The organism is Pseudomonas sp. NY15364, from assembly GCF_048068235.1.
GTDB lineage: Bacteria > Pseudomonadota > Gammaproteobacteria > Pseudomonadales > Pseudomonadaceae > Aquipseudomonas > Aquipseudomonas mendocina_D.
This window is the reverse complement of the sequence record NZ_JBLUPX010000008.1, coordinates 54642-110473: the sequence shown is the minus strand read 5'-3', so window position 1 is coordinate 110473 and position 55832 is coordinate 54642. Positions and strand designations below refer to the sequence as shown.

48 protein-coding genes and 3 pseudogenes (2 of these 51 cut by a window edge) are annotated in these 55832 nt (G+C 64.2%); 18 read left to right on the top strand and 33 right to left on the bottom strand.

Features of this window, described 5'->3' with window-relative positions; all coding sequences use genetic code 11:
• From ACNFCJ_RS09405 to ACNFCJ_RS09395, 3 genes are all read right to left on the bottom strand, one after another.
• Positions 1-370 carry the 5' end (the start) of a YbgA family protein gene (locus ACNFCJ_RS09405; protein ID WP_416770972.1) on the bottom strand. It extends 581 nt beyond the left edge of the window, so 370 of the gene's 951 nt are visible here — the first part of the coding sequence; the start codon lies at positions 368-370; its stop codon lies beyond the left edge, outside the window.
• 166 nt (positions 371-536) lie between these two features.
• The gene (locus ACNFCJ_RS09400; protein WP_036999188.1) at positions 537-767 is read right to left on the bottom strand and encodes a TIGR02450 family Trp-rich protein; all 231 of its coding nucleotides are present in this window, start codon (positions 765-767) and stop codon (positions 537-539) included.
• Positions 764-1750, bottom strand: a complete 987-nt coding sequence (locus ACNFCJ_RS09395) for an NAD(P)/FAD-dependent oxidoreductase (RefSeq protein ID WP_416770970.1) — start codon at positions 1748-1750, stop codon at positions 764-766. The genes ACNFCJ_RS09400 and ACNFCJ_RS09395 overlap by 4 nt, the downstream gene beginning before the upstream one ends.
• A gap of 333 nt (positions 1751-2083) precedes the next feature.
• On the opposite strand from ACNFCJ_RS09395, the gene ACNFCJ_RS09390 reads away from it, so the two are divergent.
• From ACNFCJ_RS09390 to ACNFCJ_RS09375, 4 genes are all read left to right on the top strand, one after another.
• Positions 2084-2986 carry a TIGR01777 family oxidoreductase gene (locus ACNFCJ_RS09390; RefSeq protein WP_416770969.1) on the top strand — a complete coding sequence of 301 codons (903 nt, stop codon included), beginning with the start codon at positions 2084-2086 and terminating at the stop codon, positions 2984-2986.
• Between the two features lie 12 nt (positions 2987-2998).
• Entirely contained in the window at positions 2999-4021 is a 1023-nt protein-coding gene (gene hemH, locus ACNFCJ_RS09385; RefSeq protein WP_416770968.1) for a ferrochelatase, read from the top strand.
• A gap of 163 nt (positions 4022-4184) precedes the next feature.
• Positions 4185-5516, top strand: coding sequence for a spinster family MFS transporter (locus ACNFCJ_RS09380; RefSeq protein ID WP_416770967.1), 1332 nt, complete (start codon positions 4185-4187; stop codon positions 5514-5516).
• Between the two features lie 143 nt (positions 5517-5659).
• Positions 5660-6433, top strand: a complete 774-nt coding sequence (locus tag ACNFCJ_RS09375) for a hypothetical protein (protein ID WP_416770966.1) — start codon at positions 5660-5662, stop codon at positions 6431-6433.
• A 104-nt stretch (positions 6434-6537) separates the two neighbouring features.
• Here the strand turns inward: ACNFCJ_RS09375 and ACNFCJ_RS09370 are convergent, their stop codons facing one another.
• Positions 6538-6879 carry a zinc ribbon domain-containing protein YjdM gene (locus tag ACNFCJ_RS09370; RefSeq protein WP_058487120.1) on the bottom strand — a complete coding sequence of 114 codons (342 nt, stop codon included), beginning with the start codon at positions 6877-6879 and terminating at the stop codon, positions 6538-6540.
• Between the two features lie 467 nt (positions 6880-7346).
• On the opposite strand from ACNFCJ_RS09370, the gene ACNFCJ_RS09365 reads away from it, so the two are divergent.
• Positions 7347-8141, top strand: coding sequence for a gamma-glutamyl-gamma-aminobutyrate hydrolase family protein (locus ACNFCJ_RS09365; protein ID WP_416770962.1), 795 nt, complete (start codon positions 7347-7349; stop codon positions 8139-8141).
• A gap of 30 nt (positions 8142-8171) precedes the next feature.
• Here the strand turns inward: ACNFCJ_RS09365 and ACNFCJ_RS09360 are convergent, their stop codons facing one another.
• From ACNFCJ_RS09360 to ACNFCJ_RS09350, 3 genes are all read right to left on the bottom strand, one after another.
• A complete protein-coding gene (locus ACNFCJ_RS09360; RefSeq protein ID WP_416770960.1) occupies positions 8172-8645 on the bottom strand; it encodes an LEA type 2 family protein in 474 nt (157 codons plus the stop codon).
• Positions 8646-8699: 54 nt separating this feature from the next.
• Positions 8700-9545, bottom strand: coding sequence for an EamA family transporter (locus tag ACNFCJ_RS09355; RefSeq protein ID WP_416770959.1), 846 nt, complete (start codon positions 9543-9545; stop codon positions 8700-8702).
• 120 nt (positions 9546-9665) lie between these two features.
• Positions 9666-10469, bottom strand: coding sequence for an outer membrane protein OmpK (locus tag ACNFCJ_RS09350; RefSeq protein WP_343350824.1), 804 nt, complete (start codon positions 10467-10469; stop codon positions 9666-9668).
• Between the two features lie 279 nt (positions 10470-10748).
• Between ACNFCJ_RS09350 and ACNFCJ_RS09345 the strand changes: the two are divergent.
• Positions 10749-11183, top strand: a pseudogene (locus ACNFCJ_RS09345) (SDR family NAD(P)-dependent oxidoreductase); the annotation flags it as partial.
• A gap of 125 nt (positions 11184-11308) precedes the next feature.
• Here ACNFCJ_RS09345 and ACNFCJ_RS09340 read toward each other — a convergent pair.
• From ACNFCJ_RS09340 to ACNFCJ_RS09285, 12 genes and pseudogenes are all read right to left on the bottom strand, one after another.
• Positions 11309-11659: a hypothetical protein gene (locus ACNFCJ_RS09340; RefSeq protein ID WP_416770957.1), complete on the bottom strand. Its 351-nt coding sequence runs from the start codon at positions 11657-11659 to the stop codon at positions 11309-11311.
• Positions 11660-11816: 157 nt separating this feature from the next.
• Positions 11817-12182, bottom strand: a complete 366-nt coding sequence (locus ACNFCJ_RS09335) for a DUF5064 family protein (RefSeq protein WP_179545630.1) — start codon at positions 12180-12182, stop codon at positions 11817-11819.
• A gap of 12 nt (positions 12183-12194) precedes the next feature.
• Positions 12195-13121, bottom strand: coding sequence for a carbamate kinase (arcC, locus tag ACNFCJ_RS09330; RefSeq protein ID WP_416770956.1), 927 nt, complete (start codon positions 13119-13121; stop codon positions 12195-12197).
• A 146-nt stretch (positions 13122-13267) separates the two neighbouring features.
• Positions 13268-14277 (bottom strand): annotated as a pseudogene (locus ACNFCJ_RS09325) (ornithine carbamoyltransferase).
• Positions 14278-14362: 85 nt separating this feature from the next.
• Positions 14363-15613, bottom strand: coding sequence for an arginine deiminase (arcA, locus tag ACNFCJ_RS09320; RefSeq protein ID WP_416770954.1), 1251 nt, complete (start codon positions 15611-15613; stop codon positions 14363-14365).
• A gap of 15 nt (positions 15614-15628) precedes the next feature.
• The gene (gene arcD / locus ACNFCJ_RS09315) at positions 15629-17056 is read right to left on the bottom strand and encodes an arginine-ornithine antiporter (protein ID WP_416770952.1); all 1428 of its coding nucleotides are present in this window, start codon (positions 17054-17056) and stop codon (positions 15629-15631) included.
• A 424-nt stretch (positions 17057-17480) separates the two neighbouring features.
• The gene (putA, locus tag ACNFCJ_RS09310; RefSeq protein WP_416770950.1) at positions 17481-21416 is read right to left on the bottom strand and encodes a trifunctional transcriptional regulator/proline dehydrogenase/L-glutamate gamma-semialdehyde dehydrogenase; all 3936 of its coding nucleotides are present in this window, start codon (positions 21414-21416) and stop codon (positions 17481-17483) included.
• Between the two features lie 412 nt (positions 21417-21828).
• Positions 21829-22056: a DUF2790 domain-containing protein gene (locus tag ACNFCJ_RS09305; RefSeq protein WP_115299363.1), complete on the bottom strand. Its 228-nt coding sequence runs from the start codon at positions 22054-22056 to the stop codon at positions 21829-21831.
• Between the two features lie 85 nt (positions 22057-22141).
• A complete protein-coding gene (locus ACNFCJ_RS09300; RefSeq protein ID WP_115299362.1) occupies positions 22142-22324 on the bottom strand; it encodes a hypothetical protein in 183 nt (60 codons plus the stop codon).
• 90 nt (positions 22325-22414) lie between these two features.
• Positions 22415-23371, bottom strand: a pseudogene (locus tag ACNFCJ_RS09295) (LysR family transcriptional regulator).
• A gap of 48 nt (positions 23372-23419) precedes the next feature.
• The gene (locus ACNFCJ_RS09290; RefSeq protein ID WP_017361848.1) at positions 23420-24022 is read right to left on the bottom strand and encodes a LysE/ArgO family amino acid transporter; all 603 of its coding nucleotides are present in this window, start codon (positions 24020-24022) and stop codon (positions 23420-23422) included.
• A complete protein-coding gene (locus tag ACNFCJ_RS09285) occupies positions 24022-24435 on the bottom strand; it encodes an ACT domain-containing protein (RefSeq protein WP_416770947.1) in 414 nt (137 codons plus the stop codon). Before ACNFCJ_RS09285 ends, ACNFCJ_RS09290 begins: the two co-directional genes overlap by 1 nt.
• Positions 24436-24528: 93 nt before the next feature.
• Here ACNFCJ_RS09285 and ACNFCJ_RS09280 point away from each other — a divergent pair, with 93 nt between their 5' ends.
• Together ACNFCJ_RS09280 and ACNFCJ_RS09275 are read left to right on the top strand one after the other, a co-directional pair.
• Entirely contained in the window at positions 24529-25425 is an 897-nt protein-coding gene (locus tag ACNFCJ_RS09280) for a LysR family transcriptional regulator ArgP (protein WP_115292189.1), read from the top strand.
• Positions 25426-25526: 101 nt separating this feature from the next.
• The gene (locus tag ACNFCJ_RS09275; protein ID WP_143499017.1) at positions 25527-26525 is read left to right on the top strand and encodes an NAD-dependent epimerase/dehydratase family protein; all 999 of its coding nucleotides are present in this window, start codon (positions 25527-25529) and stop codon (positions 26523-26525) included.
• Here the strand turns inward: ACNFCJ_RS09275 and ACNFCJ_RS09270 are convergent.
• Positions 26516-26800: a hypothetical protein gene (locus tag ACNFCJ_RS09270; protein ID WP_143499019.1), complete on the bottom strand. Its 285-nt coding sequence runs from the start codon at positions 26798-26800 to the stop codon at positions 26516-26518. The genes ACNFCJ_RS09275 and ACNFCJ_RS09270 overlap by 10 nt on opposite strands.
• Before the next feature lie 359 nt (positions 26801-27159).
• Between ACNFCJ_RS09270 and ACNFCJ_RS09265 the strand changes: the two genes are divergently transcribed.
• The gene (locus tag ACNFCJ_RS09265; RefSeq protein WP_115292187.1) at positions 27160-28008 is read left to right on the top strand and encodes an ATPase; all 849 of its coding nucleotides are present in this window, start codon (positions 27160-27162) and stop codon (positions 28006-28008) included.
• Between the two features lie 111 nt (positions 28009-28119).
• On the opposite strand, the gene ACNFCJ_RS09260 is transcribed toward ACNFCJ_RS09265, so the two are convergent.
• Both ACNFCJ_RS09260 and ACNFCJ_RS09255 read right to left on the bottom strand, forming a co-directional pair.
• Complete coding sequence (locus ACNFCJ_RS09260) at positions 28120-29169, bottom strand: alkene reductase (protein WP_416770944.1); 1050 nt, start codon at positions 29167-29169, stop codon at positions 28120-28122.
• A 26-nt stretch (positions 29170-29195) separates the two neighbouring features.
• Positions 29196-29498: an ArsR/SmtB family transcription factor gene (locus ACNFCJ_RS09255; RefSeq protein WP_041769672.1), complete on the bottom strand. Its 303-nt coding sequence runs from the start codon at positions 29496-29498 to the stop codon at positions 29196-29198.
• Positions 29499-29624: 126 nt separating this feature from the next.
• Between ACNFCJ_RS09255 and ACNFCJ_RS09250 the strand changes: the two genes are divergently transcribed.
• A complete protein-coding gene (locus tag ACNFCJ_RS09250; protein ID WP_416770943.1) occupies positions 29625-30209 on the top strand; it encodes an ACP phosphodiesterase in 585 nt (194 codons plus the stop codon).
• Positions 30210-30392: 183 nt separating this feature from the next.
• On the opposite strand, the gene ACNFCJ_RS09245 is transcribed toward ACNFCJ_RS09250, so the two are convergent.
• Entirely contained in the window at positions 30393-33110 is a 2718-nt protein-coding gene (locus ACNFCJ_RS09245; RefSeq protein WP_416770942.1) for a cation-transporting P-type ATPase, read from the bottom strand.
• A 176-nt stretch (positions 33111-33286) separates the two neighbouring features.
• Here ACNFCJ_RS09245 and ACNFCJ_RS09240 point away from each other — a divergent pair, with 176 nt between their 5' ends.
• Positions 33287-34135 (top strand): universal stress protein, encoded by an 849-nt coding sequence (locus ACNFCJ_RS09240; protein WP_416770941.1) that lies wholly within the window; start codon positions 33287-33289, stop codon positions 34133-34135.
• A 189-nt stretch (positions 34136-34324) separates the two neighbouring features.
• Here ACNFCJ_RS09240 and ACNFCJ_RS09235 read toward each other — a convergent pair whose 3' ends face one another.
• Positions 34325-35101 carry a lysophospholipid acyltransferase family protein gene (locus ACNFCJ_RS09235; protein WP_416770939.1) on the bottom strand — a complete coding sequence of 259 codons (777 nt, stop codon included), beginning with the start codon at positions 35099-35101 and terminating at the stop codon, positions 34325-34327.
• 151 nt (positions 35102-35252) lie between these two features.
• The gene (olsB, locus tag ACNFCJ_RS09230) at positions 35253-35984 is read right to left on the bottom strand and encodes an L-ornithine N(alpha)-acyltransferase (RefSeq protein WP_099522304.1); all 732 of its coding nucleotides are present in this window, start codon (positions 35982-35984) and stop codon (positions 35253-35255) included.
• Positions 35985-36132: 148 nt separating this feature from the next.
• Here olsB and ACNFCJ_RS09225 point away from each other — a divergent pair, with 148 nt between their 5' ends.
• The 6 genes from ACNFCJ_RS09225 to ACNFCJ_RS09200 all read left to right on the top strand — a co-directional run bounded on the left by ACNFCJ_RS09225 (position 36133) and on the right by ACNFCJ_RS09200 (position 41253).
• A complete protein-coding gene (locus tag ACNFCJ_RS09225; RefSeq protein ID WP_416770938.1) occupies positions 36133-37023 on the top strand; it encodes an acyl-CoA dehydrogenase in 891 nt (296 codons plus the stop codon).
• 66 nt (positions 37024-37089) lie between these two features.
• The gene (locus ACNFCJ_RS09220) at positions 37090-37875 is read left to right on the top strand and encodes an MBL fold metallo-hydrolase (RefSeq protein ID WP_416770936.1); all 786 of its coding nucleotides are present in this window, start codon (positions 37090-37092) and stop codon (positions 37873-37875) included.
• A gap of 83 nt (positions 37876-37958) precedes the next feature.
• The gene (locus ACNFCJ_RS09215) at positions 37959-39077 is read left to right on the top strand and encodes a serine hydrolase domain-containing protein (protein WP_416770934.1); all 1119 of its coding nucleotides are present in this window, start codon (positions 37959-37961) and stop codon (positions 39075-39077) included.
• Positions 39074-39394 (top strand): amidase, encoded by a 321-nt coding sequence (locus ACNFCJ_RS09210; protein ID WP_416770933.1) that lies wholly within the window; start codon positions 39074-39076, stop codon positions 39392-39394. The genes ACNFCJ_RS09215 and ACNFCJ_RS09210 overlap by 4 nt, the downstream gene beginning before the upstream one ends.
• Positions 39395-39523: 129 nt before the next feature.
• Positions 39524-40096, top strand: a complete 573-nt coding sequence (locus tag ACNFCJ_RS09205; protein WP_416770932.1) for a YceI family protein — start codon at positions 39524-39526, stop codon at positions 40094-40096.
• Between the two features lie 2 nt (positions 40097-40098).
• Positions 40099-41253, top strand: a complete 1155-nt coding sequence (locus tag ACNFCJ_RS09200; RefSeq protein WP_416770930.1) for a phospholipase D-like domain-containing protein — start codon at positions 40099-40101, stop codon at positions 41251-41253.
• Between the two features lie 39 nt (positions 41254-41292).
• On the opposite strand, the gene ACNFCJ_RS09195 is transcribed toward ACNFCJ_RS09200, so the two are convergent.
• The 4 genes from ACNFCJ_RS09195 to ACNFCJ_RS09180 all read right to left on the bottom strand — a co-directional run bounded on the left by ACNFCJ_RS09195 (position 41293) and on the right by ACNFCJ_RS09180 (position 45506).
• On the bottom strand, positions 41293-42636 hold the full coding sequence (locus tag ACNFCJ_RS09195) for a short-chain fatty acid transporter (protein ID WP_343350804.1): 1344 nt from the start codon (positions 42634-42636) through the stop codon (positions 41293-41295).
• Between the two features lie 183 nt (positions 42637-42819).
• On the bottom strand, positions 42820-44001 hold the full coding sequence (locus tag ACNFCJ_RS09190) for an acetyl-CoA C-acetyltransferase (RefSeq protein WP_416770927.1): 1182 nt from the start codon (positions 43999-44001) through the stop codon (positions 42820-42822).
• A 137-nt stretch (positions 44002-44138) separates the two neighbouring features.
• Positions 44139-44795, bottom strand: a complete 657-nt coding sequence (locus tag ACNFCJ_RS09185; RefSeq protein WP_416770926.1) for a CoA transferase subunit B — start codon at positions 44793-44795, stop codon at positions 44139-44141.
• Positions 44796-44807: 12 nt separating this feature from the next.
• The gene (locus ACNFCJ_RS09180; protein WP_104729189.1) at positions 44808-45506 is read right to left on the bottom strand and encodes a CoA transferase subunit A; all 699 of its coding nucleotides are present in this window, start codon (positions 45504-45506) and stop codon (positions 44808-44810) included.
• A 106-nt stretch (positions 45507-45612) separates the two neighbouring features.
• On the opposite strand from ACNFCJ_RS09180, the gene ACNFCJ_RS09175 reads away from it, so the two are divergent.
• On the top strand, positions 45613-46494 hold the full coding sequence (locus tag ACNFCJ_RS09175) for a LysR family transcriptional regulator (RefSeq protein WP_416770924.1): 882 nt from the start codon (positions 45613-45615) through the stop codon (positions 46492-46494).
• 2 nt (positions 46495-46496) lie between these two features.
• On the opposite strand, the gene ACNFCJ_RS09170 is transcribed toward ACNFCJ_RS09175, so the two are convergent.
• The 4 genes in view from ACNFCJ_RS09170 to ACNFCJ_RS09155 are tightly spaced (at most 58 nt apart) and all read right to left on the bottom strand, a layout consistent with a single transcriptional unit that may run on beyond the window.
• The gene (locus tag ACNFCJ_RS09170) at positions 46497-48335 is read right to left on the bottom strand and encodes a peptide transporter (RefSeq protein ID WP_416770923.1); all 1839 of its coding nucleotides are present in this window, start codon (positions 48333-48335) and stop codon (positions 46497-46499) included.
• 58 nt (positions 48336-48393) lie between these two features.
• Positions 48394-52221 (bottom strand): beta strand repeat-containing protein, encoded by a 3828-nt coding sequence (locus ACNFCJ_RS09165; RefSeq protein WP_416770921.1) that lies wholly within the window; start codon positions 52219-52221, stop codon positions 48394-48396.
• A 10-nt stretch (positions 52222-52231) separates the two neighbouring features.
• Entirely contained in the window at positions 52232-55264 is a 3033-nt protein-coding gene (locus tag ACNFCJ_RS09160) for a ShlB/FhaC/HecB family hemolysin secretion/activation protein (RefSeq protein ID WP_416770919.1), read from the bottom strand.
• A gap of 42 nt (positions 55265-55306) precedes the next feature.
• On the bottom strand, positions 55307-55832 hold the end of the coding sequence (locus ACNFCJ_RS09155; protein ID WP_416770918.1) for a hypothetical protein. 530 nt of this gene lie beyond the right edge of the window; only the last 526 of its 1056 coding nucleotides appear in the window; its start codon lies off the right edge, out of view; the stop codon is at positions 55307-55309.

Here is a 55832-nt window from a genome sequence, read left to right as displayed (position 1 = left end):
GGCGTCCGCCTTCCTGGTAGACCTTGACCCGCTCCAGACCGCAGGAGGGCGACTGCTGCATAAAGATGTAGCCGCTGATGCCTTGCAGCTCGTTGGCCATGCGCTCGCCGTAGGCGGCCAGGGCATCGGTGACGTCGCGCGCGCGGTCGACGGTGCCGACAGCACGCGGCTCGTGTGGGTCACCTACCAGGCGAATCGGTTCCCTCGGGATCGACATGCCGATGCCGACCTCGGGGCAGACCGGGATGAAATCGAAGTGTTCGGTGAGGCTGCGGCTGCACAGGCGCGACAGCTTGTGGCCGCCGTTATAGCGGACTTCGGCGCCCAGCAGGCAGGCGCTGATGCCCAGTTTGGCTTTGCTCGCTTGCATAACCTGACCTCGTTAGACCTTGTACATGCAGCAATCCATGTACAACTTGTGTCTATCATAGGTGTGTAGTTATACAAGTCAAATTATTTGTATAGGTTTGGTGTTGGTTTCTTGTGCGAGCAAGCGGTGTCTACCCTAGGGGCATCACAGGCCATCGCCCTGGGGGTCAGCGCCAACCTTGCAGCCAGCGCTCGGTATCTTGCAGTTGGCGCCAGTCGAGCTGCTGGCTGCGTTGTGTGAGCACCGCCTGAAGCTCGACGCCGAGGACGTTGTCTTGCTCGTCACGGATCAGTTCGGTCACCAGGAAATGACGCTCGCGATTCTGCGGCTGCGCGGCCGTCCATTTCGACAGCAGTAGTTTGCGTGGGTTGAGACGACGCTTGTCGGGCGTGCTCATTGCAGGTGCTCGAGCAGGCGGCGCGCAGCATCCTGGCCGCTGAGCCAGGCACCTTCGACGCGGCCTGACAGGCACCAGTCGCCACAGGCGTACAGGCCCAGGTCGGCGTCGGCCAGCGCGCCCCATTGGTGGGTTTGGGCCGGGCGGGCATAGAGCCAGCGGTGAGCGAGGGTGAAGCTCGGGGCCGGCACGGCGCAACCGATCAGCTCGGCGAAGGCGCCGTGCAATTGTTCGATCACCGCTTCCTTGGGCAGATCCAGATTCTGTCGGCTCCAGGCGCTGCTGGCGTGCAGCACCCAGGTGTCGAGGTGGTTGTCGCGGCCGGGTTTGCTGCGGTTGCGCGCCAGCCAGTCGAGCGCACTGTCCTGCACGAAGCAGCCTTCCACGCGGGTATCAAGCGGGCGTTCGAAGCACAGCGCCACCGCCCAGGTCGGGTCCATGATCACGCTCGCTGCGGTGCCAGCCAGTTTCGGCGCAGCTGCCAACAGGGCGCTGGCTTGGGGTGCGGGCGTAGCGACGATCACATGGCTGTAGGGGCCGTGGCTGTTGCCTTCGGCATCGAGCAGGCTCCAGTAGCGGTCGCCGCGGAACACTTCGGTGATACGGCAACTGAATTTGACCGGCAGGGCGCCGAGCATGGCACGGGTGATGGCACTCATACGCGGGCTGCCGACCCAGCGTAGTTGCTCGTCAGGTGAGGCGCTGAGCTGGCCGTCCTGGGCGTTGTACAGGCTCGGTTGCCACTCGGCGACCCAGCCACGCGCCTGCCATTGCTGCACCACCTCGACGAAGCGGCGGTCGCGTGCGGTGAAGTATTGCGCGCCGAGATCCAGGCTGCCGGCGTCACTGCGCTTGCTCGCCATGCGCCCGCCGCTACCACGGCTCTTGTCGAACAGTTCGATATCCTGGCCGGCGGCGTGCAGGGCCTGGGCGGCGGATAGCCCTGCGATGCCGGTGCCAATGATGGCGATGGGTGCGTTCATGGTTACCTCGTCAGCGCTGAATGCTATACAGGCTAAGGTTTGGACAAAAGCTATACAAGGTGTTTTCATGTACAGCTGATGCCGTTCGAACCTGCTCAAAGCCTGCTGCGCGTCGGCTCTGCTGCGTTAAAAACAGGCTCGGACTGCTCATTTACAACTCGTAAACTCCGCGTCCTCGCCTGTTTTTGCCTTGCATAGCTCTAGCTCGCGAGCCTTTGAACAGGTTCTGAGCGGCGCTCCCTTGCTTTAGGTTTAGGACAAACGCGACAGGTATGCGCGTCATGAACCAGACTAAAGGTGAAGTTTCTTCCATTGCCATGCGAGGACGATGCCATGCATATCCTGCTGACCGGCGGCACCGGTCTGATCGGACGAGCGCTCTGCGCGCACTGGAGCGAGCAGGGCCACCGCCTGACTGTCTGGAGTCGTGAGCCAAGCAAGGTCGCGCGCCTCTGCGGGGCCGACGTTCGAGGCATTGCCCGGCTTGAAGAGCTGGGTGAAGAACCACTGGACGCGGTGATCAATCTGGCCGGCGCGCCCATTGCTGACCGCCCCTGGAGCAGCAAGCGCAAGGCGCTGCTATGGTCCAGCCGTATCGGGGTGACCGAGCAGTTGCTGGCCTGGCTGCAGGGGCGTACACAGCGTCCAGCGGTGTTGCTGTCGGGCTCGGCGGTGGGGTGGTACGGCAACGGCGGTGAACGTGAGCTGAGTGAAGATACGCCGCCGGTCACTGATGATTTCGCCGCCCAGTTATGTGGCGCCTGGGAAGAAACTGCACAACGCGCCGAGGAGTTGGGGGTTCGTGTGGTGCTGGTGCGCACCGGCCTGGTGCTGAGCCCTGACGGCGGCATGCTCAAGCGTTTGTTGCTGCCGTTCAAGCTTGGTGTTGGCGGCCGGATTGGTGATGGCCGGCAGTGGATGCCCTGGATTCATATCGCCGATCAAATCGGCCTGATCGATTTTCTCTTGCAGCAGGGCGCGGCTCGCGGTCCTTATAATGCCTGCGCGCCATTACCCGTGCGCAATGCCGAGTTCAGCAAAGCGCTGGGCCAGGCGCTGAGCCGCCCGACCATTTTCCCGGCGCCGGCCTTCGTTCTGCGCGCTGCACTCGGCGAGATGTCCGAGCTGCTGCTCGGCGGCCAGCGTGCCGTGTCGACGCGTCTGCTGGAGGCAGGTTTCAGTTTTCGTTTCACCCATCTGGATGTGGCACTAGCCGATCTGCTGGGCCATCAATAGCTAGGATTTCGCATGACCGATCACGCATTGTTGCTGGTTAACCTGGGTTCGCCCGCGTCCACCGAAGTAGCCGATGTTCGCCGTTACCTCAATCAGTTCCTGATGGATCCCTACGTGATCGACCTGCCCTGGCCGCTGCGTCGATTGCTGGTGTCGCTGATTCTGATCAAGCGTCCTGCGGCATCGGCGCACGCCTATGCCTCGATCTGGTGGGAAGACGGTTCGCCGCTGGTAGTGATCAGCCGCCGCCTGCAGGAAGCGATGAAGGCTCAGTGGACTCAGGGGCCGGTAGAACTGGCCATGCGTTATGGCGAGCCGTCCATCGAGTCGACCCTGCAGCGTCTGGCCGCGCAGGGGATTCGTGAGGTGACCCTGGCGCCGTTGTATCCGCAGTTTGCCGACAGCACCACCACCACGGTGATCGAGGAGGTCAAGCGGGTGGTGCGTGAGCGTGGGCTGGACATGCGTCTGTCCACGCTGCCGCCGTTCTACGATCAGCCGGAGTATCTTGATGCCCTGGTCGCCAGTGCCAAGCCTTACCTGGAGCAGGAATTCGATCACCTGTTGCTGAGCTTCCACGGCCTGCCGGAACGTCACCTGCACAAGCTCGATCCCAGCGGTCACTGCCTGAAAGGTGACGACTGCTGCCGCAGCGCTTCGCCCGCGGTACTCGCCAACTGTTACCGCGCGCAATGCCTGCGCAGCGCCGAGTTGTTCGCCGAGCGTATGGGCCTGCGCCCGGAGCAGTGGTCGGTGAGCTTCCAGTCGCGCCTGGGGCGCGCCAAGTGGATCGAGCCCTACACCGAGACGCGTCTCGACGAGCTGGCGGCGCAGGGCGTGAAGAAGCTGCTGGTGATGTGTCCGGCCTTCGTCGCCGACTGCATCGAAACCCTCGAGGAGATCGGCGACCGTGGCCGCGAGCAGTTCGTCGAAGCCGGTGGCGAAAGCCTGCAGCTGGTTCCCTGCCTGAACGATCATCCTGACTGGGCGGCGGCATTGAAGGTGTTGTGCGAGCGCGCGCCCGTTATGGTCTGAGGGACTGTTGACCGTCGGGGCGAGCCATTCGCCTCGGCGGGTATGAAGCATTCGCCGATCTGATAACACCTTCGAGCGATACTCACTGCCGTTTATATCGTCCTAAGCTGGCGCTTCTTTCAACCGTCGCGTATCGCGTTCTGCGGTGCCGAGGAGAGCGTCCGTGCATAACAACAATAACGGCTATCCCTCCAGTGCCCGAGCCTGGACCACTGTTGCCATCCTGATGGTGGCGTATGTCCTGTCCTTCGTTGATCGGCAGATTCTCAACTTGCTGGTCGAGCCCATTCGTCGCGATTTGGCGATCAATGACACGCAGATGAGCCTGCTGATGGGCCTGTCGTTCGCTCTGTTCTATACCGTGTGCGGCATTCCGTTGGGCCGTGTGGCCGATACCCGCAGCCGGCGCGGGCTGATCGCTGTTGGCATTCTGTTCTGGAGCGCCGCTACCGCCGCCTGCGGCATGGCCAAGCTGTACTGGCAGTTCCTCCTGTGCCGCATCGGCGTGGGTGTGGGCGAGGCGGCGTTGTCGCCAGCCGCCTATTCGCTGATTGCCGACAGCTTTCCCGCCGAGCGCCGGGCCACAGCCATCAGCGTCTATTCCATGGGCGTCTACCTCGGCTCGGGCCTGGCCTTTCTGGTTGGCGGGCTGGTCATTCAGTTCGCCTCGGCGCAGGGCGACGTTACGTTGCCGGTGCTGGGTGAGGTGCGTCCCTGGCAGCTCATCTTCCTCATTCTCGGCGGTGCCGGCGTGCTCTTCACGTTGTTGATGCTCGCGGTCAAGGAGCCTGCTCGGCGTGGTGCCGGTGCTGGGGTGGCGGTGCCGCTCAGTGAAGTGGGGCGCTACATTCGTGCCAATCGACGTACCGTGCTGCTGCACAACTTCGGCTTCGCCGGTTTGGCCTTCGCCGGTTACGGTAGCGCCGCCTGGATACCGACCTTCTTCATCCGTACCCACGGTTGGGATGCCGGCCAGGTCGGCATCGTCTACGGCAGTATCGTTGCGGTGTTCGGTTGCCTGGGGATCGTCTTCGGTGGGCGACTGGCTGACTGGATGGCCAAGCGCGGGCGCAGCGATGCCAACATGCGTGTCGGCCTTTACGCGGCCCTGGGGGCCTTACCCATGGTGGTGCTGTATCCGTTGGTGGACAGCGCATTCTGGGCCAGTGTGCTGATGGCCCCCACGGTGTTCTGCCTGAGCATGCCGTTCGGCGTGGCGCCAGCGGCGATCCAGGAAATCATGCCCAATTCGATGCGCGGCCAGGCGTCGGCCATCTATCTGTTCGTCATCACCCTGATCGGCCTGGGAGTGGGGCCGACCGCCGTGGCGCTGGTCACCGACTTCGTCTTCGCCGATGACGCCGCGCTGCGCTATTCGCTGCTGATCATCACCACCCTGGCAGTGTCGACGTCGATCATCCTGCTGGCCAAGAGCCTCAAGCCGTACCGCGAAAGCGTCACGCGGTTGGAGCAATGGGCCGCTAATGTGGCCTGAGCAGGCGCATTTTCCTGCCGTGTCGTGCGTTGATCGGCACGATTTATGCGCCAGGGCACAGGCAGCGTGGAATTTTTGCGCTTTACTGAGGTTCTGAGTGTTGCGCGCGCCATTGGGGCGCGTGCCAGCCAGGGAACCTCTACATGGGAGCGAGGCCAGCGTCTGCTGTACACGGCAGGCCAATCAACAACTCGGTGTTTTTGCAGCGGCTAGTGCTGCCGGTGCTGGCTGTGCTGCTGCTGCTCAGCGGCTGCAGTGGTCGTCTGGATAACGATTCCATCCTGCACACGCGCAATCCGCTCAAACCCACTGAGGTGCTGCAGACGGACGTTGATCGCATGGCTACCCTGGCCATGCGTAACAACCTCAACAGCCTCTATCGGCTGATGAACAAGCTGTATCAACGTAACCCTCGCGAGTGGCGCAAGAACTCCCTGCCCGACGCCGCTGCTGCCGAGCGCGCTATCCAGTACGCCATCGAACATAACCAGGACTGGCCAACCTTGGGCGGCCTACGTGATGTCGCTGCGCTGGATTATTCGCTGAGCCCGGCATTTCAGGGCGACCGCGTAGCAGCCTTCACCTACGCCATTGGCAGCATGCTGGTGACGGCTCACGGTGGGCGCACCGAGTTCTACCTGACCGACAGCTTCAATGCGCAGTTCATCCACAACGCCGCGCGCAATCTGGAGAAGGCCGGCTGGATGCTCTCGCAACGGCGTGACGCCACGGGCCAGCCGATGCTGCTATCCAACGAGTTCTCCGAGCAGGGCAACAACCTCAGCTATGCAGTGGAGTTCGGCAAGATGGTGGCGCGTCTCGATCTGCTCACCCATGTGCTGGAAGAGCGTTACCGGAGGATGGGCGCCAACTACGCCCAGAGCCTGTTTCTGCTGAATTTCCTGCCGGTGCAGTAGCTCGCGCCCCTGGCCCTGGGCGCGCTCGCTGGGTGGGATCGCCGGCAATGGTGTCGAGCGTCCGTCCAGCAGCATCGACACCAGTTGCTCAGGGCAGGTGTGAATCAGACCTTGCGGACGAACTCGGACTTGAGTTTCATCGCACCGATGCCATCGATCTTGCAGTCGATATCGTGATCGCCGTCGACCAGGCGGATGTTCTTCACCTTGGTACCCACCTTGACCACCAGCGACGAGCCTTTGACCTTGAGATCCTTGATCACGGTGATGGTGTCGCCGTCCTGCAGCAGGTTGCCGACCGAGTCCTTGATCACGCGCGCGTCATCGCTGTTCTCGGCGCTCTCGCCGGCTTTCCACTCGTGAGCACATTCGGGGCAGACCAGCTGTGTGCCGTCTTCGTAGGTGTATTCGGAGTTGCATTTTGGGCAGGGCGGCAGAGCGGTCAAGGCATGTCCTCGGTAAACAGGAATAAACCGCAGATTATATAGGGTTTTGTTCGTTGGCGCCGCTCTAGGACGTGGAACCTCCGAGATACGGGTGTTTTAAATATTGGACTTTTCATTACTAGGTGGTGTGCCTGTATTTCCCTTGAGGCGCCTTTTTATGGGCGTTCACTTGATATGCAATCGATGAGGTATCAGAAGATCTCGAGCAGATTTGTTTGACATATTTTACGGCTCGGGCAGACTGGCTGCAGATTCCGTTGCCGAACCGGGTAACGGGCAGCATCGCTGCAGCCCCTCTCTGGATTGAGTTGACCCGGTTCGAGCCGCCGTCGGAAGGCGGCACTCAGGCTCAGGATGGGTCTCGGTGCGCGGGGTTAGCCAAACAGGCCGCACGTGCTACAGCAGAGTGTTCTGCTGCCCAGCGGTCTGCACAGCAACGATAGGCCCGGCCTGTCCCAAGGTGACGTATGTCCGACAACAAGATCCGCAATACCCCCCGCAAGCCCGTCGTGTTGATGTCCATGGGCGCTCAAGAGCGCAAGGGCCACGACTATCAGGTAATGACCCACAAATACATCCAGCCCCTAGTCGAGTTCTCCGGTTGTGTGCCGGTGCTGGTGCCCACCTGCTGTGGCATCGACGACCTCGAACAGTACCTGGACATGGCTGATGGCGTGTACCTGACCGGTGCCGGCAGCAACATCGACCCGACGCTCTATGGCCAGGAAAACGAAACTCCGAACAAGGGCCAGGACCGCGACCGCGATCTGTTCGATCTACCCTTGATCCGTGCCGCCATCGCCCGCGGTCTGCCGATCTTCGGTATCTGCCGCGGCATGCAGGAAATCAACGTGGCGCTGGGTGGCGACATCTACCAGAAGGTCTACGCCGAGCCGGGTTTCAACGACCATCGCGAGAATCCCGATGACCCGGTCGAGGTGCAGTACGCGCCCAGCCACAGCGTGCGCCCGGTAGCCGGTAGCTGGTTCGCCGAGCTGATGGGCAAGGACGAGATTCAGGTCAACTCCCTGCACGGCCAGGCCATTCGTAACCTGGGCAAGGGGCTAGAAGTGCTGGCCACCGCCGAGGATGGTCTGATCGAGGCGATCCATGCGCCGAGCCTGTCGCCCTTCCTGTTCGCGGTGCAATGGCATCCGGAGTGGCAGGCTGCACTGAACCCGGATTCGGTGAAGATCTTCCAGGCCTTCGGTGATGCCTGTCACCGCCGAGTCGCCTCGCGCAACAGCCGTCAGGCTGCCTGATCCGCGCCAAACGCGCCGCTGGCCCCTGCATCAGTAGGGGCTTGGCGGTTGTGGCCAGTTCAGGGTGCCGCTGTCGCTGAAGCGACGCGTGCCGAACAGGCCATCGGCAAGTTTGCCGCGCAGCACGTAGGGCACTTCCTGGCCGGGTTGATAGCCGGCCGCGCCCCAGGCCTGACGCACCACTGAAAACGCCGAAATGCTCACCGGGACGCTCAGTACCGTCTCGCCGAAGCGTGGCACGCTGCCGCTCTGGTCGCTGACGCCACTGGCCAGCGGTTGGCCGTTTACGTCCAGATCCAACGCCATGCCTTTGAAGCTCACCGCGCTGTCATTGGGGTTCTGCACTCGCAGTTTGACCGCGAAACGCACTTCCAGGCCCTGACCGGGCAAAGGTTCCAGGCCGACCAGGTCGACCCGTAGCGGATCACGATTGCTCAGGCTGGCGCAGGCGCCCAGGCTTGCCGCGAGCAGGCTGATGAGACAGAGACGGAGCAGACGAGGCATGACGATCTTCCCTGGACTTGATGGGTTCAGGATAGAAGACCGCAGTGCGCGCCATTAGCTCCCGGCACGTTGCCGGCTGCCCAGCACCAGTGCGATACCGCCGAGTACAGCGACGGCACTCAAGGTCAGGCGCAGAGACAACGCTTCGCTCAGCAGCAGGCTGCCGCCGAGAGCGGCGAGAATCGGCACGCTCAGTTGCACCGTGGCGGCCTGGCTGGCGCGTAGTCCGGGCAGGGCGCTGTACCAGATGGCGTAGCCAACGCCGGAGGTCAGGGCGCCGGACAGCAGGGCGTAGAACAGGCCGGGCCCGTCCCAGTCGAGGTGTGGCAGCAGCACCAGCGCCAGCAGCAGGGCCAAGGGGGCTGCACGCAGGAAGTTGCCGGCGGTCACGGCCAGCGGATCACCCTGGCCGCGCCCCAGCAGCGAGTACGCTCCCCAGGCGATGCCGGCCAGCAGCATCAGCAAGGCCGCCAGCAGTGGTGGCGCACTGGCGCCGGGCAGCAGCAGCGCCAGCAGGCCGGCCGTCGCCAGCGCCGTGCCGAGGCTGGCGCCCAGCCCCAGGCGTTCGCCGCGTAGCAAGCCCCAGAGCAGCATGCTCAATTGCACCGAGCCGAACAGCAGCAGGGCGCCGGTGCCGGTATCCAGTTGCAGATAGGCGAAGGAAAACGTCGCGGCGTAAGTGAACAGTGCCAGTGCGTCTGGCCAGTTACCGGCGATGGGTTGTCTGGCCTGCCTCAGCCTGAGCAACAGCCAGAGCGTCAGCGCGCCAGCGAACAGGCGGATCGCCGTGAAGCTGGCGGCATCGATGTCGGTTTCACGCAGTGCTATGCGGCACAGCAGCGAGTTGCCGGCGAAGGCCAGCATGGCAAGGCAGGTAAGCAGCAGGATACGCGGTGGCATCGTCCATCCTTGGGTGAAGGTCTGGTGATGCCGTGCAGCTAACCACGCCAGGCTGGTCGATGGCATTGGCAGAAGGTCGCAAGTGGCTGCGACCTTGGCCATTCAGGCAGGGGCAGATGATCAGAAGTGCGCTTTGACCAGCAGGCTGGCGGTGTTCTGGTCGGTCGGGCCAACGAATTGGCTGACGTCGCCGCCGTCCTTGATGCCGTACTTGTTCTTCCAGTAGTCGTATTCGATACCCACGTAGAGCTGCTTCTCGCCCCACTTAAGCGCCTTGCCCAGGTCGTACTTGATCTGTGGGTTGAAGTGCAGGTTGGCGTGGTACTCGCCGCGACGGTTCTGGTCATTGTCCACCACCCAGTCCATGAAACCGTCGATGAGAATGTCCGATTCGCCGACGGGGATGGTGTAGCTCCACACCGGGGTGATCTGCCAGACGTTGCTGCCGGGGCGGCTGCCGTCGGTAGTGCGCAGGTAGGTGTTGAGCTGGAAGTAATCGAAGCCGGGGATGTCCAGGTCGACCGCCGGGCCGATCAGGTAGGACTCGACGTCGTCTTCACCGAATTCGTAGGTGGTGGAGATCAGCACGTCCTTGATCGGCCCGAAGGAGAAGTCGGCACCGGTGATCTTGCCCAGCGAGAAGCGCGGGCTGAATTCGCCATAGAAGGTATGGCCGTCACCCGCGCCGTTGGTGGCGTCGGTGTTGTACTTGATCACGTCGACGAACAGGAATAGGTCACCGAAGCTCCAGCCGCTGGCGTGCTCGAAGGTGACGGTCTGCTGAATCTCCGGGTCGATCTTGAAGTCCTGGCCATAGAGGTAGGTCAGGCTGTTGTTCTGCCACTGCATCAGGTCACCGGCAATGGCCTGGCCGCCCGCCAGCAAACCGCCGGCCAGTGCCAGCGAAGAGAGAGTGCGATTCATGGAAGCTCCTGGTGGTTAAGACGTGTCGTTATGGTTCTTTGCCTGCCATTCATGGCGGTCGCCCTTGCGGAGCCGACGTCAAAAATCGCTCCCGGCGTTCTTAAACCTGTCCGTCTGGTCAGGCTGGTGCTGCTAGAGCAAAAACGGCGCCAATTCTCTTGATTGTGCATATCCCTTGCAAATCAAAACGATGCGCGGAGTTTTCAGGTTCGCTCCAGTGCCATCGATGCACCCTTTTCTGACCAAAAGGACAAAAACGGCCATAACTTGGTGCGCAACCGTCTGGCGGCCGCGGCAGCTGGCAATTTCTCAGCAGCTGGGCGTGGCGGCATCATCAACCTCGGCTCGGTGGTGGCGCTGGCACCGGAAATGTTCAACGCCGTGTACAGCGCGACCAAGGCTTATGTGCTGAGCCTGACCCAGACCCTGGCTGGCGAATTGAGTGGTTCGGGGGTGCAGCTGCAGGCGGTGATGCCAGGCGTGACTCGCACCGAAATCCGGGAGCGCAGCGGCACCGATGCGTCGGCTCTGCCGCCGTCGATGATCATGGAAGTGGGCGAGATGGTCGATGCTGCGCTGGCTGGTTTCGATCAGGGTGAACTGGTGACCATACCCTCGCTGCCGAATGCAGCCGACTGGGACACCTTCGTCGCTGCCCGCGCTGCCTTGGGGGCGAACCTGTCGCGCAACCAGGCGGCTGCGCGCTACAAATGAGTCCGAAGCAGTCTCGTTATTGGCTATGTGCACGTGAGTGACGGTGTAGGAGCGGCTTCAGCCGCGAATTTCGCGGATAAATCCGCTCCTACGGGTGCACAGTTAACTCAGACATAGCCTTGTCACTACGCGTCCTGCGCCTGCTCGACCAGCAGGAGACGGGTGGTTTTCAGCAAGCGGTCGGATAGCTCAGGATCCTTGACGCTGCGCGACAGCAGCAGGGCGCCGACCATGGCCGAGAGCATCAGCACGCTTTCGTCTTTCGCGTGTTCGCCTTTCAGGTTGTTCTCGATCAGCGCCAGGCGGTTGCGCACGATCACATCGCTAGTGGCACTGGGTTCGCCGCGCTGGCCGAGCTCTGCAGATGGAGGCAGGGCGCCAGGCGGCGATGGGTGTGCATGGTTGGACGATGCAGGCTTGAGAGCGGGCAGGGCGTTGTGCGCAGCGCGGGTGTTGCATCGTTTGAACGAGCGCATCTGAAAAAGCCGTCATGCCCGCGCAGGCGGGCATCCAGAACCTAGGAATCATCTGGGCTCCCGCCTTCGCGGGAGTGACGATAAATGGTGGTTTCTGCGCGTAGCCCGGGTGCAATTCGGGAAATGAGCGAGAGCCCCGGATTGCATCCGAGCTACGTCATAGGATGTGATCGAGATTGACCGGTTCGCCCGGTTGGACATTGAGTTTGCTGCGGATGTCGGCGAACACCTTGTCGTACTCGTCGTGGCCGCGCATCACCGGGCTGGCGTTGGGAGGCAGGCCATGGCGGGCGGCGATGCGGGTCGCGACGCTGGCGAAGTTGAAGGCGACATCGCGATGCAGTTCGAACGCTTCCTCAAAGTGCCGACCGTCCACGTCGCCGACCAGACGCATATGCAGCATCGGCCCCTGCTGCGGGTCCTTGCGTACTTCGTAGTAGAAGTCCACCGAGAAGGGCGGCAGCAGGCGCATATGCTCGGGGCGGTCGTGATTGTCGCGGTGCAGGTGACCGGGAGTGAACATGATCGTGCCCTCTCAGCGATAGACGATGCCGTTGCAGTCCAGGCTGATGCGTGTGCCTGAACGACCTTGGACGATGGCTTCGATATTTTCCAGCGAACCGATCACCGCGCTGCTACCAGTATTGCGTGCGAACTCGCAAGCGGCCTGCACTTTCGGACCCATGGAGCCGGCGGCGAAGCCGAGCGTTTCGATGGCATCGGGATGAGCTTCGGCTATGGATTTCTGCGAGGGTTTGCCCCAGTCGACATAGGCCGCGTCGACATCGGTGGCGATTACCAGCAGGTCGGCATTGAGCTGTTCGGCCAGTAGCGCCGAGCACAGGTCTTTGTCGATCACCGCCTCGACGCCGCGTAACTGGTTGCCGTCGTACATCGTTGGAATGCCGCCGCCGCCAGCGCAGATCACCACGCTGCCCTTTTCCAGCAGCCATTTGATCGGGCGGATTTCGAAGATGCGCTGCGGGCGCGGGCTCGCCACCACGCGGCGGAACTTGTCGCCGTCCGGGGCGATACTCCAGCCTTTCTCGGCGGCCAGCCGCTCTGCTTCCTGCTTGCTGTAGACCGGGCCGATGGGCTTGGTCGGGTTCTTGAAGGCTGGGTCGGCGCTGTCCACTTCCACCTGGGTGAGCAGGGTGGCGAAGGGCACTTCGAAGGGCAGCAGGTTACCCAGCTCCTGTTCGATCATGTAGCCGATCATGCCTTCGGTTTCGGCGCCGAGCACGTCCAGCGGATAAGGATTGGCCGCGTCATAGGCGTTGCCCTGCAGGGCCAGCAGGCCGACCTGCGGGCCGTTGCCGTGGGCGATGACCAGCTCGTTGCCATCTGCCACCTTGGCGATCTGCTCGCAGGCGACGCGCACGTTCTCTCGTTGATTTTCTGCGGTCATGGCTTCGCCGCGACGAAGCAGGGCGTTGCCGCCCAAGGCGATGACGAGTCGCATGCTGTTCTCCTTGTTGCTCGGATTGAATCCGGGGCTTGTGGTCTGGGGTTCGGCGTCGTCGGTCAGGCCCTCTCCCCCGGCCCCTCTCCCATAAATGGGAGAGGGGAGACAAGCTCATCCCCGGATTGCATCCGGGCTACGTAAACCTAAATATCAGCCAGGGTAGCGACCAGAATGGCCTTGATGGTGTGCATGCGGTTTTCCGCCTGCTCGAAGGCGATGTTCCAGGGTGACTCGAAGACCTCTTCGGTGACCTCGATGCCGTTCTTCAGGTGCGGATACTGCTCGGCAATCTGCTTGCCGATCTTGGTTTCGCTGTTGTGGAAGGCCGGCAGGCAATGCATGAACTTCACTCGTGGGTTGCCGGCGGCCTTCATGATCTCGGCGTTGACCTGGTAGGGCAGCAGCTCTTGGATGCGCTCAGCCCAGGCTTCCACCGGCTCGCCCATGGACACCCAGACGTCGGTGTGGACGAAATCCACGCCCTTGACCGCTGCCTTCGGGTCCTCGGTGAGCAGGATGCGTGCGCCGCTTTCTTCGGCGAATTTCTTGCAGGCGGCGACGTGCTCGTCGCTCGGCCATAGTGCCTTGGGCGCGGCGATGCGCACGTCCATGCCGAGCTTGGCGCCGATCAGCAGCAGCGAGTTGCCCATGTTGTTGCGCGCATCACCTAGGTAGGCGTAGGCGATGTCGTGCAGCGGCTTGTCGCTGTGCTCGCGCATGGTCAGCACATCGGCGAGCATCTGCGTCGGGTGGTACTCATCGGTCAGGCCGTTGAACACCGGCACGCCGGCATACTTGGCCAGCTCCTCGACGATCTCCTGCTTGAAGCCGCGGTACTCGATGGCGTCATACATGCGCCCGAGTACGCGGGCAGTGTCCTTCATGGTTTCCTTGTGGCCGATCTGCGAGGAGTTGGGGTCGATGTAGGTAACGTTGGCCCCCTGGTCGTAGGCTGCCACTTCGAAGGCGCAGCGGGTGCGGGTCGAAGTCTTCTCGAAGATCAGCGCGATGTTCTTGCGGGTCAGGTGCTGCTGCTCGGTGCCGGTGTACTTGGCGCGTTTGAGGTCGCGTGACAGGTCGAGCAGGTAACGCAGCTCGCGGGGGCTATGGTGCATCAGGCTGAGCAGGGGCGGTTGTGCATGTTGAACGCCATGGTTCTTTCTCCGTTGAGAATGCTGTGCGAGGGACGCCCCTCACCCCCGGCCCCTCTCCCGGGGGGAGAGGGGTGGGCTGGGTGATCAGTAATCGATGGGGTCGCGGATGATTGGACAGGTCATGCAGTGGCCGCCGCCACGGCCGCGTCCCAGTTCGCTGGCGCTGATGGTGATGACCTCGACGCCGGCCTTGCGCAGCAGGGTGTTGGTGTAGGTGTTGCGGTCGTAGCCGATGACCACGCCCGGCTCCAGGCAGACCACGTTGTTGCCGTCGTCCCACTGCTCGCGTTCGGCCTCGTAGGCGTCGCCGCCGGTTTCCACTACACGTAGTTTTTTCAGGTTGAGGGATTCGGCGACCACATCGACGAAGGGTTTGTCCTCGCGGCGTACGTCGATGCCGCCTGGGCGGCTCTCGTCCGGGCGCAGGGTGAAGGGCACGATGCTGTTGGCCACTTCCGGGAAGATGGTCACCAGGTCGCGGTCGCAGAAACTGAACACGGTGTCCAGATGCATGGCCGCGCGTGAGCGGCCAAGGCCGGCTACCACCACCCTGTCTGCTGCGCCCTTGGCAAACAGTGCGCGCGCTACCTGGCCGATGGCCTGGTGCGAGCTGCGTTCGCCCATGCCAATCAACACGGTGCCATTGCCGATGGGCATGACGTCACCGCCTTCCAGAGTGGCCGAGCCGTGCTCTTGGTCCGGGTCGCCGTACCAGATCTCGAAGGGCTCATTGGCGAAGTCCGGGTGGAACTTGTAAATGGCGCTGGCGAGCAGGGTTTCCTGGCGGCGCGCCGGCCAGTACATGGGATTCAAGGTGACGCCGCCATAGATCCAGCAGGTGGTGTCGCGGGTGAACTGGGTGTTGGGCAGCGGGGGGAAGATGAAGCTGGCTTCGCCGAGGTAGGCGTTGAACATCTTCGCTGCCTCGGAATCCTTGTGCTTGACCAGATCGGCGCCGGATACGCCGCCGATGAGGAACTCGGCGATCTTGCGTGGCTCCAGGCCTTCGACGAAGTCGCGCACTTCCGTCAGCAGGCCAAGGCCGACGCTGTTGGGGGTGATCTTGCGGTCGAGAATCCACTTCAGCGCGTTGGGGTCGCTGACGGTCTCTTCCAGCAGGTTGTGCATCTCCACCACTTCGACGCCGCGTTCGCGCATCTTGGTCATGAAGTCGAAGTGGTCGCGCTTGGCCTGGGATACCCAGATCACATCGTCGAACAGCAGTTCATCGCAGTTGGCGGGGGTCAGGCGCAGGTGGGCGAGGCCTGGTGAACAGACCATCACCTTGTGCAGTTTGCCGGCTTCGGAATGAACGCCGAGGGCTTTCTTGGACATGTCGAACTCCTTCTCTTACAGACTCAGGAAACCGTCATACAGCCCGTAGGCGGCGATGGCGGCACCGATCAGTACGGCGACAAAAATCAATTTCTCGACGCCGGTGAAGATGGGCTGCCCCAGCTCGCGCTTGGCCTTGGCGAAGAGGATCGCGCCAGGGGCATAGAGCAGCGCCGAGAGCAGCAGGTACTGCACGCCGGCGGCATACACCAGCCACACCGCGTACAGGGTGGAGATGGCGGCGATCAGCAGATCCTTGTTGCGCTCGCCGGCCGCGTTCTCGTAGGTCTCGCCGCGTACCGCCAGCAATACCGCGTAGGCGCTGGACCAGAAGTACGGCACCAGGATCATCGAGGTGGCCAGGTACAGCAGGCTGAGGTAGGTGGAGGCGCTGAACAGGGTGATGATCAGGAACAGCTGGATCAGCCCGTTGGACAGCCACAGCGCGTTGGCCGGAACGTGATTGGCGTTCTCCTTGCGCAGGAACGCCGGCATGGTGTGGTCGCGGGCGCTGGCGAAGAGAATCTCGGCGCACAGCAGCGTCCACGACAGCAAGGCGCCTGCCAGTGAGACGATCAGGCCGATCGAAATCAACTGTGCACCCCAGGGGCCGACCACCTGCTCCAGCACGCCGGCCATAGATGGGTTCTTAAGCCCGGCCAGTTCGGCTTGGGCCATGATGCCCTGGGACAGGATATTGACCAGAACCAGCAGCAGAAGCACACCGACGAAGCCGATCACCGTGGCCTTGCCGACATCGCTGCGCTTCTCGGCGCGAGCGGAGAAGATGCTCGCGCCTTCGATGCCGATGAACACCCAGACGGTGACCAGCATCATGTTGCGCACCTGATCCATCACGCTGCCCAGCTCGGTATTGCCGCGGCCCCAGAAGTCCGCAGTGAATACGTCGAGCTTGAAGGCGATGGCGGCGATGACGATGAACAGCGCCAGCGGCAGCATCTTGGCGATGGTGGTTACGGTGTTGATGAAGGCCGCTTCCTTGATCCCGCGCAGCACCAGAAAGTGCAGCAGCCAGAGCAGCACCGTGGCGCAGATCACTGCCGGCAGGGTGTTGCCTTCGCCAAATACCGGGAAGAAGTAACCCAAAGTGGAAAACAGCAGCACCATGTAGCTGACGTTGCCGATCCAGGCGCTGATCCAGTAGCCCCAGGCTGAGGAGAAGCCCATGTAGTCGCCGAAACCGGCTTTGGCGTAGGCGTACACCCCGCCGTCGAGTTCGGGCTTGCGGTTGGCCAGGGTCTGGAACACGAACGCCAGGGTCAGCATGCCGACCCCGGTGATCAGCCAGCCGATCAGGGTGGCGCCGGCGCTGGCGCTGGCGGCGATATTTTGCGGAAGCGAGAAGATACCGCCGCCGACCATGGAGCCGACGACCAGCGCGATCAGCGCGCCGAGGCGGAGTTTTTGGGTCGAGTCAGACATCTCAATTACCTCCGTGTCACAAGGGGACATAGGTATTGAGCGCGTTTGGCGAGCACAGCATCCTGATTTGAATCAATGGTCAGGATTCGTCAACGCACATCCTTGTTCCAGGCGTTGTCGAGCACCTGATGAGCGTCAGGACTGCTGCTCTGTCTGGCACGGGGAGGCACCAGTCCAATCAACATAGACCGAACTTTCTGTTCCGCAATGATGGCCAGTTGCGATGGAGTCGCTAGCGGGGAAAGGGGATGGGCGGGGCGGTTGGCCCCGCTCGACGCGTCGGCCGGATAAGCTGGCGCAGACCCGAAGGTCAAAGGGAGGAGCATGACGCCGGGCGGGTAGCCCCTGCAGGCAGTTGCGTCATGTGGTTACAGCATGCCGCGGAAAGCTTTCATCCAGCTTTCCGCGGTGTTATCGGCTGCGATCAGCCGATGGTCATCAGGCTGGCGTTGCCGCCAGCCGCAGCGGTGTTGACGCTCAGGGCGTGCTCCACCAGCAGGCGTTCCAGGGCGATGTCGGTCTCGCCCTTGTTCAGGCCGTGTACACCGACGATGGCGCCCTTGCGCTGCGCTGCCTGCTCGCTGACTGCACGCAGCTGGTCGGAGTCGCCGTGGTGCAGGATGGCGTCCAGCTCCACGTCGACGCTGTTCCAGTCTGCCACCAGTTGGATGTGCTTCTGCACCTCCTTCGGCAGTTCGGCGTACAGCGGGCGTTGGCCTTCCAGCCAGATCGCCTGGCTGCCGACGGCCAGGGTGGCAGCAAACTGAGCCAGCAGATCACCGCGCTCGTCGGCCAGGTTCAGCACGTGCTCGCGCGGCAGCAGGGTGTAGCTGTTGCGCTCGCCGGTCGGGCCGGTCAGCGTGTGCGCGCTGTAGCTCTGCGACAGGCCGCAGTACTGCTCGAACAGCGCGGCGATGGCTGGCTCCTGCTTGGTTGCCCATTCGGCAAAGGCGCTGCGCACCTTGTCCAGCTCGGTCGGAACCGGCAGGGCCTGCACCTCGGCCTGCTGCAGATACTGGGCGACGGCCTCCTGCGGACGGGTCGACAGCAGGCGGAACAGGTACAGCGGGCCACCGGCTTTCGGACCAGTGCCTGACAGGCCTTCACCACCGAACGGCTGCACGCCGACCACGGCGCCGACCATGTTGCGGTTGACGTACAGGTTGCCGACCTTGGCGGTGCCGACCACCTGGGCGATGGTCTCGTCGATGCGCGTGTGCACGCCGAGGGTCAGGCCGTAGCCGCTGTCGTTGATCTGCTGCAGCAGCTTGCCCAGATCGGCGCGCTGGTAGCGCACCACGTGCAGCACCGGGCCGAAGATCTCGCGCTTCATTTCGTCGAAGCTGTCCAGCTCGATCAGGGTCGGCACGACGAAGGTGCCGCGCTTGATCTCGTCACCGTTGACGCGCGCCAGTTGAGTGACCTTGCGGCCTTTCTCGCGCAGCTTGGCGATATGGGTTTCGATGCCGGCCTTGGCTTCGGCGTCGATCACCGGGCCGATGTCGGTGTTCAGGCGCTCCGGGTTGCCGAGCGTGTATTCAGTCATGGCGCCCTTGAGCATGGTCAGCACGCGGTCGGCCACGTCGTCCTGCACGCACAGTACGCGCAGCGCCGAGCAGCGCTGGCCGGCGCTGTCGAAGGCGGAGGCGACCACGTCCATCACCACCTGCTCGGTCAGCGCCGAGGAATCGACGATCATGGCGTTGAGGCCGCCGGTTTCGGCGATCAGCGGAATGGTGCGGCCCTGGGCATCCAGGCGACCGGCGATGTTGCGTTGCAGGATGCCGGCCACTTCGGTGGAGCCGGTGAACATCACGCCACGCACGCGCTCGTCACCCACCAGGCGCGCACCAACGGTTTCGCCACGACCCGGCAGCAGTTGCACGGCGCCGGCCGGCACGCCGGCCTCGCGCAGGATGCGCACGGCCTGGGCGGCGATCAGCGGGGTCTGCTCGGCCGGTTTGGCCAGCACGGTGTTGCCGGCGGCCAGTGCGGCGCAGACCTGGCCGGTGAAGATTGCCAGGGGAAAGTTCCACGGGCTGATGCATACCACTGGACCCAGCGGGCGGTGGCTGTCGTTGCCGAAGCTGCGTGCCTGAATGGCGTAGTAGCGGAGGAAGTCCACCGCCTCACGCACCTCGGCGATGGCGTTGGCGAAGGTCTTGCCGGACTCGCGAACCAGCAGGCCCATCAGCTGTTGCAGCTCGGCTTCCATCAGGTCGGCGGCGCGTTCCAGAACGGCGGCGCGCTCGGCGGGCAGGGTGGACTGCCAGATCTGACCGCTGGCCAGGGCGCAGAGAATGGCGCTGTCGACATCCTTGATGTTGGCTTCGCGTACGTGACCGACCAGGTCGCGATGATCGGCCGGGTTGCGCACCGGCTCCGGATCGCCCGGATTGGCGCCATCGCAACCGAGCATCGGCTCGGCCAGGTAGCTGTGGTTGACGGTCGACAGCAGCGCCGAGGACAGCGAGCCGAGCCGGTGTTCGTTGGCCAGGTCGAGGCCGGCGGAGTTGACCCGCTCCTTGCCGTATAGATCACGCGGCAGCGGGATGCGCGGGTGCGGCAGGCCGACGGTGCCTTCCTGCGCGGCCATCTGCTCGACCTGCTGCACCGGATCGAGTACGAGGTCTTTCAGCGAGATGCTGTGGTCGGCGATGCGGTTGACGAAGCTGGTGTTGGCGCCATTTTCCAGCAGGCGACGTACCAGGTAGGCCAGCAGGGTTTCATGGCTGCCGACCGGGGCGTAGATGCGGCACGGGCGGTTCAGCTTGCCATCGGCGATCTTGCCGACCACTTGCTCGTACAGCGGCTCGCCCATGCCGTGCAGGCACTGGAACTCGTACTGGCCCGGGTAGTAGTTCTGCCCGGCCAGGTGATAGATAGCCGACAGCGAGTGGGCGTTGTGCGTGGCGAACTGCGGGTAGATGGCTTCCGGCGCGGCCAACAGTTTGCGCGCACAGGCGATGTAGGAGAGGTCGGTGTACGGCTTGCGGGTGTACACCGGGTAGCCTTCCAGGCCATTGACCTGGGCCAGCTTGATCTCGCTGTCCCAGTAGGCGCCTTTCACCAGGCGGATCATCAGGCGGTGGCGGCTGCGCTTGGCCAGGTCGATGACGTAGTCGATCACGTACGGGCAGCGCTTCTGGTAGGCCTGGATGACGAAGCCGATGCCGTTCCAGCCGGCCAGGCTCGGCGCGAAGCACAGGCGCTCGAGCAGATCCAGCGACAGCTCCAGGCGGTCGGCTTCCTCGGCGTCGATGTTGATGCCGATGTCGTACTGCTTGGCCAGTTGGGTCAGACCCAGCAGGGTCGGGTACAGCTCGTCCATTACGCGCTCGTACTGGGCGCGGCTGTAGCGGGGGTGCAGGGCGGACAGCTTGATCGAGATGCCCGGGCCTTCGTAGATGCCGCGACCGTGCGAGGCCTTGCCGATGGCGTGGATGGCCTGCTCGTAGGAGGCCAGGTAACGCTTGGCGTCTTCTTCGGTCAGCGCGGCTTCACCGAGCATGTCGTAGGAATAGCGGAAGCCTTTGGCCTCCAGGTTGGATGCATTGGCCAGGGCTTCGGCGATGGTTTCGCCGGTGACGAACTGTTCGCCCATCAGGCGCATGGCCATGTCCACACCCTTGCGGATCACCGACTCGCCGCTCTTGCCGATGATGCGGTTGAGCGCCGAGGTCATGCCGGCTTCGGTGTGGGTCGACACCAGCTTGCCGGTGATCAGCAAGCCCCAGCTGGCCGCGTTGACGAACATCGACGGGCTCTGGCCGAGGTGCTGGCTCCAGTTGCCGTTGGCGATCTTGTCGCGAATCAGCGCGTCGCGGGTGGCCTTGTCGGGGATGCGCAGCAGGGCTTCGGCCAGGCACATCAGCGCCACGCCTTCCTGCGACGACAGCGAGAACTCCTGCAGCAGGCCCTGCACCAGCCCCTGACGGCCGCTGGCGTTTTTCTGGTTGCGCAGCTTTTCGGCGATGCCCAGGGCCAGCTTCTGCGAGGCTTCGGCTTGCTCCGGGTTCAGGCGCGCCTGCTCCAGCAGCATCGGTACCACTTCGGTTTCCGGGCGGCGGTAGGCGCTGGTGATGGCGGCGCGCAGCACCGACTGCGGCAGGATGCTCTCGGCGAAATCCAGGAATACCTGCAAGCCCTGCTCGGTCAGCGACTCCAGCGCCTCTTCACCGGCGGCAGCGGCCAGGCCGGCGTGCTCGGCGGGCGTCAGGCCACTCTCGACTTGCTCCAGATAATTGAAGATCGCCTGCTTGATCATCCAGTGCGGCGTGCGGTCGATCTGCGCGGCAGCCTTTTTCAGGCGTTCGCGGGTGGCATCGTCGAGTTTCACGCCAAGAGTGGTAGTAGCCATGGGGAGTCCTACTTATTGTCAGGTTATGCACGGTAGAAAATTGCCGAAGCAATTTTTGACGTCGCCCTGCGACGGCCCGAAGAGTTGCCGCCTTCGATGCGGGCAGCAAAAAAGCTGCGGGAGAGTAAACCCGTAAATATGTAGGGTGCAACTAGGTGCAGCCAATAATTGTCGTGGGCCGACGAACGTCTAATCCCATGGCTCATGAACGCTGCCGCTAAAGCCCGGCGCCGCAGACAATAGGTCATGAGTAGCACAAAGCGGGCTGAAACCGGTGGGGAGACTTTGTGGTGCAACCTTGGTGCTACCCGATCGTCGGCAAGGTATTGCCTTTTGATCAGGGTAGACCGCTGGAAAGGGGACGGTGGTGCGAGGTGACGGATTGCATGCACCGGGTAGCGCCAGGCGCAGATCAGTAGCGGCAGTCTTCGCCGATGCGTTGATAGATCAGAGTGTGCTGTTCGCCTTTGGAGTCCAGGTAGACCATTCGGGCTTCACCCGTTTCGCAGCCTTGCGGCAGGGTCTGGCTGATGATCCTGGCGATGTCCAGGTGCATCCCGTAGTGGTAGTGCTCGGGTGTTTCGGCATGTGCCAGGGGAGTGGTGCAGGCGAAAGCGAGTAGGCAGGCGATACGTTTCATGTTGGCCTCGATTGGGAGAAAAGGCCGTGTCAGCGGCCTGAGGGGCGCCAGTCAGGAGCTCGGCCGGCACCCGGTAAGCCTTGTTTCAGCCGTGATGATCGGTGCTCTGCGAGCCCGTGGTCTGCGCTTGCTGGGTGGCTGTGGTGTGCGGCTGTTGCTGGTGGGCCTGCTGATGGGCGACGAATGCAGCCGACTCTTCGGCAAGGCAGGCCTGGGCGGCCAGTAGAGTGGAGAGAGACAGGGCAGCGGCAGTGATGAGGTTCTTCATGAGGGGGATCCTCTCGGGATTCTTCGTGGGTTCGAAGTCATCCTAGTGAGGCATCGGGGTCGGAAAAAGCGCGCTGCGGGTGAATGACTCTTACTTCTCTCGCAACAATTTATCGGGTGTCGCCCAGTATCGCGTGTCGTCCAATACCGCTTCGTCAGCGCGCAGCAGCGGTGGCAGTTCGGCCTTGAGGAAGTCCACCCAGGTGCGCGTCTTGGCATCGAGAAAACGACGCGACGGATACATCGCATAGATGTTCAGGGCGCGCAGGCGGTGTTGCGGCAGGATACGCAGCAGTCGCCCCTCGCGCAGCGGCTGACTGGCGACGAACGATGGCAGCAGGCAAAACCCCATGCCCGCCTGCGCTGCCTTGACCAGAGCCTCGGCGACGTTGACCTGAAAGCATTAGGCTGGCAAGGCATCCAGCTGCTCGTCACCGAAATCCCACTGGCCGCGGTACAGCGGGTCGGTCAGCCGCAGGTAGCGGTGTTGCTGCAGATCGCTCGGTCGTTGTGCGATGCCGTGTTTGGCCAGGTAGCTGGGGGCGGCGCAGAGCACGCTGTACACCGGGCCGAGACGTTGTGCGACCAGTTGCGAATCCGGCAGGTCGCGGGCGAAGGCGACGGTCACGTCGTGGCCGTCTTCGAGAAGATCCGGCGTGCGTTGCGCCAGGGTGAGCTCGACCACCACCTGTGGATAACGCTCGGCGTAGCAGGCGATCAGTGGCGTCAGGTGCTGCAGGCCGAGGCCGGTCATGGTGTGTACGCGCAGGCGGCCACTGGGCGTGAGGTGGGCGCCGCTTGCTTCGGCATCGGCTTCGTCGATCTGGCCGAGAATCTGTCGGCTGCGTTCCAGATAGCGCTCGCCGGTTTCGGTCAGGGCCAGGCGGCGAGTGGTGCGCTGCAGCAGGCGCGCTTGCAGATGCTGCTCCAGATCGGCGATCAGGCGTGACACCTGAGCAGTCGACAGATCCAGCGCCTGAGCTGCTGCAGTGAAACTGCCGCGCTCGACCACCTGAATGAACACGCGCATCGCATGCAAGGTATCCATTGTTGCTCCTGGCGTAAGAGGGTCTGACGCATTATGCGCGTCCTGCCGCTACAGCACGCCAAGGATCAACTGCGCCGCCACCGCGAACATCATCGCAGCCACACCCAGATCGATCAGGCGCCAGGTCAGCGGTTTCGCCAGCCACGGCGCCAGCCAGGCCGCACCAAGAGCCAGAGCGCTGAACCAGAGAAAGGACGCGCTGGCCGCTCCTGCCGCATAGGCGCCGGGCTCGGGTTGCTGAGCACCGAGCGAGCCGATCAGCAACACGGTATCCAGATAGACGTGCGGGTTGAGCAGGGTGACCGCCAGCGCTGCGAGCATCACCGCGCGAAGCGAACGTGGTTCGCTGCCAGCCGCCTGCAGTGACTGTGGGCGGGCGGCGCGCAGCAGCGCCTGGCTGCCGTACCACATGAGGAAGGCAGCGCCGCCCCAGCGGGCGATTGCCAGCAGCGTCGGGCTCTGCGTCAGCAGTGTGGCGAGGCCGAACACGCCGGCCGCCACCAGTGCCGCGTCGCAGGCGATGCACAGCGCGGCCACCGGCAGGTGGTGTTCGCGGCGCAGGCTTTGCGCCAGGACGAAGGCGTTCTGTGCGCCGATGGCCATGATCAGGCCGATGGCCACCAGCAGGCCGTTACTGTAGCTCTGCCACATCACGCGTGCTCCGGCAGGGAGGCCGCTGACAGAGCGCGCAGGGTGGAAAGCACCTTTTCGGCTCGTTCGCAGGGCACGAACAGGTGGTCGTGGTGAAAGCCTGCGACCACGTTGCAACTGATCCCCGCCTGCGCCAGGGCGGTGGAGAAGGAAGCGGTCAAACCGACAGCTGCCAGCGACGAATGCACCTCAAGGGTGATCCAGGCCGCGACGTAGTCGTAGCTCAGGTTGTACGCGTCGGCGACCTCGCGCGGCAGCACCAGGCTCAGGCCTTCGCTTTCGCGCAGGCTGGCGATGGGCTGCAGGCCGCTGCAGTCATACTCGGCCGGAACGCAGCAGAACACATACTGACCGGGGTTGAGCTGCGGCGTCATGCTTTGCAACAGGCGCGCGAGGTTGGTTTCGCCAGACATGGCAGGCTCCTGATTGGGTGAGTGCTAGCGAGTCTGCTGCGACTGGATGTATAAGAGAAACCAATATTACTGATCGCTCATTAGGAAAATCGATTGTTCGACTACAAACTGCTGGCTGCCCTGGCGGCGGTGGTGGAGCAGGCCGGTTTCGAGCGCGCTGCGCAGGTGCTGGGGCTGTCGCAGTCTGCCGTTTCGCAGCGCATCAAGTTGCTCGAGGCGCGCGTCGGCCAGCCGGTGCTGGTGCGTGCTGCTCCACCAGCACCCACCGACATTGGTCGACGCCTGCTCAACCACGTGCAGCAGGTGCGCCTGCTCGAACGCGACCTGCAGGGCCAGGTGCCGGGGCTGGATGAACAGGCCTTGCCCGAGCGTCTGCGCATCGCCATCAACGCCGATAGCCTGGCTACCTGGTGGGCGGCGGCAACGGCCGAGTTCTGCGCCGCCCAGCATGTGTTGATGGAGCTGGTAGTTGAGGACCAGGAAGTGGGCCTCAAGCGCATGCGTGCGGGTGAGGTGGCCGGCTGCGTGTGTGCTGCCGAGCGTCCGGTGGCGGGCGCGCGCAGCCTGGCGCTGGGGGCGATGCGTTATCGCGCGCTGGCCAGCCCGGCCTTTGTCTCCCGGCACTTTTCCACTGGCGTTACTGCCGAGTCGCTGGCGCGTGCCCCAGCTATCGTCTACGGCCCTGATGATCAACTGCAGCACCGCTACCTCGCAGGGCTGGGGGTGACCGGAGCCTTTGCCTATCACCTGTGCCCGTCGTCGGAAGGCTTCGTGCGCCTGGCCGAAGGCGGCCTGGGCTGGGGGCTGGTGCCGGAGTTGCAGGTGCGTGAGGCATTGGTCGGTGGCCGGCTGGTGGATCTGGTGCCGGAGCGCTTCATCGATGTGCCGCTGTACTGGCACCACTGGCGCAACGGCGGTGAACTGCTCGGCGAGCTGACCGAGCAACTGCGCCGCCACTCGGCGTCGGTGCTGGTGTCGCTGCACTCATAGGCGGCCTGCAGAGTCGTAGTTCTGGCCGCCGCCGACAGCGCAGGGCGAACCGAGCGCTGCTAGAGTGCGGCCATTACAAGAATCAGTGTTTGGGGGATGCGATGAAGATTCTGGTCACCGGCGCGAGTGGTTTCATCGGTGGGCGCTTCGCACGTTTCGCGCTCGAACAGGGCCTGGCGGTGCGGGTCAACGGCCGCCGTGCCGAAGGCGTGCAGCACCTGATCAAGCGCGGTGCCGAGTTCGTCCAGGGCGATCTGGGCGATGCCGAGCTGGCCCAGGCGCTGTGCCAGGATGTCGAGGCCGTGGTGCACTGTGCCGGCGCCGTGGGGGTTTGGGGCGACTACGGACATTTCCATCAGGCCAATGTGACGGTCACCGAGAACATCGTCGACGCCTGCCTCAAGCAGAAAGTGCAGCGCCTGGTGCACCTGTCTTCACCCTCGATCTACTTCGATGGGAAATCCCATGTTGATATCCGTGAGGAACAGGTGCCCAAGCGTTTTTCCGATCACTACGGCAAAACCAAGTACCTGGCCGAGCAGCAGGTGTTCGCCGCGCAAGAGTTCGGCCTGGAGGTGGTCGCCCTGCGCCCGCGTTTCGTTACCGGGGCGGGCGATACCAGCATCTTCCCGCGCTTGATCGGCATGCAACGCAAGGGTCGTCTGGCGATCATCGGCAATGGTCTGAACAAGGTCGACTTCACCAACGTGCACAACCTCAACGATGCTTTGCTCAGCTCGTTGCAAGTGGGCGGAGCGGCGCTTGGTCAGGTGTACAACATCAGCAATGGCGCGCCGGTGCCGTTGTGGGATGTGGTCAACTACGTGTTGCGTCGCCTGGAGCTACCACCGGTAACCCGGCATGTGCCGTTTCCGCTGGCCTATGCTGCGGCGACGCTCAACGAGGGCGTGTGTCGCCTGTTGCCCGGTCGTCCCGAACCGAGCCTGTTCCGCCTGGGCGTGGCGGTGATGGCCAGGGATTTTTCCCTGAACATCGATCGCGCCCGTGAGTACCTCGGCTATGAGCCCAGGGCCAGCCTGTGGGATGCACTGGATGAGTTCTGCACCTGGTGGCAGGCGCAGATGGGGCATCAGGCGTAGATGCGCTGGCCGCGATAGATGCGCACCGAGCCGGTGGTGCTGCCGACCGGCAACTCGACTGCAGCCACGGGTGAAGCGATGCGCTGAGGTTGATCGGACAACTCTGCCAGGCGCCTGCCCAGGCTACGGGTTTCTTCATCATCGGACTTGAGGCTACCATCGAGCATGGCACCGATGGCGTTGGGCTGGCTGAGGCGAATGTCCACCGCCTGCTCTTCGCGTAGGCGACGACGCAGCGCTTTCATGCAGTCCAGTACTTCTTTGTTCAGTTCCATCGCGACTTCCCCCGGTTGGTTGAAGGGGCACGGGTTGTGGCGTTCCTCGCCCGCCGTGTCCTGGCCAGCCACTTCCCGGTGGCTGTCACACGTATTTTCGTACTGAGTGCATTGCAGAACTTTCAGGCCTCCTGCTGGCGCGTGAGCGACGCGCTATCGGCGCATTCACGACAGGATCAAAAGCAAAGTGCGTACCAGTTCAAGTTTTGCGGAACTGCCGGGCTGCAGGCGAGTCGATGACCCTGTCGCGCCCTTCGTCGGTGCGCCGCGCACCTGCTTGGCGCGACGCTGATGGCATAGTGGCGAATCGGTATACTGCGCGGCATTTCCGTTTCTACGTTCCAACCATAGGTCCGACCATGCGCAACGACGCCAACGACGAGCTCGACAACCTGCCCAGCCTGACCCCGGAACGCCGCGAGGATTTCGCCGAGCCGCGTGAGGAACCGGCCCCGCGCAGCAGCCGCGTGACCAGCAGCAAGGCGCCAGTGGTCAAGGGCGCCAGCACCGGGCCGCTGTGGGCATTGGTCGGTGCACTGAGCTTTGCCCTGGCTGGCCTGGGCTGGTGGAGCCTGCAACAGATCGGCCTGATGGAGCAGCGCCTGGTGGCGACCCAGGAAAGCTTCGCGCGCATCAGCGAAGAGGCCGCCGGACGCATTCAGGATATTTCCGGCAAAGTGGTAGCGACCGAATCCAGCGTCACTAGCGGTAGCGAGGCGCTCAAGCTGCAGGTCAAGCAGCTGGAAACGCGTCTGGCCGAGCTGAGCAAGCAGCAACAGCAGAGCGCCACCGCGCAGGCCGCGCTGGACAAGCGCGTCGAGCAACTTGGCAGCGAACTGAAGGGTGGCATTGGTGCCAGCGCCGATTTCGACAAGCGCCTGCAGGCGCTCTCCGCCGAGCAGGCGGCGCTGAAGGCCGCGCAGGGTGATGCCAAGGCGACCCAGGCCGAGCTGGCCAAGCTCGATACCCGGATCAAGGCGCTTGGTGGCGATATCGATGCGCTGAAGAAGCAGGGCAACCCGGCCCAGGCCATCCGCAACCTGGAGCAGGATCTGTTGGTACTGCGCAGTGAGCTGGACAATCGCCCGGCCGCCAGCGCGGGTCCCAACACCGCCGAGTTCGATGCCTTCCGCGCGCAGATGACGCGCAACATCAACACCCTGCAGAGCCAGGTGGTGAATCTGCAGCAGCAGCTCAATCAGCGCTAAGGCAATTCGCTAAATGAACAAGCCCCGCAATGCGGGGCTTGTTCATTTATTGGTCGCGGCTAAAGCCCCTCCCACGGGATATCGCTTGCGGGAGGTGCTTAAGCTGCGATCTTACAGACGCGGATAGTCGATATAGCCGACCGGGCCCGAGCCGTAGAAGGTTTCCGGATGCGGCTCGTTCAGCGCTGCGTCCTGTGCCAGGCGCTCCGGCAGGTCCGGGTTAGCGATGAAGGGGATACCGAACGCCACGGCGTCGGCCTTGCCTTCAGCCAGCCAGGCGTTGGCCTGATCCTTGGTGAAGCGCTCGTTGGCGATGAACACACCACCGAATTCCTTCTTCAGTTGCGGTGTCAGGCTGTCGTCACCTGCCTTCTCGCGGGCGCAGATGAAGGCGATGCCGCGTTTGCCCAGTTCACGGGCCACGTAGCCGAAGGTTTCGGCGCGGTTGGCGTCGCCCATGTCGTGCGAGTCGGCGCGCGGCGCCAGGTGCACGCCGACGCGGCCGGCGCCCCACACGGAAATGGCGGCATCCGTCACTTCCAGCAGCAGGCGCGCACGGTTCTCGAGGCTGCCGCCGTAGCGGTCGGTGCGCTGGTTGGTGCTGCTCTGCAGGAACTGGTCGAGCAGGTAGCCATTGGCGCCGTGGATTTCCACGCCGTCGAAACCGGCGGCCATGGCGTTTTCGGCGCCCTGACGATACGCCTCGACGATGTCGGCGATCTCTTCGGTTTCCAGGGCGCGCGGGGTGACATAGTCCTTGATCGGACGCACCAGGCTGACATGGCCGGCTGGCTTGATCGCGCTGGGAGCGACCGGCAGTTCGCCGTTCAGGTAGATCGGGTCGGAGATACGGCCGACGTGCCACAGCTGCAGAACGATCTTGCCGCCGTTGGCGTGCACTGCGTGGGTGATATTGCTCCAGCCACGGACCTGCTCGTCGGACCAGATTCCGGGCGTGTTCGGATAGCCCACGCCCATTGGCGTGACGGCGGTGGCCTCGCTGATGATCAGGCCAGCCGATGCGCGCTGGGTGTAGTACTCGGCCATCAGCGCGTTGGGTACGCGGCCTTCGTCGGCGCGGCAGCGAGTGAGCGGCGCCATGATGATGCGGTTGTTCAGGTGCAGATCACCGATCTGGATGGGGTCGAACAGTGTGGGCATGTGATTTCTCCGAAGGAAAGGTCAAATCAGAGTTGCTGGCCTAGGCGCTCGACGAAGGCCTGGATCAGCTCGTCGTTACGCTTGAAGAAGTGCCACTGACCGACTTTGCGACTGGTCACCAGGCCGGCGCGCTGCAGGGTGGTCAGATGGGCGGAAACGGTGGATTGCGAAAGCCCGGTGCGCAGGAAGATCTTGCCCGCGCACACGCCGATTTCCAGCGGATGATCCTGTTCGGCGAAGTGGCGCTCAGGCTCCTTCAGCCAGTCGAGGATGTCGCGGCGTACCGGGTGGGCAAGGGCCTTGATGATGGCGTCGAGGTCGATATCCATGATGTGTGGGCCGTGTTTCGTCATGTGGCGAACCTTATATCGTCTCTGAGCGATATACAGATTGATTGTTCCGATAGTCTCCATCAACCGCTTCGATTGTCCCGCCGACGGCGTTAAGCTCCGGGGATGAACTACCTCGCCCATCTGCATCTCGGCGGTGACGCGCCGTCACAGCTACTCGGCAGCCTTTATGGCGATTTCGTCAAAGGCCCGCTCAACGGGCGTTGGCCGGCGCAGATCGAGGCGGCCATTCGCCTGCACCGGCGTATCGACGCCTTCACCGACAGCCACCCACTGCAAGCCCGCGCACGTGCGCGCTTTCCCGTCGAGCGGCGAAGAACGGCCGGCATGCTGCTGGACCTGTTCTTCGATCATTGCCTGGCTCGTGACTGGCCGATGTGCGCGACGCCGCCGCTGGATCACTTCACCGGTCGGGTATACCGGGTACTGGCTGCCGAGCCTGATCTGCCGGGGCGTCTGGCGCTGATGGCACCGCGCATGGCGGCGCAGGATTGGTTGGGCAGCTACCGCGAGTTCGCGGTGCTGGAACAGGTGATCGCCGGCAGGCAGCGACGCCTGTCCAAACCGCAGTTGCTCGATGGCAGCCTGGCCGAGCTGGAGCAGTTGTACGAGCCGCTCAGTGAGGACTTCAGTGCCCTCTACCCCGAACTGATGGCCTTCGCCGAGGCCGAACTGAACGCATCGAGGTAGCGGCGGTGCGCGCAGCGCACCCTACATGTGAACCGAGTCTGGACCGTAGGGTGCTCCGTGCGCACCAGGGCTTTCGCCGCTGCGACGTTCGCTGCCAAAGCGCCTCCCACCAGGTTTCGCGTCGGGCGCTGTGGGAGGGGCGTCAGCCGCGACGACCATCACTGCAATCTCTCCTTCAGCGGCTCAGGCCGCCTGAGTATGCAGGCCAAAGCGCCGCACCACCCATTTCTCCAGCTCCGCCACGGCGAACAGCGCCAGGCCCGCCAGCAGTACCCGCTGCCATTCCTCCAGGCTCAGGCCTACCGAGCCGAATACCCCCTGCAATGGCGGCGCATAGGTGAACAGCAGCTGCAGCACCAGACAGATGGCGATGGTCACCAGTACCGCGCGGTTGCCCAGCAGGGCGTCGCGGTTGAGCACTGAGCCGAAGATGCTGCGGCTGTTGAACAGGTAAAAGATTTCGCACATCACCACGGCATTCACTGCGATGGTGCGGGCGCTTTCCAGGCTGTTGCCAAGCTTCAGCTCCCAGAGGAACAGGCCGATGCCCGCGCCGGCAATCAGCAGAGAAACCATTACCACGCGCCAGACGAAGAAGCCGGATAGCAGGGGCTCGTTCGGCGCGCGTGGGGCGCGCTGCATCAAACCGCGTTCGCTGGGTTCGAAGGCCAGCGCCAGGCCCAGGGTGCTTGAGGTGACCATGTTGATCCACAGCACCTGCGCTGGCGTCAGTGGCAGCACCACCTGGAACAGAATGGCGAAGATCACGATCAGCGACTGGCCGCCATTGGTCGGTAGAGAAAACAGGATGAATTTCTTCAGGTTGTCGTAGATCGCCCGGCCTTCGCGCACGGCCCCGGCGATGGTGGCGAAGTTGTCGTCGGCCAGCACTACTTCGGCTGCTTCCTTGGCCGCTTCGGTGCCCTTGTTGCCCATCGCCACGCCGACGTCGGCGCGCTTCAGGGCCGGTGCGTCGTTGACGCCGTCGCCGGTCATGGCCACGACCTCGCCGCTGTCCTGCATGGCCTGCACCAGGCGCAGTTTGTGCTCGGGGCTGGCGCGGGCGAATACCTCGACGCCGGGCAGCACCTCGCGCAGGCGGCGGTCATCGAGTAGTTCCAGCTCGGCGCCGGTCATCGCCGGTAGGCCGACGCCGATACCTAGTTGTGCACCGATGGCGCGGGCCGTCTCGGCATGGTCGCCAGTGATCATCTTTACCCGGATGCCGGCTCGCTGGCATTCGGCGACAGCGGCGATGGCCTCCTCGCGTGGCGGGTCGATGATGCCGACCAGCGCGAGCAGAGTCAGCCCATCTTCTACGTCGTCGAAGCTCAGATTGCGTTGCTCCGCCGGTGCCGGTTTACAGGCCAGGGCCAGCAGGCGCAGGCCACGGGCAGCCAGGTCGGTGGCCTGGCGGCGCCAGTAGTCGACGTCCAGGGGCGCATTGCCGCCATCGGCGCTGCGCTGGCTGGCGCACATCTCCAGCACGCGCTCGGGGGCGCCCTTGAGGTAGACCAGGCCATGGCCGGTGTGGTCGTGGTGCAGAGTGGCCATGAAGCGGTGTTCGGACTCGAACGGGATCGCATCGCTGCGCGGCAGTTGCGCGTGCAGGGTCTGACCATCCACACCGCTTTTCAGCGCCAGGGTCAGCAGTGCGCCTTCGGTCGGGTCGCCATGCAGTTGCCAGTGGCCGGCGGCGTCCTGTTGCAGGCGGGCGTCGTTGCACAACTGCGCGGCGCGGGCGACTTCCAGTAGGGCGGCGTCAGGCTCACGCAGCGCACCATCCTGATGAAAGGCGCCTTCCGGGGCATAGCCCACACCCGAGACATCGAGGATGCGGCTGGCGCTGACCACGCGTTGCACGGTCATTTCGTTGCGGGTCAGGGTGCCGGTCTTGTCCGAGCAGATCACCGTCACCGAGCCCAGGGTTTCCACCGCCGGCAGGCGGCGGACGATGGCATTGTGGCCGGCCATGCGCTGCACGCCGAGGGCGAGGATCACCGTCATGATCGCCGGCAGACCTTCGGGGATGGCCGAGGCGGTCAGTGCCACCACCATCATGAACATCTCGCCGGGGTTCTGGCCGTGCCAGAGGATGCCGAGGATGAAGGTGGCCAAGGCCAGGATCAGAATGATCACCGCCAGCCAGCGGCTGAACTGTTCGATCTGTCGTAGCAGCGGCGTGGACAACGCCTGCACCTGCTGCAGCATGGCGCCGATACGGCCGAGTTCAGTGTTGGCACCGGTCGCCACCACCACGCCGCTGGCCTGGCCGCTGCTGACCAGGGTGCCGGAATAAGCCATGCAGCGGCGGTCGCCGAGCGCTGCGTCGGCGTTGCAGTGCGCCACGGATTTTTCCACCGGCACCGATTCGCCGGTCAGCGCCGCTTCTTCCACCAGCAGGTTCTTCACGCTGATCAGGCGCAGATCGGCCGGCACCTTGTCGCCGGATACCAGCAACACGATGTCGCCGGGCACCAGGCGCTCGGCATCGATTTCATGGCGCTCACCGCCACGCAGCACCATGGCGTGGGGCGAGAGCATGCTGCGGATCGCGTCCAGCGCGTTCTCTGCCTTGCCTTCCTGGATGAAGCCGATGATCACGTTGATCAGCACCGCGGCGAGGATCACCGAGGTGTCGACCCAATGGCCGAGCAGCGCGGTGATGATGGCGGCCACCAGCATCAGATAGAGCAGCACGTTGTGGAACTGGTAGAGCAGGCGCAGTAGCGGCCCACGGCGTTGCGGCGGCGGCAGGCGGTTGGCTCCGTAGCGCTGCAGGCGCTGCTCGGCTTCCTCCTGGCTGAGGCCGCTGGCACTGCTGCGCTGCTCGTCGAGCGCTTGTTGTGCAGTCAAACCGTGCCAGGTGTGGTCACTATGTTGTGAGGGGGCATTGCCCATGGGGCGCGTCTCCTTGGCTGGGCCGGCTGCGCCTGTCGATCGCTGACGGCCGGCGCACCCCGCAGTCCTTACTAACCTAGACCGCTTTAGCGCGTCGGACCTGACCTGCATCAAGGAGTACGAGGTCGCGAGGCGCTTGAATGTAACGCGGTGTTAAACCCATGGAGGAACACGAGATGATCAAGATTCTGGTAGCGACCGATCTGTCCGAACGTTCGGCGCACGCGGTACAGCGCGCAGTGCAATTGATCCGCCGCCAAGGTGGTGGCGAGTGGGCCCTGCTGCACGTGATCGATGACGATGCGCCGGCTGCGCACGTGCAACGTCAGGTGCAACAGGCCGAAATCCTGTTGCAGGCGCAGGCCGAACGCCTCGGCGAGCAGGCGGGCAGTGTGCCGCGGGTGATCGTGGGCACTGGCGAGGCCGCCTCGGTCATTGTCGAAGGCGCGCAGGGCATGGGCGCCGACCTGCTGGTGGTGGGCGCGCATCGCAAGTCGGCACTGCGTGACTTCTTCGTCGGCACCACGCTCGAGCGGGTGGTACGCAGCAGTCATCTGCCGGTGCTGCGGGTCAATGGTCCGGTGACCCATGAATACCGTCATGCGTTGCTGGCGATGGACCTCTCGCGCACCTCGCAGCAAGCCCTGAACCGGGTGCGTGAGCTGGGTCTGGCGAGTCTGGACGATCTGCACGTGGCCAGCGCGGTCGAGCCGGTTGTGGCGGGCGCGATGATGGAGGCGGGTATCAGCGCCGAGGTGCTGGAGAATCAGCGCGAGCTGCAGCGTCAGCAACTGTTGGAGCGCCTGAGTGCAGTCGGCGTGAGCCTGAGTCACGAGCGCCTGCTGGTGCAGATCGGCTCGCCAGAAGGGGTGATCGGCGAGGCCTTGCGTCAGTCTGGTGCTGACCTGCTGGTGCTCGGCACCCATGCCCGCGAAGGGGCGTCGCGTTTCTTCCTGGGCAGCGTTGCCAGTCGCTTGCTGGCCTCGCTCGACAGCGACGCCTTGATCGTACCGCCGGCTGGCTGAGGCTAGGGTTTGTACGAAAAGTCGCCGAGCGAAGGTCAGGCGATACCGATGGCGGCCCCACAAAAACGGTGAGGAACGGACTGGGCTCGCATTCGAGTTTACGAGCTGTAAATGAGCATTCGACCGGGCTGGCGTTCCAGCCCGTTTTTAACGAAGCATCACCGAGCGCAGGCACTTTTCATACAGAGCCTAGGCCGCTGCGGCCGGTTGCGCCTCGGCTGCATCCAGCTGCAGCGCGCTGGCGATCATCGCCTGGCTGTGCCGGGCCAGTTCGTTGCGGCTGCGTGATTCGCTGGGGATCGGTGCGAGCAGGCGGATCTCGACCTCACAGGCCGAGCTTGAGAGCAGGCGCAGCAGATGCGAGAGCATGTCGTCGTCGCCCACGAACGGCGCTACGGGGCAGGGTTGGCCATCGCGCAAGTAACGGATGGCCACCGGTTGCAGCGCCACGCCGCTGTCGATGGCGCTGCTCAGCAGACGACCGTGAAAGGTGCGCAGGACCAGGCCGTCAGTGGTGGTGCCTTCGGGAAAGATCAGCAGGTGATGGCCCTGTTGCAGGTGGCGGGTAAGCTGTTGGCTCACCTGGCTACTGTCGCCTGCACCGCGGCGGATGAACAGCGTGCCACCCTTGTGCGCCAGCCAGCCGGCCAGCGGCCAGCCGCGTACTTCCGCCTTGGACAGAAAGGACAGCGGCTGCAGGGCGCCCAGCAGCGGAATGTCGGTCCACGACACGTGGTTGGCGACCCACAGCATCGGTTGCGTGGGCAGCTCGCCCTCCACTCGTACGCGAAACGGCAGGACGCCGCCTAGGCGTGCTAGGAACCAGCGGGTCAGACGTTGGCGCAGCGGCATCAGGTCGTGCCGAACTACACGCTCGAACAGGCTGACGATGCCGGCCAGCAGGGCGCCGAAGGCGATTACCAGGGCCAGGTGGGCGAGGCGCAGGGACAGACGCAGTTTGGCCATTGAGGCCTCCGCTTGAGAACGAGTGGCGGCATTATCCATTGATAGAGTCGTTTGGCGATGCTTGGGGGCATGCTGATGTGTAGGAGCGAGCTCTGCTCGCGAATGCTGGACACTCTCGTTCGCGAGCAGAGCTCGCTCCTACAGCCGGGTGTCAGACTGCCGCCTTGAAGTGCCGGGCGTAGCGTGGGCACAGCTCGTCGCGCTTGAGCAGGATGAACACGTCGGCGACCTGGAAATCCTTGTCCCAGCAGGGTTCACCGCAGATCTTCGCGCCTAGGCGCATGTAGGCCTTGAGCAGCGGCGGCATTTCGGCGATGACGTTGCCCGGCAGGTCCAGCTGCGGCAGCGGGTGTTTCGGCTCGGCACGCAGGTGCTCGGTGCACAGGTAGCGTTCACGCAGGCGCTGCATGACTGCATGCGCCTGGATGCCGCCGTCCTGCATGGAGATGCTGGCGCAGCCCATCAGGTAGCGGTAGCCGCCTTCGTTTAGCACCTCGGCCAGCTCGCCCCAGAGCACGGCGATGGTGGCGCCGTTGCGGTAGGCGACATCGACGCAGGTGCGGCCGATTTCCAGCACCGGGCCTTCGAGACCGGCAAGGCCGTGCAGGGCGAATTCTTCTTCGCTGTAGTAGCGGCCAAGGCCGGCAGCCGCCTGGTGGTCGAGCAGGCGGGTAGTGGCCACCAGCTCGCCGCTTTCCAGGTCACGCACGCCGATATGGCGGCAGTGAATGTCGTAGTCGTCCATGTCCAGACCCAGTTCGGCGCCGTTGAGCTTGGCGTCGAATTCCGCGCTGAACACGCGGTAGCGCAAGGCCTGCGCTTCACGCAGGGCGGCGGGGCCTTGCAGGCGTTCGGCCTGCAGTCGGCGAGCGGTTTGAGTCATGCCAGATCCTCCGTGTGCCGGCTGGATGCTTGCAGCCGGTCGATCTTGTTGGGCAAGCTCAGGCTAGGTAGCTGCGGTGTCACCACCGTGAAGCTTTTTTGATGCTTATGTGACGGCAGCTCAGATGCTGCTGCGAGGAGCCGATGCGATGCCTTGGTCGAGCCTGTTTCATCCTATCGAGCGCCTGACTGCCGAGGCGGGGGTGGAGGACTGGTACGCTCGCCTGCTGGCGCGTCTGGGCGGCACGCCACAGCCCTTCGAACTGGCGCTGGTGGGCGGTTTGCAGGCGGCTACGCCTGGGCTGGCCTTTCTCGCTGGCTATCAGGCGGCGCTGCGTGTGCTGTGGCCGGCGGCGCCCTGGACGGCCGGTGCGCTGTGTGTGACGGAGAACCGCAGCACCCGCCCGGCGGACATGAACACGCGTATAGACGGTCTGCACATCGTGGGTCGCAAGGATTTTGTCACCGCCGCCGAATGCGCCGACTGGCTGCTGGTAGCGGCGCGCGAAGAGGGCGAAGGGCAGGCGCCGCGTCTAGCCCTCGGTGTGGTGCGCCAGGGCGCACCCGGCGTGCGCATCGAGCCGCTGCCTGCCTTGCCGCTGATGCCGGATATCGGCCATGCCCGTTTGCATCTGGATCAGGCGCAGGGCGAGCGTTTGGCAGGCGATGGCTGGGACGACTACGTCAAACCCTTTCGTACGCTGGAAGACGCGCACGTCCTCGCGGCAGTGGCGGCCTGGCTGTTCGGTGTCGGGCGCGAAAGCGCCTGGCCCGAATCCCTGCAGTTGCGTTTGCAGGCACTGTTGGCCGGCTGCGCCGAGGTGGCGCGGCAAGCGCCCAATGCTGCCACCACTCATCTGCTGCTCGCCGGCCTGTTCGCCCAACAGCAAGCGCTGGCTGGTGAATTGGATGACGCTTTCGCCACGGGGCCTACGCACTGGGCCGCGCTGTGGCAGCGCGACAAGGGTTTGCTGCGCATTGCAGAGGCGGCGCGCAGCAAACGCTTGGAGAAAGCGCGGCAGATTGTCGCCGGCTCTTGATCCATATCAGTACCCTCTCGGCAGTGTGCGCATAAGGTTGCCTCGCGATTCATCTACGAGGTTTCCATGCGCCGCGAGCCCATCGTGCTGTTCGATAACGGCAGCCACCAATGCCTGATGTTCGATGACCTGGTCAGCGGCGAAGGCGTGCAATCCAACCAGTTCCTGATCACCGACAACGAGCAGTACCTGCTGCTCGATCCAGGCGGCGACCTGACCTACACGCCGCTGTCGCTGGAGCTGTCCAAGCACATTCCGGTGCAGGATCTGACCTACATCTTCGCCTCGCACCAGGACCCGGACATCATTGCCTCGCTGGACAAGTGGCTGCTGCACACCCGCGCGCGGGTGATCTGCTCGAAACTGTGGGCGCGTTTTTTGCCGCATCTGACGGCCAATTACCTGGCGTTGAGCCGTGGCATCAATACCTATGACCGCATCATCGCGCTGCCTGATCGCGGCCAGAGCATCCCGTTGGGCAAATGCATGCTCAAGGCGGTACCGGCGCACTTTCTGCACTCGGTCGGCAACTTCCAGGTCTATGACCCGGTGAGCAAGATTCTGTTCTCCGGTGACATGGGCGCTTCGCTGGTCGATGACGCCTCGCCGGTGCGTGACTTCGTCAATCACGTGCCGAACATGGAAGGTTTCCACCGGCGTTACATGGCTGGTAACAAGGCCTGTCGGCTGTGGGCGGCGATGGTGCGGCAGATGGACGTGGCGATGATCGTGCCGCAGCATGGCCGGCCCTTCGTCGGCCCGGAAATGATCAGCGCCTTCCTCTACTGGATCGAGAACCTCGAATGCGGTCTCGACCTGATGGGGCCTGAGGATTACCAACTGCCCAAATGAAGGCTGGCGATGGCGGTTTCGTCGCTTCAAGCCGTCATCATCGCCGTGCTAGGGTGCGCCACGATTTCTGATCGAGGCCGCCCATGTCCACTTCCTTGCTTCGTCGACTGAGCCTGGCGCTCGGTTTCAGCCTGGCTGCCAGCACCGCTGTGGCGGAAAGCTGGCCGCAACCCGACTGGCAGAGCCAACCCGCACCACCGTCCGCCGCCATCGCCGAGCTTGAGGCCTATGCTTTTGCCCCGCGCGACGATGTCGAACGCAAGGGCGTGCGCACCGATGCGTTGCTGGTGATCCGGGATGGGCAGATCGTCTACGAACGCTACGCCGAGCCGACCACCGCGCAGACGCCGCACCTCTCCTGGTCGATGGCCAAGAGCCTGCTCGCCACCACCCTCGGTGTGGCCTATGGCGAGGGGCGCTTCAAGCTCGATGCACCGGTGGCGCAGTACTACCCGCCGATGGCGGACCACCCACAGATCAAGATCGGTCACCTGCTCAACTGGGCCTCGGGCCTGGCCTGGCAGGAGGACTACGAGTACGCGCCGCTGAAATCCTCGGTGGTGGCCATGCTCTATACCCGTGGCCGCGATGATATGGCCGCGTTCACCGCCGCACATGAGGCCGATGCCGCGCCGGGAACGCGCTTTCGTTATTCCAGCGGCGACAGCAACCTGCTGGCTGCCGCGTTGCGCGGCATGGTCGGCGAGCAGGCTTACGCCGACTATCCCTGGACGGCATTGTTCGAGCCGCTGGGTATCAGCAGCGCGACCTGGGAACGCGATGTCAGCGGTACCTTCATCGCCTCGTCCTACGCTTACATGACCGCGCGCGACCTGGCCCGTGTCGGCCTGCTGATGCAGCGCGGTGGCCGTTGGGGTGAGCGCCAGCTGCTGCCGGCAGCCTGGGTCGATTTTGTCGCCACGCCCTTCGCCGGCTATCAGCCGCAGAGTTTCGCGCCTGGCGACGCGGTGCCGGGCGGGCACTGGTGGCTCAACGCTGAACTGCTGGGTAGCACGCGGCCCTGGCCGGATGCGCCGTCCGATACCATCGCCGCGCTCGGACATTGGGGCCAAGGCCTGTACGTGATGCCGCAGGAGAACCTGGTGGTGGTGCATTACGCCGATGACCGCGATAGCAGCTTCCAGCACAACGAGCTGCTCAAGCGCGTGCGTGCGGCCTTCGCCGTGGAGGTGCAGCCATGATCCGTCGTCACCCGATTCTCAGCGCGCTGGCACTGCTGCTGATACTGCTGCTGGCCTGGGCCTGGCCGAACCGCGCTTACCTGCAAGCGTTTCCGGACATCATCGGCGCCTACACGGCCAAGGAATACTGCTCCTGCCGTTACGTCAGCGGTAACCCGGCGGCCTACTGCGAAGGCTATGTCGTGCAGTACGTGCCGATTAGCAGCCTGCTGGATGACGAAAGCGCCAAGCGTGTGACCGCCAGCGGCCTAGGCCGCACCCACAGCGCAGCCTGGCTGGGTGAGCGGCAGGGCTGCCAGTTGCTGCCGAGCAAGTAGGGCGGGTGAAACCCGCCACCTCGGCAGCGGCGGGTTGCACCCGCCCTACGGTGCTGTGTGCGTCGGGCTTTGCAAGGCCTGCGCTGGCGGCTATCGTTGCCGCCTGGTCATGCCGTTTTCCGAGTCCCCATGCGCCGTTCGCTTCTCGCTCTGCTGCTGGCTGCCGCCTTGCCCGTCCACGCCGACTGGTATCTGGACAACGAGTCCTCGCGGCTGTCGTTCATTTCTACCCACTCCGGCAGCCAGTCGGAGGTGCATCGCTTTCTCACCCTGCATGGGCAGATCGCCGCTGATGGGCGTACGCGCCTGCGGGTGGATCTGGATTCTGTAAGCACCGGTATCGCGCTGCGCGATGAGCGCTTGCGCAGCCTGCTGTTCGATACCTCGCGCCTGCCCGAGGCGCGCATCAGCGCTCAGGTCAACCTGCCACAACTCACCGACCTGGCGCCTGGCGCGCAGCTGGAACTGCGCCTGCCGCTGCAACTGACCCTCAACGAGCACAGCCGCGAGCTGGACAGCGAGCTACTGGTGACTCGCCTGGATGATCGCCGCTTTCAGGTGGTGACCCTGGCTCCGTTGGTGTTGCACGCCGAAGACTTCGCCCTGGCCAGTGGCGTCGAGGCGCTGCGCAAGGTCGCTGACCTGCCGGCCATCAGCCTGTCGGTGCCGGTGGGCGCCGTGCTGATCTTCACGGCGCGTTGAGCGTGCACAAGCGCGGCCGCATCTTTCCCTGGCGGGGCGGCAATCGCTTCGAATTGCTGCTGGACGGGCCGTCGTTCTTCCCACGCATGCTGGCGGCCATCGAGGGCGCCAGCCAGCAAGTGGAGATTGAGCTTTACCTGATGGAGGACGGCCGCTGCAGTGAGCGTCTGGTCGATGCCCTGTGCCGGGCGGCCGAGCGCGGCGTGGCGGTGCGCGGCCTGTTCGATGCCTATGGTGCGGCGGGGCTGGGTGCTGCGCTGCGTGAGCGGATGGCGGCCGCGGGCGTGCAGCTGCGCTGGTACAACCCGGTGCGCTGGCGGCGTGGCATCCGCAACTTTCACCGCGACCACCGCAAGCTGCTGCTGGTGGACCAACGCCTGGCTTACGTCGGCGGCACTGGCTCCACCGACGAATTCTGGTTGCCAGACGAGGCCCGCAGCCCCTGGCACGAAGTCATGGTGGAAATGGAAGGGCCGCTGGTGGGCGACTGGCAGCAGTTGTTCGAGCAACTCTGGCTGGCGCGTTTTTCCTGGCGCCCCAGCCATCAGCCGGCCGCGCTGAGCCTGCCCGAATGCCCGCCAGCAGGGATTGGCCTGGGGCGTGTGGCCTATGCCGACGCAGCGCAGCACCGCGACATCCTGCTGTCGCTGCTACGTGCCTTGCGCGGGGCCAAGCAGCGGGTCTGGCTGGCCACACCGTACTTCCTGCCTACCTGGAAAATCCGCCGTGCCCTGCGCCGCGCCGCTGCCCGTGGCGTCGAAGTGCGCCTGTTGCTGGCCGGGCGCCACACTGACCATCCTCCGGTGCGTTTTGCTGGCCAGCGCTACTACCCCAAGTTGCTCAGAGCTGGGGTGCGTATCTTCGAATACCAGCCGCGTTTTCTGCACCTGAAGATGGTACTGGTGGACGACTGGGTTAGCGTCGGTTCGTGCAACTTCGACCACTGGAACCTGCGCTTCAACCTCGACGCCAACGTCGAGGCGCTCGACCCGGACTTTACCCAGGCCGTGACGGCCAGCTTCATCGAGGACTTTGGCGTCAGCCGCGAAATCACCCTCGACGACTGGCGCCAGCGCCCTTGGTGGCGTCGTGCGCAGCAGCGGTTGTGGGGCTGGCTGGATCGGCTGGCGGTGAATCTGTTGGATCGTTGGCGTTGAGAAAGGCCCGCTCAGGATGGCTAGCGGGCCTGAAAGCACTTAGCCGAGGAAGTAGAACGCGCCGCAGATCACCACGCCCGAGTACAGCAGCATCATCAGGCAGTAGCCCATGATGTCGCGGGCGCCGAGGCCGACGATGCCGAGCAGCGGCAGCGCCCAGAACGGCTGGATCATGTTGGTCCAGGCGTCACCCCAGGCAATTGCCATGGCGGTGACGGTCGGCGAAACCCCCAGAGCCTGGGCGGCTGGCAGCATGATCGGGCCTTGCACGGCCCACTGGCCGCCACCGGACGGGACGAACACGTTGACCACGCCTGCGCTGAGGAAGGCCAGCAGCGGGAAGGTGTCGGCCGAGGACCAGGAAATGAACGCCTCGGTGATCTGCCGGCCGAGGGAGATGCCGTCGGCATTGGCGCCCATCATCATGCCCATGATCCCTGCGTAGAACGGGAACAGCAGGACGATGCCGCCGATGCCGCGCACGCTTTCGTCCACCGCACGCATGTAGCGCTCCGGGGTGCCGTGCATCAGCAGGCCGCTGAACAGGAAGATGGCGATGACCACGTCCAGGCCAAGCACGAAACCCTTGGTGGCGAAGTGGTTGAACAGATAGATGCCAGCCATGGCCACCAGTGCCAGACCGAGGATGCGGCTATCGTCCAGGCGCTGCGCCGGGGTTTCACGGGACGGGAGTTCCGCACGCGATTCCACCAGCTTGGCCGGATCGGCGACCTTGGCACCCTGACGCGGGTGCATGGCGCGGTTGAGCAGCGGCAGGCCGATCACCAGCAATGCGACGATGGTCAGATTGAGGGTGCTGAACAGGGTTTCGGTGATGCTTACCGGGTCGGTCAGTACGCCAGCAGTGATGCGTGCCAGATCCGGGCCGCCGGTGGCCAGGGAGAGCGGCACCGAGCCCGCCAGGCCGCCGTGCCAGACCAGGAAGCCCGAGTAGGCCGAGGCTACCAGCAGCGGGTAGTCGACGCCGTCGACCTTGCGCGCCAGGGCGCGAGCGAACACCGCGCCGATCACCAGGCCAAAACCCCAGTTGACCCAGCAGCCGACCAGCGCCACCAGGGTGACCATGATGATCGCCTGACCGGGGGTGCGGGCCATACCGGCCAGGCGGTCGAGTTGGCGGTTGATGATCGGTGCGCTGGCCAGGGCGTGTCCGGTGACGAAGATCAGCGCCATCTGCATGGCGAAGCCGAGTAACGTCCAGAAGCCGCCGCTCCAGTGCTGCACCATGGCCGGTAGCGATTGGCCGGTGGAGAAGATACCAGCCAGTAGAACTCCCAAGGTCAGGAGCGCAGAGAACACGAAGGGTGAGGGCAGGTACTTCTGTACCAGGCTCACGCTCATGCGGGTGAGGGTGTTGAACATGGATGACGCCTCTTTCTTATGGTTGTGTAAGGGCTGTTCCAAGCATTCAGGTCGGTTGTGCCTGGCGGGTGGAAATGACAACGCCCGGCCGGAGCCGAGCGGATGGTTGTGTTGCTCCGTAGGGCGGGTGAAACCCGCCGGTTCCGATAGTGGCAGGTTGCACCCGCCCTACGGTTTCGCGCTTTACTCGCGCTCGATGGCCAGGGCCACGCCCTGGCCGCCACCGATGCACAGCGTGGCAAGGCCTTTCTTGGCATCGCGGCGGATCATCTCGTGCAACAGGCTGACCAGCACGCGGCAGCCCGAGGCGCCGATGGGGTGGCCGAGGGCGATGGCGCCGCCGTTGACGTTGACCTTGTCGGCATCCCACCCCAGCTCCTGGCCGACCGACAGCGCCTGGGCGGCGAAGGCTTCATTGGCTTCGATCAGATCCAGGTCAGCCAGGCTCCAGCCAGCTTTCTCCAGGCAACGACGGGTGGCCGAGACCGGGCCGATGCCCATGATCGCCGGGTCGACGCCGGCATTGGCGTAGCCGGCAATCTTCGCCAGCACCGGCAGGCCCAGCGCCTGTGCCTTGGCCGCGCTCATCAGCAGCACGGCGGCGGCGCCGTCGTTGAGGCTGGAGGCGTTGCCGGCGGTGACGCTGCCGTCTTTCTTGAACGCCGGCTTGAGCTTGGCCAGGGATTCGGCGGTGGTGCCGGCACGCGGCTGCTCGTCACGGGCGAAGGCGATGGGGTCGCCCTTGCGCTGCGGGATCAGCACCGGAGTGATCTCGGCATCGAAGCGTCCGGCTTCGATGGCCGCCACGGCTTTCTGCTGCGACGCAGCGGCGAAGGCGTCCTGGGCTTCACGGCTGATGCCGTACTTTTCCACCAGGTTCTCGGCGGTGATGCCCATGTGGTAGTCGTTGAAAGCGTCCCACAGGCCGTCGACGATCATGCTGTCGAGCATCTGTGCATGGCCCATGCGCAGACCGGTGCGGGCTTTGGGCAGCACGTAGGGCGCCAGGCTCATGTTCTCCATGCCGCCGGCGATGATCACCTCGGCGTCGCCGCAGCGAATGGCCTGGGTGGCCAGGTGCAGGGCTTTCAGGCCCGAACCGCAGACCTTGTTCAGGGTCATGGCCGGTACGGCGTGGGGCAGGCCGGCGCGGATGGCGGCCTGGCGTGCGGGGTTCTGGCCACTGCCTGCGGTAAGCACCTGGCCGAGGATCACTTCATCGACCTGGGCAGCGTCGAGGCCGGTCTGCTCCAGCAGGCGCTTGATGACGATGGCGCCGAGTTCCGGCGCGGGAATATCGGCCAGGCTGCCCTGGAAGCTGCCGATGGCGGTGCGGGTGGCGGCGACGATGACGACGTCTTGCATGGGTAATCCTCTGGGTACGGTAGGACGGAGAGCTTCGCGGATGAATCCGCTCCTACAGGGAGTGCAGCAGATAACACCAAATAAAAACACCCCGCAAAACGCCAGTCGTGGTGGCGTTTTGCAGGGCGGTAGACAACCTAGAACTGCATTTCCGGGACGTGCTCGGGGACGATCAGCTTGCCGGCGGTCTTGGCGACGATTTCCTCGACGCTCACGCCCGGTGCGCGTTCGCGCAGGATGAAGGCGCCGTTCTCGATCTCCAGGTAGGCCAGGTCGGTCAGTACCTTGCGAATGCAACCGCTGCCGGTCAGTGGCAGGCTGCAACGCTCGAGCAGCTTGGATTCGCCGTCCTTGGAGGCGTGGGTCATGGTGACGATGATGTTGTCGGCGCCGGCCACCAGATCCATGGCGCCGCCCATGCCCTTGACCAGCTTGCCGGGGATCATCCACGAGGCGATGTTGCCGTTAACGTCCACCTCGAAGGCGCCGAGCACGGTCAGGTCGACGTGACCGCCACGGATCATGGCGAAGGATTGCGCCGAGTCGAAGATCGCCGCGCCCTTGATCGCGGTGACGGTTTGCTTGCCGGCGTTGATCATGTCGGCGTCCACTTCCTCTTCGGTGGGGAAGGCGCCCATGCCGAGCAGGCCGTTCTCCGACTGCAGCATCACGGCCATGCCCTCGGGCACATAGTTGGCCACCAGAGTCGGGATGCCGATGCCGAGGTTGACGTAGAAGCCGTCCTGCAACTCGCGGGCGACGCGTTGGGCCATTTGTTCACGGGTCAGTGCCATGCTGGTCTCTCCTCAGGCGCGCAGGGTGCGTTTTTCGATGCGTTTCTCGAAGCTGCCGCAGATCAGCCGGTCGACGTAGATGCCGGGGGTGTGAATCTGCGTAGGGTCGAGTTCACCGGGCTCGACGATCTCTTCGACCTCGACCACGGTGATGCGCCCGGCGGTGGCGACCACCGGGTTGAAGTTTTGCGCGGTGTGGCGGTAGACCACGTTACCGAAGTGGTCGGCCTTCCAGCCTTTGACGATGGCGAAGTCGCCGGTGATGGCCGGTTCGAGGATGTAGTTGCGGCCATTGATCTCGCGCGCTTCCTTGCCTTCGGCGACCGGGGTGCCGTAGCCGGTGGCGGTGAAGAACGCGGGGATGCCGGCGCCGCCAGCGCGCAGCTTCTCGGCCAGGGTGCCTTGTGGGGTCAGTTCGACTTCCAGCTCGCCGGAGAGCAGTTGCTGCTCGAACAGGGCGTTCTCGCCGACGTAGGAGGCGATCATCTTGCGGATCTGCCGGTCTTCCAGCAGCACGCCGAGGCCGAAACCGTCGACACCGCAGTTGTTGGACACCACGGTCAGATCGCGCACGCCGCGACGACGGATCTCGGCGATCAGGTTCTCGGGGATGCCACACAGGCCGAAACCGCCGGCCAGCACAGTCATACCGTCCTGCAGGCCGTCCAGGGCTTCTGCATAGCTGCCGACGCGTTTGTCGAGTCCGCTCATTAGAGGCTGCCTCTTTTGTTGTTATCTGGGGTGAGACCAAGCTTCTGCGCTATGGGCTTATTTGTTAAGTTTGTTTTTCCTCTTGATTGATCAGGTAAATAAATCAATGACCGTCAAGCAGCTACGCGCCTTTCTCGCCGTGGCGCAGAGCCTGAGCTTCGCCCAGGCCTGCGAGCGCCTGCATCTGTCGCAGCCAGCACTGAGCCTGGCGATCAAGAACCTGGAGCAATCGCTCGGCGGCCAGTTGCTGGTGCGCACCACCCGCAGCGTGGCGCTGACGCCGGAGGGTGAGACGTTGCTGCCGATTGCGGTGCGCCTGCTGGCCGACTGGGACAACGCCGAGGATCTGCTGCGTCAGCACTTCACCCTGCAGATGGGCAAGGTGGCGGTAGCGGCCATGCCGTCGTTCGCCGGCAACCGTCTGCCGGCGGCGCTGCGCGCCTTCCGCGATGCCTACCCACGAGTCAACGTGGCGGTGCACGACGTGATCAACGAACAGGTGATGGAGATGGTGCGCGACGGTCGCGTCGAGCTGGGCATCGCCTTCGAACCAACGACACTGGATGGTTTGCAGTTCACCCCCCTGTACGAGGACCGTTTCGTCGCCGTGGTGCCTGTCGCCAGCGAGTTGGCCGAGCAGTCCTCGCTGACCTGGGCACAGCTGCTGGAACAACCCTTCATCACCCTGCAACGGCCCTCGGCGGTGCGTTTGCTACTGGAAGACAGCGTGACTGCTAGCCACGGCAAGCTACCGGTGGCGTTCGAGAGTCATCAGTTGGTCACGGTCGGGCGCATGGTCGCCGAAGGCCTCGGCGTCAGCGCCGTGCCGCAGCTGTGCCGGCAGCAGATGGAAGAACTGGGCGCCCGCTGCCTGCGGCTGAGCGAGCCGCAGGTGTCGCGTCGTGTTGGCCTGCTGCACCAGGCCGGGCATCAACTGTCCAGCGCGGCGCAGGCGTTGAGTGAGACCCTGCTGCTACAGGAGCAGTAAGGTCAATCGCCCAACAGTTCCAATAGCCGCTCGCCGAACACCTCGGGCCGGCCTTCGAACAGGCGCTGCAACGGCTGTCCATCCGCCAGATAGCGGTAGAGCCGCTGGCGCTCGCTGAAGTCTCCGGCCAGGCGTGCGGCAGCGCTGACGTAGTCCTCGATGCTATCGGCGATCAGCCACTCGGGCAGGCCGGCGCGGCGCAGTAGTCCTTCGTCGATGTGTTCGAACACCTCCGCACCGGTCTTGCACACACCCGGCAGGCCGACGGTCAACGCATCGATGATGCCGTTGGTATTGCCGAACGGAAACGGGCTGAGGAACAGGTCGCAACGGCTGAAGGCGCCGAGGTACTGCGGGTAGGGCTGGTGCGGGTAGATTCGCGCATCGGGCAGATAACGCCGGATCAGGCGCTGCAGCTGTGGGAAGAGCAGGCCTTGCGCCTGGCCGATGAGAAAGTGAAAACGCACCTGCTTGCCGTACTGCCCTTGGGTGAGCTGGGCGATCTGCTGGCAGGCCTGCAGAAAACGCGGGTTGAGCTTCATGGTGGTGGCGGCGATGGCGATTGCAACTTCGTTGCCGTCGCAACGCTCGGGTAGTGAAAGCTCCACGGGGATGGCCGAGGGGCGGTAGGGCTGGCCGTCGCTCGGTAGCAGAAGCAGTTTTTCGTCGAAACAGGCCGGATTGCCGACGAAGTCCTCTTCGACGCTGATGTAGTCGATGTGCTTTGAACCGGTGGTTGCCGGATGCCCCAGTGCTGCGACCTGCAAGGGCGCCAGGCGCAGGTTGGCGAGAAACAGGGTGAGCGGGAACATGCCCACGCTAGGCATGTACAGCACCTGTGGTTGCAGTTCGGCCGCCAGCTCGCGCACCTGGCGTACGCAGGCCAGCAGATCGTTTGGTGCGCTCAGCTCGGTGAACGCGTCGAACACCGCGCGTCCCAGGTCGTCGACGTTGCTGGCATAACCCACGGCATGCAGGTCGAAGTGCTGCCGAGCGGCTTCGAGTGTTCTGGAATGGGTGCGGTAGATCGAATGACCACCGGAGAACCACTCCAGGGCCACCAGCATCTTGCGCTTGCCAGAGGCGATGCGAGGTGCGGTCATCGGTAGCGAGTCGATGCCGTTGTTCGCCAGTTTGCGTTCGACCAAGCGGCAGATGGAGCGCTTGATGCGATGGCGCTGTGGCAGGTCGGCGTAACTGCAGTGCATGTAGACGTCATGAATGATCGCCACCGGCAACTGATCCAGGCTGTCGAGGCTGTCCAGTCGTTCCGGCAGCCAGGCCAGCAGTGCTTCGCGCTTGGAGTGCGCGGCGGGCGTGCCGAGAAAGCGCGGCGACAGCAGCGCCATGCACAGCGCCACGGTCAGGTTGCGGTTCTGTTGCCAGAGCAGTTCCACGTCCAGCGGCAGCTGTGACTCGGATGAATAGAGCACGCAGAACTTCACCAGCTCTGTCGGCGCCACTTCGAACCGGCCGTCTTCACCGCCATACAGGTTGAGCGCACGCAGGATATGGTCGGCGTTGACGAAGGCGCTGGCGGCGAACAGCGAGGACAGCCAGCGCTGGAAGTTGATCAGTTGATCGAAACCGGTGGGGCTGATCTGGAAGCCTGGGTCGGAAAACAGCGTGGTGATCGCGCTGGTGATACGCGTCAGTACATGGGCTTCGAGATCCGCCGCGGAAACCGCCGGCGATACCGAGAGCACGAACTGGCCGGATAGCTTGCCGTAGTGGCGGTCGATGATCAGCAGCAGGCGAATCAGCTCGCGTGCGGCCGCCTCGTGCTGGCGCGAGTAGCAGAGCTGCTCGAAGTGTTCGAGGGAAAACTTCTCGTCGGTCATGGAGTGGCCTTGTTACGTATGGGCGGGCGCGACGTGTATGGCGTCGCGCCGCGCCTTTTCAGTTTTCGCTGGGTGCCGCTGCCTGCAACTGCGACAGATCCAGATCGATCAGGTCGATACGCGGCGCGAGCGGTGTCTGCCGGTAGTCAGGATACAGAACCTGGCTCCAGGCGCTGCCGGCGATCTGCTGCTGCAGGTGACTGCGCGTTGCCTCGCCATCGCTGCCGAGGATGCTGGCGTTGATCAGCCCGCCGAGCCGATAGACCACCGCGCCACTGCCGCTGGCACCGATGCTGGTGTTGTCGCTGCCGTTGGCGATGTAGGTGCCGCCAGGTGCCTGCGCATCGATCAGCAGGATGCCGTTCTGAACGCCGAGGCGGTTGTTGCCGCTGACGAAGTTCAGCGCCGTGCCGCCGCGGCTGAAGGCTTCCAGGGTCAGGTTGCCGCCAGCGCGGGTCAGCAGGCTGTTGCTGCCGCTGCTGGTGCCGTTGAAGGTGATGCCACTGGCGCCGTTCTCACCACGACCGCTGACCTTGATATCGCCACTGGCCGAACTCAGCGAGATGCTGTTCGAGCCGCTGCGTATGAACACCCCGCTGGCCTCGCTGCCGCCGTCAGTGCGACCGTTGAGGCTGATGTCACCGCTGTTGCTGGCGATGGTCACCGAGCTGCCATTGCTGGACGGGTAGAAATGGATGCCGTTGCCCGTTCGCGAATAGCCGTCGAGGCTGATCGAGCCGCTGCCGGTGGCACGCAGTTCGGTTTGCCCGGTGAGTATGCTGAGGCCATTGGCATTGTTGGCCTGGCCAGTGATGCTGAGCTTGCCGTTCTCCACGCTGAGCAGGTTGTTGCCGTTGCTGTAGAAGTCCACGCCATCGCCCGAACCGGTCGAGCGGCCGATCAGGGTGACGTTGCCATTACCGGTGGTCTGGATGATGTTGGTCACGCTGAGCAGGGCGATGCCGTGATCCAGCTCGCTGCTGTCGGGGGAGTGAAAGTGGCCATCGAGCAGGATGTTGCCGCCCTGCGAGGCGATGCGGTTGGTCGAGGCCTGGCCGCTACCGCCGAGGGCGATGGCGTCGGAGGTGCCCACGCTGTCACCGCGCAGGGTGATGTCGCCGGTCTGGGTGGTGATGCTGACGCCCAGCGAGGCGCCGCTTGAGTTGAGGAAGATGCCGTAGCCACCGAAGCTGCTGGTGCTGTTGCCATTGATCTGGATATCGCCGGTGGTGGTCGACAGCTCAATGGCCGCGCCGCTGCCGGAGGGCGCGAGATCCACGCCCCGACCGGAGATGCTGTTGCCTTCCAGGGTCAGGTTGCCGCTCTGGGTGCCGACACGGATCGCGGAGTTGCTGCCGCTGGCATCCAGGAACAATGCGCGGAACGAGCCGCTGCCGGTATTGATCACGCTGTTGTCGGCAGCCAGGCGCACGTTGCCGGCAGTGCTGGCGATGTTGATGGCGCTACCACTGCCTGAGGTGATCAGGCCGAGCGAGGGCGTAGTGCCGCCGGAGCTGTTGCCTTCGACGGTGATGTCACCATCGCTGAGCAGGTTGATCGAGGCGCCAGCACCGGTGACGTTGAGCACTGTGCCGTAGCTGCCGCCACTGTCGCCGGCCAGTACGATCCTGCCGGAGTCACTGGCGGTCAGGTTGATCGCACCATCGCCTGCAGCTGCCAGGTACAGCGCGCGGCCGCTCTGGCTATTGGCCTTAACCGTCAGGGTGCCGCTGCCGACACCGATGTTCTGCGTCGAACCACTGCCGGTGGAGCAGATCAGCACGCCGAAGCCGGAGACAGCATTACCACTGAGGGTGACGTTGCCCGAGCCGCTGGCAGCGATGGTGTTGCTGGTGCTGAACAGACGCGTGCCGTTGCCCGAACCCAGGTTGTCGGCGCTGATGTCGATGGAGCCAGCGCCCTCGGTCAGCAGGTTGCTGCCGCCATGCAGGATGAAGGCGTCACCCGTGCCGCTGCTGCTGGCCTGCACGGCGGTGATGTTGATATCGCCGCCGCCGGCATCGATGGTGCTGGCGGAGATGTTCATCGCGGTAGCGCTGGAGCCGGCAGCGAGGCTGGCCGAGGTGGCGCCGCGAATGGTGACGTCGCCGCCGTTGGTGTCGATCAGGCTGGAGCGGATGAACACCCCGGTGCCGCTGCTGACGTTGGTGCTGGCGAACGAGCCGCTCGGGTCGATCGCACCGCTGATGGTCAGGTCGCCACCGTTGGTGCGGATGGTCGCGTTGTTCAGCGCCACCGAGCCGTTGGCGCTGTTGTTGAAGTTCGACAGCAGCGACACGTTCAACGTGGCGCCATCTGCATGGGTAATGCTGGTGCCGGTCATGTTGACGTTACGGTGGGCGATCAGCGTCAGGCTGGCATTGCCCTGCGCCTGAACGTTGTCCAGCACGTTGATATCGCCGGAAGTGCCTGGGCCGGGCGAGGTCTGCACGATGATGTTGGCACCCTCGCTCAGCGACGCATTGAGCGTGGCCGAGCTGAGGGTCGAGCTGCCGCCAGCGTTGGGGGTGAACGGGCTCTCGCTGGAGGTACCGGAGCTGGCAGCGCTGGTGATGTTGATGGTGTACGGGTCGAGCAGCCAGGTGCCGCCCTTGCCGGAAGCAGCGCTGAGGTTGACGCGGCCGGTGGCATCCAGGGCATGGGCTGAGGTTTCCACGAACCCGCCATTACCGCCTTCGCCACCCCCGATCACGCTGATATTGCCGTGGAACTGAGTGCTGTCGGTGGCCCATAGAATGACTTTGCCGCCATCGCCACTGTTGAGCGCGTCGGCCTCGATGCGCGCGTCCTTGCCCATATGGGTGGCACTGGCGTGCTGCAACGGGCCAGTGCCCTGGTAGTCTCCGCCGAGCAGCACGGTGCCGCCGCCGGCATCGCCGCTTGCGTCGATACGCGCATCGTCGAACAGACCGACGTATTCGCCGGTCATGGTCACTTCGCCGCCGCGTTCGCCGGCATTGCGGCCGGAGACGTCGAGCACGCCGCTGCTGGCCACCACGCCGCTGTTGCCGCCGTCGAGGACGATACGGCCATTGCGTTGCTGCAGGCTGCTGGCCTCGATCACGCCTTCGTTGTTGACCACCTTGCTGAGCATGGCGTCGCTGGCGCGGGCGCTCATGATCACGGTACCGCCGTTGGCTTGCAGCAGGCCCTGGTTGACCACGCTGGCATCGATGACGGCTTCGTCGACCTGCATGTTGATCAGGCCGTCGCCGTGGTAGTCGAGGGTGATCTTCTCGCCGCCGCCGAGCACCACCGAGCCCATCTTCGCGACCACGGTACCCTCGTTGCGTACCTGGGCGCCGAGCAGGGCGACGCTACCGCCGTCAGCCGCACGGATCGTGCCCTGGTTGATCACCGCACCGCCGGCGCCCTTGCCATCGAACTGCAGGCGCCCGGCCATGAAATCGTTATCGGCGATGTCCAGGGCGCTGGCTACCAGGCCGCCGACGTTAACCGCGGCGCTGCTGCCGAACAGCACACCGGTGGGGTTGATCAGATAGACCTGACCATTGGCATTGATCTGGCCCATGATCTGCGAGGCGTCGCTGGACAGCACGCGATTGAGCGCCACCGACGAGGCGCCTGGCTGGTGAAAAGTCACCGTGGCATCACGGCCGACATTGAAGGTGTCCCAGGTGGCGATCAGTTTCTGGCTGTTCTGGTTCACATCCAGCACATTGCCGGACTGGCTGATGCTGCCGCTGCCAGCAGTGATCTGGCCGTTGCTGGGCAGGGCGTTGTTGTCCAGCGCCATGGCGTTCAGCGGCATCAGGCCGTGCATCACGCACAGCACGGCGTAGCTCAGCGGCTTGAGAGAAGGCAGTTGCGGACGACGGCCGCGACGGGCGTTTTTATTGTTCACGGTCATCTCCTCAGAACGAATAGTTGAAGCCGGTGCCGATGGCGTTGATGGTGGTGCCGACGCCTGGCGAGTAGCCGCTGGCAGCGTAGGCGCCGGCCACGGCGAAGTTGTAGTTCGACAGCGAGGCATTCTTCAGCAGCACGTAGTGGGCGAACACCTCGGTGTTGCGGGTGAAACGATAGCCGACGCCCAGGGCGTACTGGCGCGCACCCATGCCGCTGGTGTCGCACTCGATCCCGCTGGCGGAGATCATCGAACACTCGCCAGGCAGTGCGCGGGCATAGCTGGCGCGCAGGCGCCAGGCGCCGATGCGGTGGCTGACGCCGAGCATGTAGGCGCGGCGGCGGTATTCGGAGAGGTCGCTGAAGCTGACGCTGTTATTGATCACGTCGTCTTCCGAGTAGTAGAGCTCGTCGGCCACCAGCGACAGCTGGGTATTGCCGAAGCGGTAACCCAGGCCGAAGCGGAAGCTGTAGTCGTTCGATGAGGTGCCTTCGGTGACGTGAGTGTTGCTGCCCACGCCGCGCGCGTTGCGGCCCAGGTTGGCGATACCGAAGTAGTTGACGTGACGTTCGGCGGCGGCGACTGCGGTGAAACCGCCGTTCTTGTAGGTGACGCTACCACCGTAGATATAGCCCCGGTCGACGTCTTCTGCTGCTCGCATGCCGTTGTTGGAGTAAGCCAGCTTGACCTGCAGGCCATGCCACTCCGGCGACCACCAGGCGACCACGCCGGACTGGCGACGGTTGAACGCGGCGTCGGAGTTGACGCTCTCGTCGGCCTGGCTGAGCGGGCCGGATACGTAGCTGGCCAGGCTGCTGTTGAAACCGGGCGAGCCGATGATGTTGTAGTAGGCCGCGCTGGTCTTGCCGAAGAACGGGTCGAGGCTGGTGGTGCTTTCCTTCAGCGGCATGTCCCAGACGCCGTAGAGCAGGGTGCCGAAACGGTCGTCATCGAGTGCTACGCCGGAGTTGCGCAGGCGTGTGTTGGGCGATATCGACAGCGGTGCGGTCTCGTCGCCACTCAGGGTGTAGTTCACCGAGATGCCGTATTCCAGCTGCCACAGAAAACGTGTGTCGTCGTTGATCGGGATGCCAGCGTGGGCACCGATGTAAGAGACGTTGTCGCGTGCACGCCAGTAGCTGGACATGTTGCGGCCATTGGGTGTGGCCAGCTTGCTTTGGTCAGCCGGGGAGGCACGGGAGGAGTCACGACGGTCGATGTATTCCGGCACCAGACCGAGCGATCCGTAGAGCACCAGTTCGGTGTTCTTGCTGCGGAAGTCCTCGCGACTGCCGACGTCCTTGGCCAGGCCGGCGAAAGCCTGCGGCGTGCCGGTGACCGACAGCCAGAAGCGCTTGTTGTCGCGCTCGTCGCTGATCGGGTCGTCGCCCGGCGAGAAGGCCAGGCTGGCATTCATCACCAGGTCGCGGTGATAGACGTTTAGGCCCACACCGTAGCCGTAGCGGGTCAGGTGATTCTCGCTGTCGTCCCAGGGATTCTTGTTCACCCGCACCCGGCCGCTATCGGCGAACAGGGTGGCTTCGGCAATGGCGCCATAATAGCGGCCGAGGTATTTGCGCAGCTCCAGGCGACCGAGCAGGCCTTCATCGCCTGCGGCTTCGCCGACCGGGTAGGCACGCACGCCGTTGGGGCCGCCGAGGCTGAATTTCTCCGAGGCATCGAGGTTCTTGTCCGCCCACTGGCCGCTGAGGGAGGCGAACAGCGAGTAGCCACCGCCCAGTTCCTGCAAGCGGCTGAATGCCAGGTTGGCCTTGCGATAACGGCCGGCGGCATTGGCGGTCAGTTGGTCGAGGGCTTCATCGAGCGGTGTGTCCTTGTTCAGCTTGCCGATGCCGTAGGCCAGGCTCCAGCGGTTGCTGCCGGCCCAGTCGTCACGCCAGTCGCCATAAAGCGTGGCGCTGCGGAATACGGCGGATTTCTTCACCGCGAAGGCGCCGGCTTCGTCCTCGAAATGACGATGCTCTTCGGCCAGGTTGAACGAGATGTTGGCATCGCGGCTACGCAGCAGCGAGCTGTCGAGAAACACCGAGGAAACGATGGCGGTACCGCTGGCGTCAGCGGTCTTCAGGCTCTTGCCGATGGCGTATTCCATCTCCGCGTAGTTGGCGCCCAGGGTGACACCACTGGCGCCCAGCGGCTGGCGGTAACCTAGGCCGCGAATCTCCAGGCCTTCGAAACTGTTCTGGCCATTGAAGAACAGGCTTTCGCCGAAGCCGAAGGCGTCGTTTAGGCTGACGTTGCTGGTGACCCGGTTGGAGCCGGTGTAGTAGTTGCCGTGGTTGTCGAAGCTGACGCGGCCCGTCCAGGCAGTCATCTCACTGAGCTTGAGGACGATGTCGGATGCGCCCGGCTCGCGCGACGGTTGCAGCACGGCGCGCACCGAAACCCCGGCGATATCGGACAGGCGCAGCAGCACGCGCTCCAGATCGGCCTCGCGGATCACGCTGCCGCTGGGAATGGCGTCGACAAAGCTCTGTTGCATGCCTGGGCGCAAGCGCACGTTGGGCTCGGGTTCGGCGCGCACCGTGCCGACGCGACCTTCCTGCACGCCGATGGTAACCACGCCATCGCTGATTTCCTGGGCGGGCAGATAGGCGCGGGCGACCAGATAGCCGCGGCTGCGATACAGCTCAGTGACGCGCGCAGCGGCCTCACGCAGGCCGGCGAGATTCAGCTCTCGACCGGCATAGGGGGCAAGCTCCTGCAGCAGGCGCGACTCACTGATCTCACGGTTACCTGTGAGCTTGAACGCATTCACGCGAAAGGCGGCAGAGGCCTGCTCGGCAGGGTTTGCAGCCTGGCTGCGGTCATCCTGAGCTTCGATGCGCACATTGCCACGCGGCGCATCCTGGGCGCGTTCGGCCGGGCGCAGAATGTCGCGGTTGTTGTCGAACAACGTGCCGGCGGAGGGCAGGGGTTCGGCATGAGCCTGGGCAGCGAGGATCGCCGCGGCCAGCAGGGTCAGATTGCGCGGATGCAGCACCCGGCGTATCTGGGCGGTGGTGAAGGTCGAAGTCATGGCAAGCTCGTTGTTGTTTTTGTGAGTCGGGCAGAAGAGGTATCAGCGTTTCGGGAACAGCGTGTTGGCGACAATCTCCGTGCTCAGCAAACGGGCCGCGTTGTGGCCGATACCGGCGACCGTGATCTGTGGGTGATGGATCGGCACCCCCCACTTGCTGGAAAGGAACGCCTCGTAGCGCAGGTAGTTGAGCTGGCGCTCGACCCGATGTGCGCCCTGCATATTGGCGCCGCAGGTGCGATCCAGTACGCGGTGCCACGGGTCGTTGTCGCGCTCACCGACCATGAAGGTCACGTCGCGAGCGGCGTAACGGCGAAACAGCTGCTCGGCCCCGAGGTTCTGCTGGATCAGATAGAAGGGGGCGCCATCCAGGCCATAGCGATAGCGGCTGAAGCTCGGGCACATGACTGTGCGCACTGGCTTGAACGAACCATCCTGCAGGCGGCTGTCTTCGATGTAGACATAGGAAGACGGAGCGGAAATGGCGTAGCGAACCTTGATCCCGGTAGTGGCGAGGCGTTCATCGCCGTCGCCGAGAATGCTGTAGCGCTGCATCAACTGGCCACCG

What these genes read in the sequence shown, in the direction of transcription:
- ACNFCJ_RS09340 (WP_416770957.1), bottom strand. Translation starts at nt 11,659, where the DNA reads ATGCGCTCGTTCAAACGATGCAACACCCGCGCTGCGCACAACGCCCTG.
- arcC (WP_416770956.1), bottom strand. Translation starts at nt 13,121, where the DNA reads ATGCGACTCGTCATCGCCTTGGGCGGCAACGCCCTGCTTCGTCGCGGC.
- ACNFCJ_RS09215 (WP_416770934.1), top strand. Translation starts at nt 37,959, where the DNA reads ATGTCCACTTCCTTGCTTCGTCGACTGAGCCTGGCGCTCGGTTTCAGC.
- ACNFCJ_RS09160 (WP_416770919.1), bottom strand. Translation starts at nt 55,264, where the DNA reads ATGACTTCGACCTTCACCACCGCCCAGATACGCCGGGTGCTGCATCCG.
- hemH (WP_416770968.1), top strand. Translation starts at nt 2,999, where the DNA reads ATGACCGATCACGCATTGTTGCTGGTTAACCTGGGTTCGCCCGCGTCC.
- ACNFCJ_RS09265 (WP_115292187.1), top strand. Translation starts at nt 27,160, where the DNA reads ATGCGCAACGACGCCAACGACGAGCTCGACAACCTGCCCAGCCTGACC.
- ACNFCJ_RS09350 (WP_343350824.1), bottom strand. Translation starts at nt 10,469, where the DNA reads ATGAATCGCACTCTCTCTTCGCTGGCACTGGCCGGCGGTTTGCTGGCG.
- ACNFCJ_RS09300 (WP_115299362.1), bottom strand. Translation starts at nt 22,324, where the DNA reads ATGAAGAACCTCATCACTGCCGCTGCCCTGTCTCTCTCCACTCTACTG.
- ACNFCJ_RS09360 (WP_416770960.1), bottom strand. Translation starts at nt 8,645, where the DNA reads ATGCCTCGTCTGCTCCGTCTCTGTCTCATCAGCCTGCTCGCGGCAAGC.
- ACNFCJ_RS09190 (WP_416770927.1), bottom strand. Translation starts at nt 44,001, where the DNA reads ATGCAAGACGTCGTCATCGTCGCCGCCACCCGCACCGCCATCGGCAGC.
- ACNFCJ_RS09255 (WP_041769672.1), bottom strand. Translation starts at nt 29,498, where the DNA reads ATGGATATCGACCTCGACGCCATCATCAAGGCCCTTGCCCACCCGGTA.
- ACNFCJ_RS09245 (WP_416770942.1), bottom strand. Translation starts at nt 33,110, where the DNA reads ATGGGCAATGCCCCCTCACAACATAGTGACCACACCTGGCACGGTTTG.
- ACNFCJ_RS09275 (WP_143499017.1), top strand. Translation starts at nt 25,527, where the DNA reads ATGAAGATTCTGGTCACCGGCGCGAGTGGTTTCATCGGTGGGCGCTTC.
- ACNFCJ_RS09290 (WP_017361848.1), bottom strand. Translation starts at nt 24,022, where the DNA reads ATGTGGCAGAGCTACAGTAACGGCCTGCTGGTGGCCATCGGCCTGATC.
- ACNFCJ_RS09260 (WP_416770944.1), bottom strand. Translation starts at nt 29,169, where the DNA reads ATGCCCACACTGTTCGACCCCATCCAGATCGGTGATCTGCACCTGAAC.
- ACNFCJ_RS09335 (WP_179545630.1), bottom strand. Translation starts at nt 12,182, where the DNA reads ATGTTCACTCCCGGTCACCTGCACCGCGACAATCACGACCGCCCCGAG.
- ACNFCJ_RS09285 (WP_416770947.1), bottom strand. Translation starts at nt 24,435, where the DNA reads ATGTCTGGCGAAACCAACCTCGCGCGCCTGTTGCAAAGCATGACGCCG.
- ACNFCJ_RS09225 (WP_416770938.1), top strand. Translation starts at nt 36,133, where the DNA reads ATGCCTTGGTCGAGCCTGTTTCATCCTATCGAGCGCCTGACTGCCGAG.
- ACNFCJ_RS09195 (WP_343350804.1), bottom strand. Translation starts at nt 42,636, where the DNA reads ATGTTCAACACCCTCACCCGCATGAGCGTGAGCCTGGTACAGAAGTAC.
- olsB (WP_099522304.1), bottom strand. Translation starts at nt 35,984, where the DNA reads ATGACTCAAACCGCTCGCCGACTGCAGGCCGAACGCCTGCAAGGCCCC.
- ACNFCJ_RS09400 (WP_036999188.1), bottom strand. Translation starts at nt 767, where the DNA reads ATGAGCACGCCCGACAAGCGTCGTCTCAACCCACGCAAACTACTGCTG.
- putA (WP_416770950.1), bottom strand. Translation starts at nt 21,416, where the DNA reads ATGGCTACTACCACTCTTGGCGTGAAACTCGACGATGCCACCCGCGAA.
- ACNFCJ_RS09395 (WP_416770970.1), bottom strand. Translation starts at nt 1,750, where the DNA reads ATGAACGCACCCATCGCCATCATTGGCACCGGCATCGCAGGGCTATCC.
- ACNFCJ_RS09170 (WP_416770923.1), bottom strand. Translation starts at nt 48,335, where the DNA reads ATGACCGACGAGAAGTTTTCCCTCGAACACTTCGAGCAGCTCTGCTAC.
- ACNFCJ_RS09390 (WP_416770969.1), top strand. Translation starts at nt 2,084, where the DNA reads ATGCATATCCTGCTGACCGGCGGCACCGGTCTGATCGGACGAGCGCTC.
- ACNFCJ_RS09220 (WP_416770936.1), top strand. Translation starts at nt 37,090, where the DNA reads ATGCGCCGCGAGCCCATCGTGCTGTTCGATAACGGCAGCCACCAATGC.
- ACNFCJ_RS09185 (WP_416770926.1), bottom strand. Translation starts at nt 44,795, where the DNA reads ATGGCACTGACCCGTGAACAAATGGCCCAACGCGTCGCCCGCGAGTTG.
- ACNFCJ_RS09180 (WP_104729189.1), bottom strand. Translation starts at nt 45,506, where the DNA reads ATGAGCGGACTCGACAAACGCGTCGGCAGCTATGCAGAAGCCCTGGAC.
- arcD (WP_416770952.1), bottom strand. Translation starts at nt 17,056, where the DNA reads ATGTCTGACTCGACCCAAAAACTCCGCCTCGGCGCGCTGATCGCGCTG.
- ACNFCJ_RS09210 (WP_416770933.1), top strand. Translation starts at nt 39,074, where the DNA reads ATGATCCGTCGTCACCCGATTCTCAGCGCGCTGGCACTGCTGCTGATA.
- arcA (WP_416770954.1), bottom strand. Translation starts at nt 15,613, where the DNA reads ATGTCCAAGAAAGCCCTCGGCGTTCATTCCGAAGCCGGCAAACTGCAC.
- ACNFCJ_RS09305 (WP_115299363.1), bottom strand. Translation starts at nt 22,056, where the DNA reads ATGAAACGTATCGCCTGCCTACTCGCTTTCGCCTGCACCACTCCCCTG.
- ACNFCJ_RS09365 (WP_416770962.1), top strand. Translation starts at nt 7,347, where the DNA reads ATGTCCGACAACAAGATCCGCAATACCCCCCGCAAGCCCGTCGTGTTG.
- ACNFCJ_RS09235 (WP_416770939.1), bottom strand. Translation starts at nt 35,101, where the DNA reads ATGGCCAAACTGCGTCTGTCCCTGCGCCTCGCCCACCTGGCCCTGGTA.
- ACNFCJ_RS09375 (WP_416770966.1), top strand. Translation starts at nt 5,660, where the DNA reads ATGGGAGCGAGGCCAGCGTCTGCTGTACACGGCAGGCCAATCAACAAC.
- ACNFCJ_RS09270 (WP_143499019.1), bottom strand. Translation starts at nt 26,800, where the DNA reads ATGGAACTGAACAAAGAAGTACTGGACTGCATGAAAGCGCTGCGTCGT.
- ACNFCJ_RS09355 (WP_416770959.1), bottom strand. Translation starts at nt 9,545, where the DNA reads ATGCCACCGCGTATCCTGCTGCTTACCTGCCTTGCCATGCTGGCCTTC.
- ACNFCJ_RS09240 (WP_416770941.1), top strand. Translation starts at nt 33,287, where the DNA reads ATGATCAAGATTCTGGTAGCGACCGATCTGTCCGAACGTTCGGCGCAC.
- ACNFCJ_RS09250 (WP_416770943.1), top strand. Translation starts at nt 29,625, where the DNA reads ATGAACTACCTCGCCCATCTGCATCTCGGCGGTGACGCGCCGTCACAG.
- ACNFCJ_RS09205 (WP_416770932.1), top strand. Translation starts at nt 39,524, where the DNA reads ATGCGCCGTTCGCTTCTCGCTCTGCTGCTGGCTGCCGCCTTGCCCGTC.
- ACNFCJ_RS09175 (WP_416770924.1), top strand. Translation starts at nt 45,613, where the DNA reads ATGACCGTCAAGCAGCTACGCGCCTTTCTCGCCGTGGCGCAGAGCCTG.